Source organism: Erythrobacter sp. (assembly GCF_036351135.1).
In the GTDB taxonomy this organism is placed as follows: domain Bacteria; phylum Pseudomonadota; class Alphaproteobacteria; order Sphingomonadales; family Sphingomonadaceae; genus Erythrobacter.
In genome coordinates, this window is sequence record NZ_JAZBON010000011.1 from 57672 (window position 1) to 114344 (window position 56673).

The 56673-nt window shown below is 64.6% G+C and carries 53 protein-coding genes (1 of these 53 cut by a window edge); 22 read left to right on the forward strand and 31 right to left on the reverse strand.

Annotated elements, in window-relative coordinates:
• Positions 1-135: 135 nt before the first annotated feature.
• A complete protein-coding gene (locus tag V2I30_RS03160; protein ID WP_330660614.1) occupies positions 136-462 on the forward strand; it encodes a hypothetical protein in 327 nt (108 codons plus the stop codon).
• A 33-nt stretch (positions 463-495) separates the two neighbouring features.
• Here the strand turns inward: V2I30_RS03160 and V2I30_RS03165 are convergent, their stop codons facing one another.
• The 9 genes from V2I30_RS03165 to V2I30_RS03205 form a co-directional block, all read right to left on the reverse strand.
• Positions 496-681 carry a hypothetical protein gene (locus V2I30_RS03165; protein WP_330660615.1) on the reverse strand — a complete coding sequence of 62 codons (186 nt, stop codon included), beginning with the start codon at positions 679-681 and terminating at the stop codon, positions 496-498.
• A 76-nt stretch (positions 682-757) separates the two neighbouring features.
• Complete coding sequence (locus tag V2I30_RS03170; RefSeq protein ID WP_330660616.1) at positions 758-1117, reverse strand: PilZ domain-containing protein; 360 nt, start codon at positions 1115-1117, stop codon at positions 758-760.
• A 620-nt stretch (positions 1118-1737) separates the two neighbouring features.
• Positions 1738-3753, reverse strand: coding sequence for a ribonucleoside-diphosphate reductase subunit alpha (locus V2I30_RS03175; RefSeq protein ID WP_330660687.1), 2016 nt, complete (start codon positions 3751-3753; stop codon positions 1738-1740).
• 596 nt (positions 3754-4349) lie between these two features.
• Positions 4350-4625: a hypothetical protein gene (locus tag V2I30_RS03180; RefSeq protein WP_330660617.1), complete on the reverse strand. Its 276-nt coding sequence runs from the start codon at positions 4623-4625 to the stop codon at positions 4350-4352.
• Positions 4626-4901: 276 nt separating this feature from the next.
• Complete coding sequence (locus V2I30_RS03185; protein ID WP_330660618.1) at positions 4902-5813, reverse strand: alpha/beta fold hydrolase; 912 nt, start codon at positions 5811-5813, stop codon at positions 4902-4904.
• A 155-nt stretch (positions 5814-5968) separates the two neighbouring features.
• Entirely contained in the window at positions 5969-6499 is a 531-nt protein-coding gene (locus V2I30_RS03190; RefSeq protein ID WP_330660619.1) for a hypothetical protein, read from the reverse strand.
• A 338-nt stretch (positions 6500-6837) separates the two neighbouring features.
• The gene (locus V2I30_RS03195; RefSeq protein WP_330660620.1) at positions 6838-7779 is read right to left on the reverse strand and encodes a TraB/GumN family protein; all 942 of its coding nucleotides are present in this window, start codon (positions 7777-7779) and stop codon (positions 6838-6840) included.
• Positions 7780-7967: 188 nt separating this feature from the next.
• Positions 7968-9584 carry an L-aspartate oxidase gene (nadB, locus tag V2I30_RS03200; protein WP_330660621.1) on the reverse strand — a complete coding sequence of 539 codons (1617 nt, stop codon included), beginning with the start codon at positions 9582-9584 and terminating at the stop codon, positions 7968-7970.
• A 172-nt stretch (positions 9585-9756) separates the two neighbouring features.
• Complete coding sequence (locus tag V2I30_RS03205; RefSeq protein WP_330660622.1) at positions 9757-10707, reverse strand: ABC transporter ATP-binding protein; 951 nt, start codon at positions 10705-10707, stop codon at positions 9757-9759.
• A gap of 158 nt (positions 10708-10865) precedes the next feature.
• Between V2I30_RS03205 and V2I30_RS03210 the strand changes: the two genes are divergently transcribed.
• The 4 genes from V2I30_RS03210 (at position 10866) to V2I30_RS03225 (ending at position 12769) form a co-directional block, all read left to right on the forward strand.
• Complete coding sequence (locus V2I30_RS03210) at positions 10866-11186, forward strand: DUF4402 domain-containing protein (protein ID WP_330660623.1); 321 nt, start codon at positions 10866-10868, stop codon at positions 11184-11186.
• An 83-nt stretch (positions 11187-11269) separates the two neighbouring features.
• A complete protein-coding gene (locus tag V2I30_RS03215; protein ID WP_330660624.1) occupies positions 11270-11530 on the forward strand; it encodes a zinc-finger domain-containing protein in 261 nt (86 codons plus the stop codon).
• A 111-nt stretch (positions 11531-11641) separates the two neighbouring features.
• Positions 11642-12190, forward strand: a complete 549-nt coding sequence (locus tag V2I30_RS03220; protein ID WP_330660625.1) for a DUF4402 domain-containing protein — start codon at positions 11642-11644, stop codon at positions 12188-12190.
• Between the two features lie 114 nt (positions 12191-12304).
• Positions 12305-12769 carry a hypothetical protein gene (locus V2I30_RS03225; protein ID WP_330660626.1) on the forward strand — a complete coding sequence of 155 codons (465 nt, stop codon included), beginning with the start codon at positions 12305-12307 and terminating at the stop codon, positions 12767-12769.
• Positions 12770-13334: 565 nt separating this feature from the next.
• Here V2I30_RS03225 and V2I30_RS03230 read toward each other — a convergent pair.
• Positions 13335-14321: an NAD(P)H-dependent flavin oxidoreductase gene (locus tag V2I30_RS03230; protein WP_330660627.1), complete on the reverse strand. Its 987-nt coding sequence runs from the start codon at positions 14319-14321 to the stop codon at positions 13335-13337.
• A gap of 107 nt (positions 14322-14428) precedes the next feature.
• Here V2I30_RS03230 and V2I30_RS03235 point away from each other — a divergent pair, with 107 nt between their 5' ends.
• Positions 14429-15394, forward strand: coding sequence for an oxidoreductase (locus V2I30_RS03235; protein ID WP_330660628.1), 966 nt, complete (start codon positions 14429-14431; stop codon positions 15392-15394).
• On the opposite strand, the gene V2I30_RS03240 is transcribed toward V2I30_RS03235, so the two are convergent.
• The 7 genes from V2I30_RS03240 to V2I30_RS03270 form a co-directional block, all read right to left on the reverse strand.
• On the reverse strand, positions 15391-16041 hold the full coding sequence (locus tag V2I30_RS03240) for an endonuclease III domain-containing protein (RefSeq protein WP_330660629.1): 651 nt from the start codon (positions 16039-16041) through the stop codon (positions 15391-15393). The two genes, V2I30_RS03235 and V2I30_RS03240, sit on opposite strands and share 4 nt — an antisense overlap.
• 13 nt (positions 16042-16054) lie before the next feature.
• Positions 16055-16762 (reverse strand): endonuclease III domain-containing protein, encoded by a 708-nt coding sequence (locus V2I30_RS03245; protein ID WP_330660630.1) that lies wholly within the window; start codon positions 16760-16762, stop codon positions 16055-16057.
• A gap of 22 nt (positions 16763-16784) precedes the next feature.
• Positions 16785-17228: a CHRD domain-containing protein gene (locus V2I30_RS03250; protein WP_330660631.1), complete on the reverse strand. Its 444-nt coding sequence runs from the start codon at positions 17226-17228 to the stop codon at positions 16785-16787.
• Positions 17229-17317: 89 nt separating this feature from the next.
• Positions 17318-17914, reverse strand: a complete 597-nt coding sequence (locus tag V2I30_RS03255) for a YceI family protein (RefSeq protein WP_330660632.1) — start codon at positions 17912-17914, stop codon at positions 17318-17320.
• A gap of 120 nt (positions 17915-18034) precedes the next feature.
• Positions 18035-18979 carry a GIY-YIG nuclease family protein gene (locus V2I30_RS03260; RefSeq protein ID WP_330660633.1) on the reverse strand — a complete coding sequence of 315 codons (945 nt, stop codon included), beginning with the start codon at positions 18977-18979 and terminating at the stop codon, positions 18035-18037.
• Between the two features lie 5 nt (positions 18980-18984).
• Positions 18985-20559 carry a glutamine-hydrolyzing GMP synthase gene (gene guaA / locus V2I30_RS03265; RefSeq protein ID WP_330660634.1) on the reverse strand — a complete coding sequence of 525 codons (1575 nt, stop codon included), beginning with the start codon at positions 20557-20559 and terminating at the stop codon, positions 18985-18987.
• A gap of 457 nt (positions 20560-21016) precedes the next feature.
• Positions 21017-22588: a class I adenylate-forming enzyme family protein gene (locus tag V2I30_RS03270; RefSeq protein ID WP_330660635.1), complete on the reverse strand. Its 1572-nt coding sequence runs from the start codon at positions 22586-22588 to the stop codon at positions 21017-21019.
• Between the two features lie 162 nt (positions 22589-22750).
• On the opposite strand from V2I30_RS03270, the gene V2I30_RS03275 reads away from it, so the two are divergent.
• The 4 genes from V2I30_RS03275 (at position 22751) to V2I30_RS03290 (ending at position 28327) form a co-directional block, all read left to right on the forward strand.
• Positions 22751-23506, forward strand: a complete 756-nt coding sequence (locus tag V2I30_RS03275; protein ID WP_330660636.1) for a PIG-L family deacetylase — start codon at positions 22751-22753, stop codon at positions 23504-23506.
• A gap of 162 nt (positions 23507-23668) precedes the next feature.
• A complete protein-coding gene (gene gyrB, locus V2I30_RS03280; protein WP_330660637.1) occupies positions 23669-26215 on the forward strand; it encodes a DNA topoisomerase (ATP-hydrolyzing) subunit B in 2547 nt (848 codons plus the stop codon).
• Positions 26216-26284: 69 nt separating this feature from the next.
• Positions 26285-27526, forward strand: a complete 1242-nt coding sequence (locus V2I30_RS03285) for an AI-2E family transporter (protein ID WP_330660638.1) — start codon at positions 26285-26287, stop codon at positions 27524-27526.
• A 6-nt stretch (positions 27527-27532) separates the two neighbouring features.
• Positions 27533-28327 (forward strand): M50 family metallopeptidase, encoded by a 795-nt coding sequence (locus V2I30_RS03290; RefSeq protein ID WP_330660639.1) that lies wholly within the window; start codon positions 27533-27535, stop codon positions 28325-28327.
• 12 nt (positions 28328-28339) lie between these two features.
• Here the strand turns inward: V2I30_RS03290 and V2I30_RS03295 are convergent, their stop codons facing one another.
• The 6 genes from V2I30_RS03295 to V2I30_RS03320 all read right to left on the reverse strand — a co-directional run bounded on the left by V2I30_RS03295 (position 28340) and on the right by V2I30_RS03320 (position 33586).
• The gene (locus tag V2I30_RS03295; protein ID WP_330660640.1) at positions 28340-28978 is read right to left on the reverse strand and encodes a hypothetical protein; all 639 of its coding nucleotides are present in this window, start codon (positions 28976-28978) and stop codon (positions 28340-28342) included.
• Positions 28979-29069: 91 nt separating this feature from the next.
• Entirely contained in the window at positions 29070-29702 is a 633-nt protein-coding gene (locus tag V2I30_RS03300; protein ID WP_330660641.1) for a 1-acyl-sn-glycerol-3-phosphate acyltransferase, read from the reverse strand.
• A 63-nt stretch (positions 29703-29765) separates the two neighbouring features.
• Positions 29766-30488 (reverse strand): CPBP family intramembrane glutamic endopeptidase, BDIM_20840 family, encoded by a 723-nt coding sequence (locus V2I30_RS03305; RefSeq protein WP_442896894.1) that lies wholly within the window; start codon positions 30486-30488, stop codon positions 29766-29768.
• A 52-nt stretch (positions 30489-30540) separates the two neighbouring features.
• The gene (locus tag V2I30_RS03310) at positions 30541-32148 is read right to left on the reverse strand and encodes a carboxyl transferase domain-containing protein (protein ID WP_330660643.1); all 1608 of its coding nucleotides are present in this window, start codon (positions 32146-32148) and stop codon (positions 30541-30543) included.
• A complete protein-coding gene (locus V2I30_RS03315; RefSeq protein WP_330660644.1) occupies positions 32145-32420 on the reverse strand; it encodes a hypothetical protein in 276 nt (91 codons plus the stop codon). The genes V2I30_RS03310 and V2I30_RS03315 overlap by 4 nt, the downstream gene beginning before the upstream one ends.
• Entirely contained in the window at positions 32417-33586 is a 1170-nt protein-coding gene (locus V2I30_RS03320; RefSeq protein WP_330660645.1) for an isovaleryl-CoA dehydrogenase, read from the reverse strand. Before V2I30_RS03320 ends, V2I30_RS03315 begins: the two co-directional genes overlap by 4 nt.
• A gap of 180 nt (positions 33587-33766) precedes the next feature.
• Here V2I30_RS03320 and V2I30_RS03325 point away from each other — a divergent pair, with 180 nt between their 5' ends.
• Genes V2I30_RS03325 through V2I30_RS03335 form a run of 3 tightly spaced genes read left to right on the forward strand, consistent with a single transcriptional unit; the run spans position 33767 to position 36714 of the window.
• A complete protein-coding gene (locus V2I30_RS03325) occupies positions 33767-34321 on the forward strand; it encodes a hypothetical protein (RefSeq protein ID WP_330660646.1) in 555 nt (184 codons plus the stop codon).
• A gap of 42 nt (positions 34322-34363) precedes the next feature.
• Positions 34364-35179, forward strand: coding sequence for an ATP-binding cassette domain-containing protein (locus tag V2I30_RS03330; RefSeq protein WP_330660647.1), 816 nt, complete (start codon positions 34364-34366; stop codon positions 35177-35179).
• Complete coding sequence (locus V2I30_RS03335) at positions 35176-36714, forward strand: ABC transporter permease/substrate-binding protein (protein WP_330660648.1); 1539 nt, start codon at positions 35176-35178, stop codon at positions 36712-36714. The genes V2I30_RS03330 and V2I30_RS03335 overlap by 4 nt, the downstream gene beginning before the upstream one ends.
• A 114-nt stretch (positions 36715-36828) precedes the next feature.
• On the opposite strand, the gene V2I30_RS03340 is transcribed toward V2I30_RS03335, so the two are convergent.
• The 3 genes from V2I30_RS03340 to lgt are packed head-to-tail and all read right to left on the reverse strand — an operon-like array spanning position 36829 to position 40181.
• Positions 36829-37260 (reverse strand): DUF2147 domain-containing protein, encoded by a 432-nt coding sequence (locus tag V2I30_RS03340; protein WP_330660649.1) that lies wholly within the window; start codon positions 37258-37260, stop codon positions 36829-36831.
• An 18-nt stretch (positions 37261-37278) separates the two neighbouring features.
• On the reverse strand, positions 37279-39360 hold the full coding sequence (locus V2I30_RS03345) for a class I SAM-dependent methyltransferase (RefSeq protein WP_330660650.1): 2082 nt from the start codon (positions 39358-39360) through the stop codon (positions 37279-37281).
• The gene (gene lgt, locus V2I30_RS03350; RefSeq protein WP_442896895.1) at positions 39252-40181 is read right to left on the reverse strand and encodes a prolipoprotein diacylglyceryl transferase; all 930 of its coding nucleotides are present in this window, start codon (positions 40179-40181) and stop codon (positions 39252-39254) included. Before lgt ends, V2I30_RS03345 begins: the two co-directional genes overlap by 109 nt.
• 221 nt (positions 40182-40402) lie before the next feature.
• On the opposite strand from lgt, the gene V2I30_RS03355 reads away from it, so the two are divergent.
• A complete protein-coding gene (locus V2I30_RS03355) occupies positions 40403-42121 on the forward strand; it encodes a class I adenylate-forming enzyme family protein (RefSeq protein ID WP_330660651.1) in 1719 nt (572 codons plus the stop codon).
• Between the two features lie 27 nt (positions 42122-42148).
• The gene (locus V2I30_RS03360; protein ID WP_330660652.1) at positions 42149-44929 is read left to right on the forward strand and encodes a [protein-PII] uridylyltransferase; all 2781 of its coding nucleotides are present in this window, start codon (positions 42149-42151) and stop codon (positions 44927-44929) included.
• A 7-nt stretch (positions 44930-44936) separates the two neighbouring features.
• Here V2I30_RS03360 and V2I30_RS03365 read toward each other — a convergent pair whose 3' ends face one another.
• Together V2I30_RS03365 and V2I30_RS03370 are read right to left on the reverse strand one after the other, a co-directional pair.
• Complete coding sequence (locus V2I30_RS03365) at positions 44937-45386, reverse strand: hypothetical protein (RefSeq protein WP_330660653.1); 450 nt, start codon at positions 45384-45386, stop codon at positions 44937-44939.
• Positions 45383-46045 carry a YggS family pyridoxal phosphate-dependent enzyme gene (locus V2I30_RS03370; RefSeq protein ID WP_330660654.1) on the reverse strand — a complete coding sequence of 221 codons (663 nt, stop codon included), beginning with the start codon at positions 46043-46045 and terminating at the stop codon, positions 45383-45385. Before V2I30_RS03370 ends, V2I30_RS03365 begins: the two co-directional genes overlap by 4 nt.
• A gap of 23 nt (positions 46046-46068) precedes the next feature.
• On the opposite strand from V2I30_RS03370, the gene V2I30_RS03375 reads away from it, so the two are divergent.
• From V2I30_RS03375 to V2I30_RS03390, 4 genes are all read left to right on the forward strand, one after another.
• On the forward strand, positions 46069-46605 hold the full coding sequence (locus tag V2I30_RS03375) for a thiamine phosphate synthase (RefSeq protein WP_330660655.1): 537 nt from the start codon (positions 46069-46071) through the stop codon (positions 46603-46605).
• Positions 46606-46705: 100 nt separating this feature from the next.
• On the forward strand, positions 46706-49102 hold the full coding sequence (locus V2I30_RS03380; RefSeq protein WP_330660656.1) for an FtsK/SpoIIIE family DNA translocase: 2397 nt from the start codon (positions 46706-46708) through the stop codon (positions 49100-49102).
• A 12-nt stretch (positions 49103-49114) separates the two neighbouring features.
• The gene (locus tag V2I30_RS03385; protein ID WP_330660657.1) at positions 49115-50527 is read left to right on the forward strand and encodes an MmgE/PrpD family protein; all 1413 of its coding nucleotides are present in this window, start codon (positions 49115-49117) and stop codon (positions 50525-50527) included.
• Positions 50528-50550: 23 nt separating this feature from the next.
• Positions 50551-51369: an NTP transferase domain-containing protein gene (locus tag V2I30_RS03390; RefSeq protein WP_330660658.1), complete on the forward strand. Its 819-nt coding sequence runs from the start codon at positions 50551-50553 to the stop codon at positions 51367-51369.
• 13 nt (positions 51370-51382) lie between these two features.
• Here V2I30_RS03390 and V2I30_RS03395 read toward each other — a convergent pair whose 3' ends face one another.
• Positions 51383-52468, reverse strand: coding sequence for a substrate-binding domain-containing protein (locus V2I30_RS03395; RefSeq protein WP_330660659.1), 1086 nt, complete (start codon positions 52466-52468; stop codon positions 51383-51385).
• 240 nt (positions 52469-52708) lie between these two features.
• Here V2I30_RS03395 and V2I30_RS03400 point away from each other — a divergent pair, with 240 nt between their 5' ends.
• From V2I30_RS03400 to V2I30_RS03410, 3 genes are all read left to right on the forward strand, one after another.
• Positions 52709-54397 (forward strand): sensor domain-containing diguanylate cyclase, encoded by a 1689-nt coding sequence (locus V2I30_RS03400; RefSeq protein WP_330660660.1) that lies wholly within the window; start codon positions 52709-52711, stop codon positions 54395-54397.
• Positions 54398-54517: 120 nt separating this feature from the next.
• Positions 54518-54880, forward strand: a complete 363-nt coding sequence (locus tag V2I30_RS03405) for a hypothetical protein (protein WP_330660661.1) — start codon at positions 54518-54520, stop codon at positions 54878-54880.
• 159 nt (positions 54881-55039) lie between these two features.
• Positions 55040-55756 carry a GGDEF domain-containing protein gene (locus tag V2I30_RS03410; RefSeq protein ID WP_330660662.1) on the forward strand — a complete coding sequence of 239 codons (717 nt, stop codon included), beginning with the start codon at positions 55040-55042 and terminating at the stop codon, positions 55754-55756.
• Here the strand turns inward: V2I30_RS03410 and V2I30_RS03415 are convergent.
• On the reverse strand, positions 55719-56129 hold the full coding sequence (locus V2I30_RS03415; protein WP_330660663.1) for an acyl-CoA thioesterase: 411 nt from the start codon (positions 56127-56129) through the stop codon (positions 55719-55721). The two genes, V2I30_RS03410 and V2I30_RS03415, sit on opposite strands and share 38 nt — an antisense overlap.
• On the reverse strand, positions 56126-56673 hold the 3' portion of the coding sequence (locus tag V2I30_RS03420) for an HAD family hydrolase (protein WP_330660664.1). Its footprint extends 76 nt past the window's final position; the window shows 548 of its 624 coding nt (coding positions 77-624); its start codon lies beyond the right edge, outside the window; it ends in the stop codon at positions 56126-56128. Before V2I30_RS03420 ends, V2I30_RS03415 begins: the two co-directional genes overlap by 4 nt.

Sequence of the window (56673 nt, forward strand, 5' to 3'; positions counted from 1 at the left end):
ATAGAGCGTGCAAAATGCGAGTCGAATGGATGGGGCGGGCCGGGCTCGGAACCGGCGGCGTGGTCTCTGGGTTGGTCAGGTGACAGGCGCACCCCCCTTCCCCCCGCGCCGACATGCACAATCAGGAGACAGATCATGGGCGACAATCCGCTCAAAGGCCCCTACCCCGATGGCGACAGCCGCAACGTGACGCTGACGCGCAAGAACAACACGATCGAGCCGCCGCGCACCGGTCCGCGCGAAGGAGAGGCGCGGGCCGAGGCCGAACGCCGCGACGACGTGGAGCCGGATGTGGAAGAACATGGCCGCACGAGAGAGGTGCCGGCCGACACGACGCGGGCCGATGCCGCGCATGGCACCACGGGCGGCGCGGACCTTGCCACCGGATCGCCCAGCGGCGCGGTGAGCCAGACGCGGCTGAGCGACACCTCGCGCGATCCAGACCGACGCTCGGATAGCTAATCGCCGGCACTGCCGGCGACGGTTTCGTACGCGCTACATACCCGCCGCTGCGATCACGGCCATCCACATGAAGGGCAGCGCGAGCAGTCCGACGACCATATGCAGTCGCCCGGCATTCGCCGCGTGCCCCTCGGGTCCGCGCGTCAGGCGGATGCCGTTGAGGATGAAGCCCAAGAGGACGATCGTCCCGATAATGCCGACCCAGATTTCGCTTGCCATGATCCCGCATTCCTTCGTCTGAACCGGGAGGATGCCATAAATCTGGGCTGTGCGCGAGTGGGCTTCGCCGGGCGGCTCAGCAGAAGCGCTGCGGTTTCATGTCGCTGATGTCATCGAAAACCATGCGGCGCGCCGCGATGACGGGATCGGGCACGTGGCTTGCTTGGAATGCGTCGAATTGCGCCTCGCTGAGCGGTGCCTGAAAGCCGATACCGACCTCGCCGTCCGACACCCATTTGACGATCGCGCGGTGTGGGCCGGTGCCGGCGACGAAGATCTGGATCGGCGCCCCCAGCGCAAAGCGCCGCCCGCCACAATCGAACCGGCAGCCGCCCACCGAAAGATCGCGCAAGACGACATCGCGCGGCTCGCCCAGATCGGCGAGATAATGTCCGGGCAGGTTGATCGTCTTGCGCATGGTCTGGCGGGTACGCATGCGTGCCGACTTAATGAATGTTGGTTAAAGGGGGGTGGATCTGGGCGCCGCGCCGATACGTAAGAGCCCCCGCATGGCGCTCTGCCATGTGGGGGCCTCAAACAAGACTATGCAGCCTGCAGGTTCGCGGGCGGTCTAACGCCATGTCGAAGGTCAGTCTCAATCGCCAACCTAGTTCGTCGATCCGCTCCTCCAGTGACCAACGCGGCGATGTGAGTGGGACCGTAAATTGCAATGCGTGGCCAAGCGTGATGACTAACGCTGAAGGAATTTAAGCGGTCAGCGAAACTGTCGGTTTCGCCCACATAGATAGCTTCGTATCTGAAGCCATCAGAACGGCAGAACACATACACACCGGCCGTGGGGTTAAACATCGTTCCAAGGGGATGCACTTCGAACGAATGACGGAGGCCGCTCTGTCCTAACCAATACACAACTGACATCTGAAAACCTTTCATACATTGCTGAAGGGATTGACGTCAGACGTGACTTAGATTCAAAGGCACTTGAACGGTCTGCCATCCCTTCGATGGACGATCGAGGCCCGGAACCAGCCGCAAACTGGTCCGGGCCACTATTTTTCCGGATTACTGGACCGGAAACTCGATTGATTTCTTCTCCTACTGACAGCTCAGACATTCCTCGTAATCGGTCTGCTCGCCAGCGGCTGCGCTGAGCTCGATCTTAGCCGCTTCGCCGGTATTGTCCGCTTCGACGCCGCCGGCAAAGCCTGCGCGCTGGACCGATTTCGAGCGCAGGTAATAGAGCGACTTGATGCCCTTCTCCCACGCCTGGAAGTGCAGCATCATCAGATCCCACTTGTCGACATCGGCAGGGATGAACAGGTTCAGCGACTGCGCCTGATCGATATACGGCGCGCGGTCGGCGGCGAATTCGAGCAGCCAGCGCTGGTCGATCTCGAAGCTGGTCTTGAAGCTTGCCTTTTCCTCGGTGGTGAGGAAATCGAGGTGCTGGACGCTGCCGCCCTTTTCCAGGATCGAGTTCCAGACATTGGTCGAGTTCTTGCTCTTCTTGTCGAGCAGCTTTTCCAGATACGGGTTCTTCACGATGAAGCTGCCCGACAAAGTCTTGTGGGTGTAGATGTTGGCCGGGATCGGCTCGATGCAGGCGCTGGTCCCGCCGCAGATAATGCTGATCGACGCGGTCGGCGCGATCGCCATCTTGCAGGAGAAACGCTCCATGGCGCCCATTTCGGCCGCGTCGGGACACGGCCCGCGCTCCTGGGCAAGCAGCATCGAGGCTTCGGATGCCTTGGCCTGGATATGCTTGAACATCTTGAGGTTCAGCGCTTTCGCCATCGCGCTTTCGAAGCCCAGCCCCTTCGACTGCAGGAAGGAGTGGAAGCCCATGACGCCAAGGCCGACCGAACGCTCGCGCTCTGCGGAGTACTTGGCGCGCGCCATCTCGTCGGGCGCGCGGTCGATATAGTCCTGCAGGACGTTGTCGAGGAAGCGCATGACGTCTTCGATGAACTGCTTGTCGGTCGACCACTCTTCCCACTTTTCGAGGTTGAGCGAGGAGAGGCAGCACACCGCCGTGCGATCGTTGCCGAGATGGTCGATGCCGGTCGGCAGCGTGATTTCGCTGCACAGGTTCGAGGTCGAGACCTTGAGACCCAGCTCGCGGTGATGCTTGGGCATCATGCGGTTCACCGTGTCGTTGAAGACGATATAGGGCTCGCCGGTTGCGAGCCGGGTTTCGACCAGCTTCTGGAACAGCGAACGCGCATCGACGGTGCTGCGAACCTCGCCCGTCTTCGGCGATTTGAGTTCGAATTCGGCCCCGTCGCGCACGGCTTCCATGAATTCGTCGGTCAGCAGCACGCCGTGATGGAGGTTCAGCGCCTTGCGGTTGAAGTCGCCCGAGGGTTTGCGGATTTCAAGAAATTCCTCGATCTCCGGGTGGCTGACGTCAAGGTAGCATGCCGCCGAGCCGCGCCGCAGCGAGCCTTGCGAGATCGCGAGCGTGAGCGAATCCATCACCCGCACGAAGGGGATGATGCCGCTGGTCTTGCCGTTGAGGCCGACCGGTTCGCCGATGCCGCGGACATTGCCCCAATAGGTGCCGATGCCGCCGCCCTTGGAAGCGAGCCAGACATTCTCGTTCCAGGTGCCCACGATCCCGTCGAGGCTGTCGGAAACCGAGTTGAGGTAGCAGGAGATCGGCAGGCCCCGCGACGTGCCGCCATTAGACAGCACCGGGGTGGCGGGCATGAACCACAGGTTCGAGATGTAGTCGTAGAGACGCTGTGCATGCTCGGCATCGTCGGCATAGGCATCCGCAACGCGCGCAAAGAGATCCTGATATGTCTCGCCGGGCAGCAGGTAGCGATCGGTCAGCGTTTCCTTGCCGAATTCGGTGAGGTTTGCATCGCGCGCTTCGTCGACGACGATGTCGAAGCGGCGCGGGTTCACCTTCTTGCTGCCTTCCGCCTTCTCGCTTCCGGCAGCCGCCATGGCCTTGCCCAGCGCCTCGGCGCCTTTGGCCGCCACCAACGCGTCGCTTCCCACATCTGCCTTGTCCATCGTCACGGCCTTTTCCTGCTTCGTCGGGGCGTCTCGAACCTCGCCCGTGTCGCCATCGCTTGCCACGTCGTCGCTCGCCTTGAATTCCATCATTCGCCCCACTTCACCCTTTTCTTCGAATCGGAACGCCGCCGATCCACATCTGACCACCTATAACGCAAAAGCCGCTTTGTTCCGATTCTGTTCCAGCCCACTTCATCGACAGCCTGTGCACCGTCCTGTCCCCGGTATCGGCCCATCTGATGGCCTTTTCCGAAAGCGCCGCCGCACCAAACCTGCGCCCGTTTCGCACCCCCTCCAGCGACTCCCCGCCCGTTCGCCCCTGTCCAGTTTCATGGGGCGGCCTTCACGAAAAACTACCAGTGTTTGGGGGTCCTGTGCGAACCGAACCACCAGATGATGAATCAGCGCGGAGGTAGGGTCAACGCCTGATTAACCCTTATCAGGCGTGCGGGCATGGTGTGTTAGGCGATTGCAACGCCGCGACGCGTGGACCGAGCTTGAGTCGTCCAGCGCGCAAGCCCCAAAGTGAATCTGTGAAGAAAAATATGGTGATTGAATCAATCGAATCCAGCGATGGATCGATCGAACCGGGAAACGCAATAACTTTGCGTTACGGCCGAGCCCCGAACGAAAAAGGCCCCGCACGCAGCGGGGCCTTCATGGAACGCATTGGCGCTACCGGCTTATTCCATTTCGTCGGCGACCTCGTTCACTGCGTCGGCGCGTTCCTCGCCCATCTCCTCGACGGCGTCGGCACGCTCATCGAGCCGTTCCTCGCCCGCTTCGGTCATGGCGTTGTCGGCCTGGTCCTCGAGCATATCGGCGCGATCATCGCTCGACTCCTCGATCATGTCGGCGCGTTCTTCGAGGGCGTCGCCGGTTTCCTCGGTCGCGGAATCGGGACCGCAGGCAGCGAGCAGGGCAATGGCGGGCAGAGCGGCAAGTGCAGTCAGTTTCATCGTGTATCTCCGGCATATAGGAGGATTATGCTTCGCTCTGCTCGGCCAACCCATATCGCGGCCGCGCAAAGCAATCGGCTTTCTACAGCATTAACAATCCAATCCAAGCGGCGTTCCTATTTTCGCCACAATCGAAGTGGCGCGCGCACGTTTGGGGCTTGGCGCTAGCCGCTATCGGCATCTGTTTCGGGCTGCTGCGCCCTTTCCAACCTCTGAGCTTTTTTACTCCCGACGCGCTCCTCACTTTCGCTTTCTGCGCTCCGCCGATAACCTGCGTCAGTCCGCCTCGCTGCTCGCCGTCGCCTTTGCCGATTTCGCGTGCTGCGCGATCTCGCTCGCCAGCGGCTCGATCAGTTCGGGCGGCAGATCGTGGCCCCAGCCGGGATAGGTGACCAGCTTCGCGCCCGGAATGTGCTTCGCGGTGTCCTCGCCCGCCTCGAGCTTCACCAGTGGATCGTCCTCGCCGTGCAGCACCAGCGTCGGCACCGATACCTTGGCCAGCCGTTCGCGCCGGTCGCCATCGTCGATGATCGCGGCGAGCTGGCGCGGCAGGCCGGGTGGATAGACGCTGCGGCGCACATTCGTCAGCGTGCGCTCGCGCTGGCGCTCATGGTCGAAAGGATAGCCCGGACTGCCGATATTGCGCGCGATGTTGAGCCCGTGTTCGACCACCGCCTCCTCCTCGAGCGAAGGCAGCGGCTTGGTCAGCGCGTCGATCGCGCTCTTTTCCGCCTGCGGCAGCTTGGCATGGCCGGTGGTCGACATGATCGACGTGAGCGAGAGCAGCCGATCGCCGTGATGGATCGCCATCAGCTGCGCGATCATGCCGCCCATCGACGCGCCCACCACATGCGCCCTGTCGATACCGAGCGCGTCGAGCAGGCCGGCGGCATCGTCGGCCATGTCCTTCAGCGTATAGGGGACCGAGGCGGGGAAGCCGACGCGCTTTCGCAGCACCTGCAAGACCGGGCGCGGCGCCTTGGCGCCCTCCATCTTCTGCGACAGGCCGATATCGCGATTGTCGAACCGGATGACGCGAAAGCCGTGGCCGACCAGCGCCTCGACGAATTCGTCCGGCCACAGCGTCATCTGCGCGCCGAGCCCCATGACGAGCAGCATCGGCTCGCCATCGCGATCGCCCTGTTCCTCGTAGAATAGCTCCAGATCGTTGGCTTCGATATGCGGCATGCGGGCGCTCCGGCAAAATGGCGAGCGCGGCGGTGGCCCGCTTCGATGGTTCGGTCGGAACCAAAGCGGGTTTGCCTGGCGAGATCAAGCCGCAGTTGGGGGCCGGGCGGCAGGTGGACGGGGAGCTGCCCCCGCCCCGCCCCCCGCGCGGGCCGTCACCCACCCAGGACGATCACGTCGCCTTCGTCCCGTCCCGCGGCGAGCCGCGCGGCTTCCGATTTGCGAAGCTGGGCGACGAGCACCTCATATTGCGCAGGATTGTCGGCGAAGATGAGGTTCGCGATGAACCGCGCCTTGTGCGCATTGCGGACCGGCACGTCGCTGAGATCGCCCAGTTTGCGCACCGCGAAGCGCGCCGCTCTGAGCGCCGTCCAGTCGGCGGAGTTCGACAGCACCTCGATGTTGCCCGGCCGCCCGCGCGCATTCATTTCGAAGGTCAGCTGGACGAGGCCCGGTCCCGGATTGGTATGGCGCATGCGCGGTTCGACTTCGAGCGCGCGATTGAGCTTGCGGGTGGCCCTTTCCTGCCAGGCGGTCATCTTCTCGGTCGAGGTGACGACGATATCGTCCGCGCGCTCGCTGGCATTTGCCGGGGTCAGCGGCAGCGCAAGAGCGAGCGTCAGAGCGGGCGCCAGTGGCAGGGCGGCGCGCAGGGGCGTGCGTAGAAGGGGCTGGGAATAAAGCATGGTGATCATCCTCTCGGTTCCGATTGGCAAAGATGATCGGCCGGAAGAATGCGAGCGGTCGTGGTATCAGTCCATACGCGCGGCAACATCGGCATCGTTCAGTCGATCCGCCGCCGGGGGAAGGATTTGAGGGTCGCGTTGGCTCCCACCCCCGGCGACGGTTCCCTTCTCGCGCGAATGACAGAATATTTCAAAGCAAGCTCGATAAACGACCTATCCTATCGTCAAGAAGGCGATCGGGATAGATAAACAACCAACCGAAGCCGATGAGCGTCGTTGCGCGATCTGCCTTCATTCAGCGGAGAGAGGCGAGTATGCGGTGTCAGCTTCGCCCGCCGTCAGGAGGCGGGCGAACCCCGCCAGTCGGGGCCGCCGATCGGAAGCCCCTCGCCTTCGAGCATATCGAGCACGCCGCCCTCTTCGGCCAGCACCCGCAGCGGCACCACCGCGACCGTCACGCCGTTCTGCCGCGCGGCATCGACGATCATCCCGGTCCAGACCTGCCTGATCTCCTCGCCCAATTCCGGGTCCGCCCAGGGCCAGCAACGGCCGAGCGCAATCTCGAGCGGGTTGTTCATCACCGCGGGAATGTCGAAGCTGCGCCAAGCGTCGCCGCGCGCGCGGATAATCGACGCTCCCGCCTCGGTCGCGCTCATTGCCGCCTCGAGGCAGGGGATATGGCTAACCGCGGGCGCATCGGCGAGATTGTCGAGCAGGTCCTCGCCGCGAAACCTTTCGGGCCGGACGATCCGCACATCGGCATCTTCGGCGGCCTTCTCGACCACTTCGGTCGCATCGTCGAGCGTGTCGTCGTCGAAATCGAGCCGCCGGGCGAGCAGATCGAAGCCGGTCATCAGGAAGGATCGGCGATCGTAATCGATGTCGTATTGCGCCTCGAGCGCGGCCAGCCGCGCGCGCTGATCGGCGTCGAGATAATCGCCCGCGACGCTCTTGCCCGGCAGTTTGGTGAAACGTCCGCCGCGGAAGATCAGCCGCAGAACGTCGCCCGGCGAGACCTTTGGTCGCGCGCGCAGGATGACGCGGTCGGCCTCGGCAGTGGCTTCCTCCAGCCGGTCCGGAAACCACGGCGTCGCCTCGGGCACCGCACGCAGCTCGCCCACGAGAATGACGGTGCCCGAGGCTGTGTCGATCGTCCACATCGGCGCGCCCGACCGCTGGGCGGTGACGACGATGGCGTTCTCGCTCGGCGGCGTGTCCTGCGCGAATGCGGGCGAAGACAGGGCGAGCCCGCAGATTGCGGGAATGAGGGCGATGCGCATCTTTCGGTCCTATCGCGGGTTGACTGCACGGTCTGTGAACGATCGGCGCGGGGTGAGCCTTCGTTTGCGCATGTAGAAGGTTTCGCTCACACATCGATAATTGTCATTCCCGCGAACGCGGGAGCCTAGGGCGGCTAAGCGCTACCTCTCCCCTGGGTCCCCGCGTTCGCGGGGATGACTTGGCGCGCTTACGGCACCAGCACAGTATCCTTCGCCACCTCCAGCGTGTCGGGATAGTCGAGCGTGTAATGCAGGCCCCGGCTCTCCTTGCGGGCGAGCGCGCTCTTTACGATCAGCTCCGCCGATTGCAGCAGATTGCGCAATTCGATGAGGTCCGTGGTGACGACGAAGCTGCCGTAATAATCCTCGATCTCGCGTTTCAGCAGGTCGATCCGGTGGAGCGCGCGTTCGAGGCGCTTGGTGGTGCGCACGATGCCGACATAGTTCCACATGAAGCGGCGGATCTCGGTCCAGTTCTGCTTGATGACGACCTGTTCGTCGCTGTCGGAAACGCGGCTTTCATCCCAGGGGAGGATGGCGGGGGGCGCAGCGAGTTCGTCCCAGCGCGCGAGGATGTCGCGCGCCGCCGCTTCGCCGAAGACGAAACATTCGAGGAGGGAATTGGAGGCGAGGCGATTGGCGCCGTGAAGGCCGCTCTCGGTGCATTCGCCCGCCGCCCACAAGCCCGGCAAGTCGGTGCGCGCGGCAAGGTCCACTACCACGCCGCCGCAGGTATAATGCTGCGCGGGCACGACCGGGATCGGCTCGCGCGTCATGTCGATACCGAGACCGAGCAGTTTTTCGTGGATCGTCGGAAAATGGCCCGTCACGAAATCGGCGGGCCGGTGACTGATATCCAGATGGACATAGTCGAGCCCGAACCGCTTGATCTGATCGTCGATTGCGCGCGCCACCACGTCGCGCGGGGCGAGCTCCATGCGCTCGGCATCGTAATCCGCCATGAAGCGGTGCCCGGTTTCCGGGTGTTTCAGATGGCCGCCCTCGCCGCGCACGGCCTCTGTAATGAGGAAGTTTTTGACCTCTAGATTGTAGAGGCAGGTCGGATGGAACTGCATCATCTCCATGTTGGAGACGCGCGCGCCGGCACGCCAGGCCATGGCGATGCCATCGCCGGTCGCGCCGCGCGGCGCGGTCGAAAACTGGTAGACGCGGCCCGCACCGCCCGCGGCCAGGATGGTGGCACGGGCGATATGACGCTCGACCCGGCCGCTTTCCTCGTCGAGCGCGTAGACGCCCCAGATATGGCCGGCAGCGGAAAACTGCTCGCGGTGGCGATCGGTGATGAAGTCGATGCAGGTCCGGCCCGGCAATAGCGTGATGTTCTCGTTCGCCTGCGCAGCCTCGAGCAGCGCGGATTGCACCGCCCAACCGGTCGCATCATCGACATGGACGATCCGGCGATGCGAATGCCCGCCCTCGCGGGTGAGATGAAGGGAGTCGGCATCTTCGTTGAAAGGCACGCCGAGTTCGACCAGCCGATCGATCGATTCCGGCGCGCGCTCGATCACGAATTCCACCGCCTCGCGGTCGTTCAGCCCGGCGCCGGCCACCATCGTGTCGCGCACGTGATGCTCGAACGTGTCGCCGGCATCCAGCACCGCCGCGATCCCGCCCTGCGCCCACGCGGTCGACCCGCCCGTAAGCGTGCCCTTGGCGAGCACCAGCACCTTCTTCGAGACCGCGAGTTCGAGCGCGGCGGTAAGCCCGGCGGCGCCCGATCCGATGACGATGATGTCATGCGCAGTGGCGATGGCGGCTGGCGGGACGGCGCAGGATTTGGGCATAAGCGCAGCGCCATGGCGTGCCTGCCTGCAACTGGCAAGCCCGGCGCAAACGCAGCGCTTCAACCATCAGTGGTCGCGCTCGCTTTAGTGGCGAAGTGACGAACCTCGCATCGCCCGCAATGACGACGGTGATGGGCAGGAACATCGCACCGATATTGCTAGCCTTATTCTCTTATGCCCCCGTCCCCGTCAGTTGGACGAAAACGTCCTCCAGATCCGCCTCGCGCGTGGTGACGTCCTCGATCGTCATGCCCTGGCTCTGCAGGATCGCGAGCACCTGGCCGGCGCTCACCTCGTCCTTGTCGTAGGTGATCTCGATCGAGCTTTCGCCGGTCAGTTCGACTTTACGGAAGGCGTCGTGTCGGGGCGGGGCGGATAGCTGCGAGGCCACCGAGACCGCGACGATCTTCTCGCGCGCCATGTCGACGAGGTCGCGCGTCGGCTTGTGCGCGATCAATTCGCCGTGATTGATGATAGCGATCTCGTCGCACAATTCCTCGGCCTCCTCGAGATAATGCGTCGTCAGCACCACGGTGACGCCTTCGCGGTTCATCCGGGCGACAAGCTCCCAGAGCTGGCGGCGCAGCTCCACATCCACCCCCGCGGTCGGCTCGTCCAGCACCAGGATCGGGGGCGAATGCACCATCGCCTTGGCGACCAGCAGGCGCCGCTTCATGCCGCCGGACAAGGTGCGCGCATAGGCGTCGCGCTTGTCGGAAAGCCGCACCGCTTCAAGCAGCGCCTCGCTGCGCCTGTCGCTCGCCGGAATCCCGTAGAAGCCGCCCTGGTTCTCGAGCACTTCGTAGGGCGTGAAGAAGGGGTCGAAGACGATTTCCTGCGGCACGATGCCGATCGCGCGGCTGGCATTGCGGCGCTGTTCGTCGATGTCGAAACCCCAGATTTCGCAAGCGCCCGAGGTCTTGTTGACGAGGCCGGCCAGGATGTTGATCAGCGTCGATTTACCCGCCCCGTTGGGGCCGAGCAGCCCGAAGATCGAGCCTTCGGGCACGTCGAAGCTCACGCCCTTGAGCGCGAGCTTGCCCTCGGCCTCCTCCCCCTTCGCGCGGGGCGGGGGCGCGTAGCGTTTGACCAGATTGTCGATGCGGATGGCGGGCGGGCTCATGTTACACCCGGCTTTAGAGGCCGCGCGTCATGACACAAGAGGGGCAATGTTTACGGCCATCCCCCCCGCGGACCTCCTGAAAGGTTAACCACCCGATCAGACCTTTCGCTTAGCTCATGGCCGGCACGTTGAACGAGGCTTCACCACGGCAGGTAACCATGGCACTCGCGAGATGGCTCATTATCGCAGGCGCGGCGATAAGCCTCCCCGTGGCGACGCAGGCACAGAGCGCAGACAACGCCGATGCCAGCGGGACGCTGCTCGATCAGCTGTCGGTCACCAAGACCAGCGCCCTCGATTTCGGCACTATCGCGGTGACCGGCGCGGGAACACTGATGCTGGCCCCCTCGCCATCGCCGCGCTGCGAGGCGACCGGCAGCGCGTTCGAGTTCCGGGTCGGCGGCACCCTCAATGTCGGCGAGGATCAGGCCCCCGGCACCTATTCAGGTGCCTTCGAGATCGGGCTCGACTGTCAGTAGGGATTGCGGCTCACGTTCCCGACTTCACGGTCTCGAGAGCGCGCTTGCCTTGGCCGGGATCGGCGCGTAATCGCTCGCGCGTGATGAACGTGCCTCCGCCCGAAGTGATCAAGGTCACCACGCGCCGCGTCAGCTGCGATGGCGCGAGCGACATTCGCGGTGGCAAGAACTATCGGCCCGCCGCGCTCGGCCATCCGCGCATCTATCTCGAGATCGACGAACACGGCTATGTCGATTGCGGCTATTGCGATCGGCGCTTCGTGCTCGAAGGTGGTCCGGCAGACGGCGTCGATCAGGCGAGCCTGCCCGACATTTCCGAAGGCGGCGATCCGGGTCATCGCTAGCGGCGGACCGGCCGACCATCCTGCACGCTCGCGTCGCGCCGCGGTTTAAAACGATCGTTAACGACTGCATGCGTAAAGCCCCGGTTCGCGGCAAGACCAGGGGGTTGGCGCATGGTGCAAATTTCGATCCGATTGGCTTTCGTGCTGCTTGCGGTATGGGCCCTGGCGCTCGCGCCGGGCGCCGTTCGGGCGCAACCGACGGAGCAGGCACCCTCGCGCGCTTTCCTCGTCACGCCCTTGAGCTTCGTCAAGGAAAGCGATCTCGACTTCGGACAGATTATTCCGGGCAACACCGACGGGACGGTGGTGATGGATTCGACCGGGGCGGTGACCACGACGGGCGGCGTGATCCAGGTCGCCGGAACGCAGAACCCGGCCCGTTTCTGGGGCTATGGCACCTTCAACCAGCGCGTGCTCATCAATGTCGATGCCAACTCCTATACGCTGCGGCGCGAAGGCGGGACCGAGACGATGCTGATGGACCAGATCCTGATCGGCAGCCAGCCGCCGATCGTCATCAGCACGCGTCCCCGCCGGTTTCGCATCATTAACCCGGACGGCTATTTCTCCTTCACCATGGCCGGACGGCTGCAGGTCGCCTCCGACCAGGCGCCGGGCGTCTATTCGGGCGAGTTCACCGTCACGCTCGAATACCAGTAGGGGCACGCGCCGGGCTGCTCACCGCAGGTTCAGGCGGGGCCACTATGCTTTGCCTGTTGTAAGCTGCCGTTTGAGCCTCGCTCCGTGTCCGCCACGCCGTGAAGGAGACCGTCCATGTTCGCCCCCCGTCCAACCAGAGCATTCGCCGCCCCCGTCCTGGCCGGTATCGCTACGCTCGGGCTCGGCGCGCCGACGGCAGCGCTTGCCGATGAGGGGCAGGCGGAAGAGGCGGACCAGGTGGAAATGAGCGAGGGCGAGGAAAAGCTTGCCGAACTCCTTGAAGGACGAGTCGCGGGCGAGCCGCAAAACTGCATCAATACGCGCCCCTCCGGACTGCAACTGACCGTTATCGCCGACACGGCCTATGTCTATGGCCGCGGCAATACGATCTACGTCCAGCGTACCATCGATCCCTCATCGATCGGTCGCAACGACGTCATCGTTACCCAGCGTTTCAGCGGGACGCGGCTCTGCCGTCTCGATTTCGCCAATTCGATCGATCGGATCACCGGATTCTTCACCGGCCCGGTCCAGTTCGACTATTTCGTGCCTTACACGAGGGTCGAAAGCGACGGCTGATCTGCGCGTTGCTTCGCCCGGCGCGTCCAAACTCCTGCCCCACAGATCTATCGAAGAGCGATAAGCGCGCGTTTCGCGCCGGAGCTCCTCGAGCGATATGCCGCCAAGGAGACGATTCGGGTTCAAGGGCGACGCCGCACTTCGGGAAACTTCGGGCGAGCGGCCTAGCGAGAGACCTATACCGCCTGCCGGGTGACCGCCTATCACCCCGTCCATGTTGCTGACGGCATCGTGAGCAGCATCGCGACCGGCCCGCCATCCGAGCAGGCTCGCTGCGATAACAAGGAGGGGCCACAGCCAATCCGCAAACGTCAATTCCACGCCATTCCCCTTGCGCCCCCGGCATCGGATGGGCGGGGGCGCCGTCAAAGATCCAGTCGTCCAGCGAGGCTGCACGCAGCCTCCCTGCCGCGCGCCTTGCCGGAGCGAAGCGATATCTAGCCGATCCGCCCGGCGTTCCTATTCGGGTGGTTACGTAATTGTGCTCTAGGTGCCTTACCCGTCACCATGTCAACGCGGCCTTACAGCAGTCGTTCTACCGGGACCGGACGCGGCAGCGCGCGCCTCAAGCGGGCACTTCCTCGCGGTTCATCGCATTCATCCGCGCAAGGATATCGTCCGCCTCGCGCATGATCCGGTCGATCAGTTCCTTGCAGGTGGGCACGTCGTTGATGAGGCCGGCGACCATGCCGCAGCTCCATGCACCCTTGTCCATCTCGCCTTCCATCATGATCGAAGGGTATACGCCTGCGACCTCGGGCAGGATGTCCTGGATGGTGAGCTCGTCGCCCAGATCTTTTTCCTTCTGCAGCAGCCGCTCGACCGCGTCGTTGTTGAGCACGCGCTCGGTGTTGCGCAGCGGGCGCATGACGAGCCGCGTGTCGAGTTCGCTCGCCTCGATGATCGCCTGTTTGACGTTGTCGTGCACCGGCGCCTCTTTCGTCGCGATAAAGCGCGTGCCCATGTTCATGCCTTCCGCGCCCATGGCGAGCGAGGCGACCAGGCTGCGTCCATCGGCCATGCCGCCGCTCGAGACGAAGGGGATCTCCAGCTCGTCCGCCGCGCGCGGGAGCAGAATGAAGTTGGGCACATCGTCCTCGCCCGGATGGCCGCCGCATTCGAAGCCGTCGACACTCACCGCGTCGCAGCCGATAGACTGGGCCTTGAGGCTGTGCCGCACGCTGGTGCATTTGTGGATTACCTTGATCCCCGCGTCCTTCAGCGCGGGCAGCACTTCCTGCGGGTTGCGTCCCGCGGTTTCGACCACTTTCACACCGCCTTCGATGATGACCTTTACCAGGCCCGGATAATCGGGCGGCGTGAGACTGGGCAGGAAGGTGAGGTTCACGCCGAAGGGCTTGTCGGTCATGTCGTGACACCGCGCGATCTCGTTCGCCAGCTTCTCGGGCGTCCCCTGCGTCAACCCGGTGATGATGCCAAGGCCCCCGGCATTGGAGACCGCCGCCGCCATTTCCGCAAAACCGACATAGTGCATGCCGCCCTGGATGATAGGATGCTCGATGCCGAACATTTCGGTGATGGCGGTTTTCATGTGGGCTCTCCTCTGCTGGTTCTGGCGCGAAGACCCCGGTTGGCGGCCCACGCAATTGCGCGTAGCCTTAGACAACCGACCCGCATTGACAAGGATATCGCAAGCGCATGGTGTCACCCCAACAGCCCATCGACAGCCCCTTCGGCTACCGTTCCACGGCACGCGAAGTGGTCGCCGATATCGACTTGTCGGGGAAGCGGGTGGTGGTGACGGGCGGTTATTCCGGCATCGGCACCGAGACCGTGCGCGCACTCGCCGGGGCCGGAGCCGAGATCGTCGTCGGCGCGCGGCGGGTGGACCAGGCGGAGGACGTGCTGAGCGGCGTGGACGGCACGATTGCGGTCCTGCCGCTCGATCTCGCCGACCCTGCCACGATCGACACATTCGCCGCCGAGGTGGCGCGAAAGTGGGATCGGCTGGACATCCTCGTGAACAACGCCGCGATCATGGCAAGCCCGCTGATGCGCGAAGAGCGCGGCTACGAAATGCAGTTCGCGGTCAATCATCTGGGGCATTTCCAGCTGACGGCGAGGCTCTGGCCGTTGCTCGCGGCGGCGAACGGGGCGCGGGTGGTGTGCCTGTCCTCGATCGGCCATCGGCTGCATTCGCTCGATCTGGACGACCCCAACTGGGAGCGGCGCGATTATGCCAAATGGCCCGCCTATGGCGCCGCGAAGAGCGCCAATGCCCTGTTTGCACTGGAGCTCGACAAACGCGGCGAGGCGGGCGGCGTGCGCGCCTTCGCGGTCCATCCTGGCGGCATCGCCACACCGCTGCAACGCCACCTGACGATGGAGGAGCAAAAGGCGATGGGCTGGTACGACGATGAGGGCAACACGCATGAGAGCTTCAAGTCTCCGCAAGAAGGCGCGGCGACCAGCGTGTGGTGCGCCGTCTCCCCGCTGCTGGCCCGCATGGGCGGCGTATACTGCGAGGACTGCAACATCGCTGAGCCGGTTTCGGCCGACAGCAAGGGTCGCTCGGGCGTCTTGTCGCATGTACGCGACGAAGACCTGGCGAAAGGACTTTGGGAGACCTCCGAGAAACTGACCGGGGCGACCTTCCGCCCCTAGTCACGTTCGATCGGGCCAGTCTCGCACAGGTCACTGACGGTGCAGATATCGCATTTCGGAATGCGCGCGCGGCATACGCGCTTGCCGAATTGAATCAGCCAGAAATGTCCGTCGCGCATCGCCCATTCGGGGCTGCGCTCTTCGAGCTGCTCAGCGGTCTTCTCGGCTGTCTTCGCCTTGGTCAGCCCGATCCGGTTGCACACGCGGTGGACATGCGTGTCGACCGCGATGACCTCCTCCCCGAAGGTGAAGCTCATCACGATGTCCGCGCATTTGCGCCCGATGCCCGGCAGACTCATGAGCCCTTCGCGGGTCGAGGGGACGACGCCGTCATGCTCTTCGAGCAGCGCGGTGCAGAACTTGCGGATGCTCTTGGTCTTGTTGTTGTAGAGGCCACAGGGCTTGATCGCTTCGCGGATCGCGTCGTCCTCAAGCGCCAGCATCCCTTCGGGCGTTGTCGCCAGCTTGAACAGCGCCTTGGTCGCGGCGGCGGTGTTGCGGTCGAGCGACTGCGCGGAGAGCATGCAGGAGATGCAGGAGCGAAAGGCATCGGGCTGGCCCTTCGGCCCCTTGGCGTTTTTCGTGCGCCCCGGCATCGCCTCGGCAAGACGGCGGTAGACCTCTTCAACCTCTTTTTCATCCAGCATGAGTGAAAAGCGCTCAGCCGGCTGCGGCGGTTCCCGAGTCGCACCATTCTCGCACCGGGCATTCCTCGCAATGCGGTTTGCGCGGTCGGCAAGTGGTCTGTCCCAGCGCTTTCAGCAGCAGGTGATGTTCATCCATATCGGCCGCCGACCATTCTTCCGGAACCGCGGGCATGAGCGCGTCATAGGCGCGCGCGGTGTCGGCCTTGGGCGGCACGATCCCGGCGCGCTGCATGATCCGGCGGTGATGCCCGTCAATCACCATCGCGCGGCGATCGAAGGTGCTCGCATTCATCACTCCGGCGGAGATCTTGCGCGCGACGCCGGGCAGCTGTTCGAGCCAGGCCATCGCTTCGTCGGTCGGAAGGTTTGAGAGATGGCGCAGGTCGACGCTCGCGCGCGCCTCGATCACGGCGTTCAGGCAATCCTTCAGCCGCTTTGCCGCAACGCTCAGGAAGGTCTGGCGCCGCAATCGGTCTTTCAGATCGCCCACCGGCGCTGCCGCGACCGACTCCCACGACCCGTATTCCGCGAGCAGTGCATCGGTCGAGGCATTGGACGCCGCGGTCTTGGTCTGAGCGCCGATCACGCCGTGCACCAGCACCCATTCGGGGACGCGGCGCTTGTCGGGCGGACGCACGATGCGCCCGAACCGTTCGATCAATGCGGCTTGGATCCGCCGCAGCCTTTCGGTGCGATCGTCGGGGCCGAGGGGCAGTTGCACGTCCCTCCCCGGACCCTCGCGATTACTGCCGCAGCTGTCCGCGAATGGCTCCGGCGGGATATTCGGCGGTGTGGACGTTGACGTAATAGTTCTCCAGACCCTCGTCGAAGGCCTGTTGGACCCATTCGGTCTTCGAGCTGCAGCCGCGCCAGCCGCCTTCGGTCGCCTGGCTGAAGGCGAGCACGACGGGGCCGTCGGTGCCTGCCGCGCCGCGGTGGATGTGCGCGCCGGTGATCGGGCCAAGCCCTTCGAGGTCGTTCAAATCCCAGCACACGCGCGTCAATTCGTCGGCAAAGCTGACCTCGGCGGTTCCCGAAGCGTCGGGGTCGCCCCGATGCACTTCGTTCGCGCCGCTGAGCTCGGCGGTGTAGGTGGTCGAAATCTGCTCGGTATAGGCTTCCTGGATGGTTTCGCAGCCGGCGAGCGGCATCGCGGCGGCGATCAGGACGAGGGCGGGAATACGCATCGGGCTACCCTTTCATTGCGGCAGGATACCCAACCAACGAGCGCGCGCCCGCGACGTTCCGTCTCTCGCCCCTGCTGCCCCTCGCGCCCCTAGCGTTCGAAAGCCAGGCTGAAGGTCACGGGCACGACCGGAGTGATCGAATCGAGCCCGGCAAGCTCCTGCAATTGCGCCAGCCCGTCGAGCAGTTCGAGCTGTCCGGCATCGACGATGATCGGTTTGTCCGAGACCGCCAGAACCCGGTCCGCCGAGGTCCGCGTGACCGTGACGTCGGCCTGGAACGGCGCCTCGATCCCGCGCAGCGTCAGCGTGCCGTCGAGCGAGGTCTGCGTCGCCTCGCCCACGCCCAGCGCTTCGAAAGCGGCGGGGTCGATCTGGGCGGTGACGGTGGCCGAAGGATTGTCGGCGACGCCGAAGAAGATGTCGCGCATTCGCTCGTCGCGAATATCCACCCCGGTCGAGACGCTGGACAAGTCGATCTCGATCGTCGCCGCGCCCTCCTCGCTGACGCCGCCGGTGACGTTCTCGAAACTGTTGGTCTCGCCTATCGCGCCGCCCTTGATCGAGACATAGGAAAGCTCGGACGCCTCGCTGTCGATGGTCCAGGCGGCATCGGTGAGCGCAGCCGGCGCGGCCTGTTCTTCCGAAGCGCAGGCGGCGAGTGCGATGAGGACCGCGGGGGCGAACAAAGGTCCTATACGGAGGCGGGAAGTCCTAATCATACAGCTCTCCATGCTCGCTAAGTTGCTGTTCGACGCGTATCGAGACGTACGGTGCTTGCCAATGGGTTCTGCCTAGGAAGCTGTGCTCTAGTTGGCGCTTAATCGAAAAGCCTTTGCTTCTTTAGCGAAGGTCGAGTCAATTAATCGTTCGTCGCATAAGAAGAACTCACCGCCTTGAGACGTTCCGATCGATGCAAATCGCTTGTGCAAGTTGCCCTCAGCTTCATCTGCATCATGACCTGAGCGATATGGCTGCGACTTGACACGAAGCTGCCATCTCATTTTCGATGATGGCGGAAAACCGATGTTCAATGCTGAAAGTCGCGATTGAAGGTTGTTCGTCCTTCCGACCTTTATGAGCCGCTTTTTTATTAAGTCGTACCTGCTAAGCCCGAGCATTGTCTCCAAGGAACCTGAAAGTTCAAAGATATAAACGAATGTTTCGCCATCTCTATATTCGGACTTTCTGAATCCATAAGATGGCTTTGGACCGTAACTAACTTTCCATTCTTCGAGAATATCGGTCTTTCGCGCGACATCAGTTCGATCGATTGGCTCCTCACCAAACACATTTATTCGCGTAACTCTCAGCCTTGAAATTCTCGCAGCCTCGCGTTCTGAAACAAGCTGGCCATAGCTCGCAAGGGATTGACCATTGCTGCCCGTGTAGGTTTCTGGAAGGAGGTCAGCAACACCAATGCGCTGATCAATCCGCCATGCTTTTCGGACCGGAACTGCGAAACACCAAGAGTCTTCTTTACCGAGCCGCACCTTCTCTTTCAGACTTTCGGGAGAGATTTTGTCGATATCCCGAATCTCCGTAGGCTCAACTTCGAGAATGCCGAGCAACTGTTTCCTATCTGAAGCTGCCGTGTTTTTGACATCGGCTCCATACACCAGAACCAAATCGCCAACTCGATACTCGTTGAGGAAACGAGAACGCCCGCCTTCAAAGGTGAAGCCGTAATAGCCTTCATGTTCCGGATCAAATCCCCAGAATGCAGTTAACCAAAATCGGGGGAAATCGTTCATAGCGCTCACTCCCACTCGATCGTGCCCGGCGGTTTGCTCGTGTAGTCGTAGACCACGCGGTTGATCCCTTGCACTTCGTTGACGATGCGGGTGGCGACCTGGGTCAGGAAACCGGCGTCGAAGGGGTAGACATCCGCCGTCATACCGTCGGTGCTGGTGACGGCGCGAAGGCCGCACACACTGTCATAGGTGCGCCCGTCGCCCATCACGCCGACCGTCTTGACCGGGAGCAGCACCGCAAAGGCCTGCCAGATCGCATCGTAGAGCCCGGCGCGGCGGATTTCCTCGAGATAGATCGCATCGGCCTTGCGCAAAATGTCGCAGCGCTCGCGCGTCACCTCGCCGGGAATGCGTATTGCAAGGCCGGGGCCGGGGAAGGGATGGCGGGCGACGAAGGCCTCGGGCAGGCCGAGCTCGCGGCCCAGTTCGCGCACTTCGTCCTTGAAGAGTTCGCGCAGCGGCTCGACGAGCTCCATGTTCATGCGTTCGGGCAGGCCGCCGACATTGTGGTGGCTCTTGATCGTCACTGACGGTCCGCCGGTGAACGATACGGATTCGATGACGTCGGGATAGAGTGTCCCCTGCGCGAGGAAATCGGCGCCGCCCACCGCTTTCGCTTCCTTTTCGAACAGGTCGATGAAAGCGCCGCCGATGAATTTGCGCTTCTTCTCCGGGTCGGTCACGCCGGCCAGGCCGGAGAGGAATTGCTCCTCGGCGTTTACATGGACGAGCGGGATGTTGTAGCTGTCGCGGAAGAGGGCGACGACCTGCTCGGCTTCGTTCATGCGCATGAGGCCGTGATCCACGAAGACGCAGGTCAGCTGGTCGCCGATCGCCTCGTGGATGAGGACCGCGGCGACCGCACTGTCGACCCCGCCGGAAAGCCCGCAGACGACGCGGCCATCCCCTACCTGCGCGCGAATTTCCTCGATTTTGGTCTTGCGGAACTCGGCCATCGTCCAGTCGCCCGCCAGGCCGCAAACATGGCGTACGAAATTGGCGAGCAGCTTCGCGCCGTCGGGCGTGTGAACGACTTCGGGGTGGAATTGCGTGCCGTAAAACCTGCGCTTCTCGTCGGCGATCACCGCGAAGGGCGCGCCGTCGGATGTGGCGACGATCTCGAAGCCGGGGGCGAATTTCGTGACCTTGTCACCATGGCTCATCCACACCTGATGCCGTTCGCCCTCGTGCCATAGCCCGTCGAACAGCGCGCATTCCTTGGTAACGGTGAGATAGGCCCGCCCGAACTCGCCGCCTTCCCCGGTCTCGTGTCCCGGACGAACTTCGCCGCCAAGCTGCTCGCTCATCACCTGCTGGCCGTAGCAGATGCCGAGGATCGGCACGCCGGCTTCGAAGAGGCCGTGCGGCGCTCTGGGAGAGCCTTCGTCCGGCACGCTGGCGGGCGAGCCCGAAAGGATGATACCTTTGGGATCGAGGCGCTCGAACGCCTCCTGCACCATACTGAACGGCGCGATTTCCGAATAGACCCCCGCCTCGCGGACACGCCGCGCGATCAATTGCGTCACCTGGCTGCCGAAATCGACGATCAGGATCGTGTCGGGGCGGTTCGATTCGGACATGTCGCTCGCTGTCATGCGGCCCGGATTAGGGCAGCGGGGAACGCGCTGTCCAGCACGCGCAGACGGCATCGACGAGGGTTTTGCGTGGACTGCGCGTGGTCAGGCCGTTGGGCGCGCAAACGGGGGCGGGATGGAGTTGGTCGGAGCAAGCCTGCCAGCCACGCCGTTAGTTGCATATTTTTCAACGTAGCTGCGGATTTCGGCATTTGTGTTTGATGCAATCGAACATCATTTGGAGTTCACGGCGGCGCGGCACGTATTCCCCCTCTCTCCCCCGTGTCGCGCGCTATCCGGGCGATGCCCCCGCATTCCGCCCGCGAACTGCCAGCAATGTTTGGCAAGTACCGGGGGCGCGGTCACTCCGATCTTCCCCCCCCCTTGAGGGGTGGCCGCGCCTCCCAACTCTTTCGGGCATAACATCCTGCCCACGCTCCTTGCCGTGTGGTTAGGCCTGCCTTTATCCCATCAATCGCTGTGCCCGATCGCGCAATTCGGTCTTGAGCAGTTTGCCGATATGGCTGCGCGGCATCTCCTTGATTGCGTGGAGCGTGCTCAACCGCTGCGTCTTGCCAAGCCGGGCGTTGACCGCGGCGAGAATGTCCTCGGTCGGTCGCGCGTCAGCACCGAGCACCGCGAACCCCACCGGGGTCTCGCCCCAGCGCTTCGATGCGATGCCGACGACGGCGGCCTCCACAACGTCCGCTTCCTGTTCGAGCGCCGCCTCGAGGTCGCTTGGATAGATATTGAACCCGCCCGAAATAATCAGGTCCTTCGCCCGGCCCACCAGCTCGACGAAGCCGTCCGCATCGACCCGTCCGATATCGCCCATGCGCATCCAGACTTCGCCCGTTTCGGGATCGGTCCACTGCGCCTCGTCGGTTGTGTCGGGACGATTGCGATAGCCGCTCATCATGGTCTGCGAACGTCCCACCAGATTGCCGGGCGTGCCGGGCGCGACCTCGCGGTCCTCATCGTCGAGCACTTTCAGTTCGCTGCCCGGCGCGGGGCGCCCGACCGTGTGCAGCTTGCCTGGAAATTCGTGGGCTGCGAGCAGGCACACCACGCCGCCCTCGGTCATCGAATAGATCTCGATCAGCGCGCCGGGCATCCGCTCCAGAACCTCGCGTTTGAGCGCAGGCGAAAACGGCGCCGAGGTGCAATATTTGATCGTCAGCGCCGAAAGGTCGTGATCGTCGAACCCCGCATGGTCCATCAGCCGCTGATATTGCACCGGCACCAGCATCGTCACCGTCGTCCGGTCCGCGCTCGCGTGATCGAGCCAGCGCGCGCAGTCGAACTTGCCCATGATACGCACCGTTCCGCCCGCAAGCAGCGGGGCGAGGAAGGCGACCATCGTCGTGTTCGAATAGAGCGGCGTCGAGGCGAGCGAGCGCACGTCCAGATCGGCGGCGAGGTAGGACAAGGCGGTCGCGGCGAATTGGCGCCAGCGCATCTGATGCGAATGGACGATGCCCTTGGGGATGCCGGTGGTGCCGGAGGAATAGATGATGTTGAACGGATCGCCGGGCGCGGGATCGTAGTCGGGCGCGCGGGCGCCGGGCGGGGCCATCCAGCTTTCGATATCCTCCAGCGGGACGCGGATCAGGTCGGCGCCGATATCCGCGCCGAGCTCCGCCGCCTTGCCCGCATCGATGAAGAGATGCCGCGCGCCCGAATCCGCCGCCATGCCCGCAAGCTGGTCGGCGCTCGCGCTAGTCGTGAGCGGTGCCGCGACCCCGCCTGCACGTATCGCAGCGAGGAAAACGAGCGCGTAGTTGATCGAACTCGTGCCCAGGATCGCCACCGACTGCCCGCGTTCCAGCCCGGTTTCCACCAGCCGCGCCGCCAACCGCTCGATTAGCCCGATCAGCTCCGCCCAGGCGCAATCGCCGCGATCGTCGATCAGCGCGATCGCATCAGGCTGTATCCGCGACCAGTCGCGCAGGATCTCGGGAAAGGAGCCGAAGGATTCGGCGAGCTTGGCGCTCATCAACTCGGCGGCGGCGGCGCTGGGTGTTTCGATCGTCATCGCGGTGGTTTTACCTCGCCGCGGGCGCGCTGCAATGGCGGTTTCTTTACCCGTGCCCTCCGGAATGCGATGACCGGGTTCGAACAGGCAAGGGACCGGGAAAGAACGATGGTGCGAAAGTGGAACCGGGCAGCGTGCGCGCTGATATTGATGGCTGGTGCGGTGGCAGCGCACGCCGAGGAAGAGGCACAACCGGCCGAAGGCGAAGCCGGCAACCCCCGTGTGCTTGCCATCCTCGCGCATCCCGATGACGAAATCGTCATGGCGCCGGTGCTCGCCCGCTTGGCCCGCGAAGGCGGCGAGGTCGCGCTGGTCTTCGCCACGAGCGGCGATGCCGGTCCCGGCGTCAGCGGCATGGAACCGGGCGCGGCGCTCGCGGCCCTGCGCGAGGATGAGGGGCAATGCGCGGCCACGGCGCTCGGCGCCGGCGAGCCGATTTACTGGCGCTTCAGCGATGGCGAATTGGGCGAGGGCGCGCGCAATTCCCAGGACACCATCCGCAGCCTCAGCGCGCGCATCTCGGCGCTTATCGCCGCGCAGAAGCCCACAACAATCCTGACGTGGGGCCCGGACGGCGGCTATGGCCATATCGACCACCGGATGATCAGCAATGCGGTGACGCAGGTGGTCCAGGAGGAGGGGGAGGACCGCCCCGAACTGCTCTACGCCGCGCTGCCGACACCGGACGAGACCGCGGTCGGCCTGCCCGGTTTCGAGGATTGGGCGACGTTGCACCCCTCGCTCGTCACCCATCGTCTAAGCTACGCCGACGCCGATCTGGCCTCCGCGGCGGCGGCACTCGACTGTTATGGCAGCCAATTCGATCCGGCGATCCGCGCCGCTTTGCCCGGCCTCCTCCACCAGCAGGTCTGGCGCGGCACCGTCGCTTTCCGGTCGGCCTTCGGCGAGGCGGAATAGCGCCGCGACGCCGACTATCGGCGGCTCGTTCACATTGGCTCCACCGCTTCCGCATGGCCGCACCGCGCCATTCGTCCCCCCATACGCGGTCCCGGTGGAAAAGCGGGGGTGAGAGCCGGCTCGCGATTTGGGTTTCGGCGCCAGCACGCCTATATAATTGGCATGGAAGATACCCCCGCACAGCCGACCGGAAATACTCGCCGAAACGGCGAATATGGCGCCGATTCGATCAAGGTCCTCAAGGGCCTCGACGCGGTGCGCAAGCGCCCCGGAATGTATATCGGCGACACCGACGACGGGTCGGGCCTACACCACATGGTGTTCGAGGTGTCCGACAATGCCATCGACGAAGCGCTGGCGGGGCATTGCGACCTCGTCCTGATCGAATTGAACCCCGATGGCAGCGTAAGCGTCGAGGACAATGGCCGCGGCATTCCCGTCGACATGCACAAGGACGAAGGCGTCTCCGCGGCCGAGGTCATCATGACCCAGCTGCATGCCGGCGGGAAGTTCGAGAACACCAGCGACGACAATGCCTACAAGGTATCGGGCGGGCTTCACGGCGTCGGCGTCTCGGTGGTCAACGCGCTCAGCGAATGGCTCGAACTCACCATCTGGCGCGACGGCAAGGAGCACTGGATGCGTTTCGAGCACGGCGATGCGGTGAACAGCCTCGAAGTGAAGGGCCCCGCGCCCAAGGTCGATCAGAACCCGGACGATAACGGTTTCAAGAAGGGCACGCGCGTCACCTTCCATCACTCGAACGACACGTTCAAGAACGTCACAGAATACGATTTCGACAAGCTCGAACATCGCTACCGCGAGCTCGCCTTCCTCAATTCGGGCGTGCGCATCCTGCTGCGCGACAAGCGGCACGAGGAAGTGCTCGAACACGACCTGTTCTACGAGGGCGGGATCGCTGCCTTCGTCAAGTATCTGGATCGCAACAAGGAAGCTCTGATTGCGGAGCCGATCTCGGTTTCGGCGGAGAAGGACGGCATCGGGATCGACGTCGCGCTCGAATGGAACGACAGCTATTACGAAAACGTCCTAACCTTCACCAACAACATCCCGCAGCGCGACGGCGGCACCCATCTCGCCGCCTTCCGCGCCGCGCTGACGAGCACGCTCAACAATTATGCCGAGCGTTCCGGGCTGCTGTCCAAGGCCAAGGTCTCGCTTTCGGGCGAAGACATGCGCGAGGGGCTGACCGCGATCGTCAGTGTCAAGCTGCCTGACCCGAAATTTTCCTCGCAGACCAAGGACAAGCTGGTCTCCTCCGAAGTGCGCCAGCCGCTGCAATCGCTGATGGGCGAGAAAATGAACGAGTGGCTGGAGGAGAACCCGGCCGACGCCAAGGCGATCGTTCAGAAGATCGTCGACGCCGCCGCCGCGCGCGAGGCGGCCCGGCGCGCGCGCGAGATGAGCCGCAAGGGCGCGATGAGCGTTGCCAGCTTGCCCGGCAAGCTCGCCGATTGCCGTGAGCGTGATGCGACCAAGGCCGAGATTTTCCTGGTCGAGGGGGATTCCGCCGGCGGCTCGGCCAAGGGTGGGCGCGACAGTCAGTACCAGGCGATCCTGCCGCTGAAGGGCAAGATCCTCAATGTCGAGCGTGCGCGGTTCGACCGGATCATCTCGTCCAAGGAAGTCGGCACCCTGATCCAGGCGATGGGCACCGGCATTCGCGACGAATTCGACCTTGAAAAGCTGCGCTATCACAAGATCGTGATCATGACCGACGCCGATGTCGACGGCGCGCATATCCGCACGCTGCTGCTGACCTTCTTCCACCGCCAGATGCCCGAAATCGTCAAGGCAGGGCATCTGTTCATCGCCCAGCCGCCCCTGTTCAAGGTCGCCAAGGGAAAGAGCGAGGTCTACTTGAAGGACCAGGCGGCGCTCGATCGCTACCTCGTCGATGCCGGACTGCAGGGCCGCGTGCTCGAAACGGGCGGCGGCGCCCGCTCGGACGCGGATCTGCGCGAGTTGGTCGATCAAGCGCTGCGTCTGAAGAACATGATCGCCTTCGTGCCGCGGCGCTATGACAGCGCAATTATCGAGCAGATGGCCCTGTCGGGCGCGCTCGAACCGTCGCTCTCCGATGCGGACCGCATGGCTGCGCTCGAACGCACGGCGGCGAAGCTCGAGGCGGGCGACGGGGAGGCGCGCTGGTTGGTGCGGAGGCTCGAAAGCGGCATGGTGCAGTTTTCGCGCGCCTGGCGCGGGGTCACCGACGTGCACGAGATCGAGGGCCGCTTCCTCGCCAGCACGGAAGGCCATAAGCTGCACCAGATCGCGGCGCCGCTGGCGGAAACTTTCGACGGTCCGGTGCGCCTGGCCAAGGCCGGTGATACGCCTGATGAGGACGTGCAGGACGATGCCGATGCCACGGAGGCGGAGGCCGATAACGGTGATGCGACCGCATCCGATGATGATGCGATCGCGCGTCCGAGCCAGCTGCTCTCCGCGGTGCTCGCGGCGGGGCGCAAGGGCCTCTCGATCAGCCGCTACAAGGGTCTGGGCGAGATGAACCCCGAACAGCTTTGGGAAACGACGCTCGATCCCGAAAACCGCATCCTGCTTCAGGTCAAGGTCGAGGACGCGGACGTCACCGACGAGATCTTCACCCGCCTGATGGGCGACGTCGTCGAACCGCGCCGCGAATTCATCCAGGATAACGCTCTCAGCGTCGCGAACCTCGACGTCTGACGCGCGCAGACCCCGGCCTATCGTCGCCTCTTGATGTTTGACGGGCGAAGCGCGACATCCGAATTCGCAATGTCGACGATCGAACCGCATGAAAAATCCGCGCTGGAGCATTGGAGCTTCCTGCTGCTCGTCGCCATCGTGTCGATCCTGTTCGTCTGGGTCACCTGGCCCTTCGTCGGGCCGGTCATGTGGGCGGCGCTCGCGGCGATCATGTTCCACCCGCTCTATCGCTGGTTACTCGTGCGCACGCGCGGACGACGCAATCTTTCCGCGACCCTGTCACTGCTGACGATCTTCGTCGTCGTCCTGCTGCCCGCAGCATGGATCGGTTCGATCGTGGTCGAGGAGCTTGCGCGCCTGATCGAAACCCTGCGCGAAAACCCGATCGACATCGCCGTGTGGTTCGATGCGATCATGCAGCGGCTTCCCGCTGCGCTGCGCGATATGGCGGTCGAGAACGGCTGGAACAATCTCGCGCAGGTGCAAGATCGGCTCGAGGTGATGCTCGGCGAAAGCGCCGGACTGATCGCGCAGGAAGCGGTCGCGATCGGCAGCGGCGCGCTCGAATTCGTGCTGAGCTTCGGGATCGGGCTTTACGTTCTGTTCTTCCTGCTGCGCGACGGGCGGCGGATCGGCGACGCGCTTACCCATTTCGCCCCGATCGAGCACGATATCGCGCAGCGCCTGTCGGACCGCTTTCTCGGTATCGTACGCGCCGTCATCAAGGGGTCGGGCGTGGTCGGGCTGGTGCAGGGTTCGCTCGGCGGGCTCATGCTGGCGATCGCGGGCGTGCCCTCGCCGCTTCTGCTGGGCGTATTGATGGCGATCCTCGCGCTGATTCCCGCCGTCGGAACGGCGCTGGTCTGGGGGCCGGCGGGCATCTGGCTGCTGATCGTGGGCGATATCTGGCAGGGCCTGTTCGTGCTCGGCGCCGGGCTCGTCATCATTTCCAGCGTCGACAACGTCCTGCGTCCGATCCTGGTAGGGCGCGACACCGGCATTCCCGACTGGCTGATACTCGTCGCCACATTGGGCGGCATTTCGCTGCTCGGCTTTTCGGGTATCGTGGTCGGGCCTCTGGTCGCCGGACTGTTCCTGGCGACCTGGTCGATCCTGGGCGAACAGCGCGCGCATAACGAGGCAGACGCCGCGCGCTACCGCACGCGCGTGGACAAGGACGGCAAGGCGCGGGGAGAGGAAGAGGCGCTGGGTGACGAGCGGAATGGAGAGGGAACCGATCGCGCCGCTTCGGATGCCGCACGCTCCGATGCCACCGAAGCACCGCCGCGCGCCGCGGCCCAGGACGCCTGAGCCACCATGGGACCGCTCGTAGAACCCGGCAGCCAGGCCGAACAGGTCGGACGCCTCATTCTCGCCGGCTTCGCCGTCATCGCCCTGCCCGCGCTGCCTTTCGGCGCCTATCTCGTATATCCCTTTGCGATCCTCACCACCTGGTTTCACGAGATGGGCCACGGCATGACCGCGCTCGTCCTCGGCCAGCAATTCGAGCGGCTCCTGATCTTCGCCAACGGGTCGGGCGTCGCGGAAAGCTATCTGTCAGTCGATGCATCGCGCTTCACCCGCGCGACGATCGCGGCGGGCGGGCCGATCGCGCCCAGCCTGGCGGGCGCGGCCCTGATCGTCGCCAGCGCCCACCGCCGCGCCTGGCGACCGGCGCTATGGCTCACCAGCGCGGCGATCTTCGCCTCGGTGATCGTCTATGTCCGTTCGCCGGTGGGCTATGCCGTGCTGCCGCTGGTCGCCGCGGGGATCGCGGTCGCCGCCTGGAAGGCGCCGCCGGGCCTGGCGCGCTTTCTGCTCCAGTTTCTCGGTATCCTCGGCGCGATGAGCATGCTGCGCGACTTCAATTACCTGTTTACCGAGGAGGCCGTGATCGGCGGGCGGCGCATCCTTTCCGACACCGGCCAGATCGAGGCCGCCTTGTTCCTGCCGCACTGGGTGTGGGCGGCGCTGATCCTGCTGGTATCCGCGCTGCTGATCGGGGCGAGCCTGCGCTATGCCCTGTCGGATCGCCGCCGCACCGCGCTTTCATCGCCCCGCCGGCCAGCCAATGTCCTGCAGTTCAAGCGAGACTCCGACCGTACGCGTTGAAACCGCGTGCGCCTATGAGGCGACCCGAATGGTGTTGATCCCCTTGGCATCGCCCCTGGTCTCGCCCGACAGACCGATGAAGACCGTGTCAATGATCCGCGCCAGCTTGTCCTCGGTCAGCTTGTCGCCGAGATAGATCAGCGCATCGGGGAGCGTGTAATTCGACACCATCTGGTTGATCAGCGACAGGGTCTCGTCGATGCTCAGCCCGGCGAAATAACCGTCGGCCTGCGCCTGCACGATGATTTCGCACAGATAGTGATCGGCAAGATCGACATAGGATCGCACCCGTTCGAAATTGGCCGCGCCCATCTCGCAGATCATGGTGAAATAGGCCGGGTCCTCGCGATAGCGATCGCGCGAGATGACGAAGCGGCTGCGGAAGAATTCGTACATCTTGCGGTTCGGCGGCAGGTCGGCGGCGAGCACCTCTTCCATGACGGCCATATGCGGAGCGAGCCATTGCTCGGCGACCGCATCGAACAGATCGTCATAATCGTCGAACAGCTGATCGAACCGGCCTCGCGACAGCCCGCTTTCGCTCTGCGCGACCTGCAGCGGGATCTCGGTGCCGCGCTCGGCGACGAGGCCGAGCACCAGCGCCGCAATCCGCTTGCGCTCTTCGTCGCGAGCCTGCTTGGTGAGGGGCATCGTATTTGGCGTTCCCTTGCGCTCGGCCCTACATAGGCGATTGGCCTGCGCGCTTAAAGGCGTGCGCGGGGAATTAGTCGCAAAGCCGCCCTCAAGCATCCTCTTCGGCGGCGATGAGGTTCGCCGCCTGCGCTTCGAGCACCTTGTAGCGATCGTAATCGGGGCGGTGTTCGCGCAGGAAAGCGGCGATATGCGTCAGATCGCGGCCGAAGCTGTCCGTGGGCATGTAGGGTTCGGAAAAGCCAATCCGATGCCGCTCAGGATCGACCCAGGTGATGACGATCGGCACCTTTGCCGCGCGCGCGATGTGCCAGAAGCCAGAGCGCCATTCGCCTTCGCTGCGGCGCGTGCCTTCGGGCGCCATGACCAGAGCCAGCCGGTCCGCCCGCCGGTAGGCGTCGGCCACCTGTTCGACGTAATTGGCGCGTTTCGTCCGGTCCACCGGCACGCCGCCCATGTCATACATGAACTGCCCCATCCAGCCTTCGAACAAGGTGTGCTTGCCCATGAAGCTGGGCTCGATGTCGAACTCCGCCGTCGCGCCCAGGAAGAACACGAAGTCCCAGTTGGACGAATGCGGCGCCCCGACGATCAGGAACTTGTCGATCTCGCGCGGCAGGCGCCCGCTGACCACGCGCCACCCCTTCGCCTTCCACGCGGCGAGCACTGCCGCGCGCATGATGCGCGACAGGAATGTGGGTTTGCGGGCGGTGTTTTGCGGCAAGGTGGTTCCCTCTCCCCGGGGCCTGCACGGCCTAGCACTTGCGTAAGGGAAAGCGAGGGGATTTCAGACGAGCAGCGGAATCGCATTGCCCCCATTGTGCGCAAGAATGGGGAGTAGCAGGCTCCCCGTCCGCTCCCTGAGCCCCACTGCGAGCAGCGAAGGCACCGCCGTCAAAGCGAGATAAATCGGTTCGAGCGCGAACCCGTCCGCCGCCGAATAGGAAAAGGCGTGCGCGAGGCCGAACACCAGCGACGACAGCAGCGCGCCCCAGCCCCATCCGATCCCGGCAAAACGAGTCCGCGAACGGAAGGCCTCGTTAAGCGCCAAAAGCAGGATGCCCCGGTAGAAAATCTCTTCCTCGATCCCGGGCATGGTCAGTTGGAAGGCAACGGTTTCCGCCGACGCTTTGCCGCCGCCGAAAACAAGCGCGATCACGACGAAGAATGCGAGATAAAGGCCTAGTACGAACACGGACGGACCCAACGAGCCTTTGGCTTGCCTCAGGGTCAATCCGCTTTGTTTCCACCCGAAGGCGGCGAGCGATGCGACCAGCAGGGACGCTGCGAGCGCCATCAGTTTGCCCTGCCAGTTCCAGTCGCTTTCCGGAAGAACCCAAGGAATCGTGCCCCATACGCGCGTGAGCATGGCATCGTTGAGCACGATCAGGCCCACCGACACCAGCAGCCAGCCAAGCGAGAAATTCCGGCGGTCGGCGAGGCCCAAGGCTAGCCCCAGAGCGAGCACTATCCCGCAAATCGCGAGAACCGAAATAACCGCATCAGGCATCAGCCGGTCCCGCTTTCGAATTTGACTGATGCAACTGAGGCTGTTTCGGTGATCACATCCTGAACACACCGAATGCCGGCCGCTCGGGGATAGGCGCTTCGAGCGTCGCGGCGAAAGCCAGGCCTAGCACGTCGCGCGTCTGTACCGGGTCGATTACCCCATCGTCCCAAAGCCTAGCGGTCGCGTAATAGGGGTTGCCTTCGTCTTCGTATTTCTGGCGGATCGGGGCTTTGAAGGCCTCGGCTTCTTCCTCGCTCCAACTGTCGGCGTCGCGGTGGACGGTGGCGAGGACGCTTGCGGCCTGTTCGCCGCCCATCACGGAAATGCGTGCATTGGGCCAGGTGAACAGGAAGCGCGGGCTGTAGGCGCGGCCCGCCATGCCGTAATTGCCTGCGCCAAAGCTGCCGCCGATCACCACGGTGATCTTGGGGACGGTCGCGGTGGCGACCGCGGTAACGAGCTTCGCGCCGTGCTTGGCAATGCCTTCCGCCTCGTATTTCCCGCCGACCATGAAGCCGGAAATGTTTTGCAGGAAGAGGAGCGGAATGCGGCGCTGAGCGGCGAGTTCGATGAAGTGTGCGCCCTTTTGCGCGCTTTCGGAGAACAGCACGCCGTTATTCGCAAGGATCGCGACCGGCATGCCCCAGATATGCGCGAAGCCACAGACGAGCGTCGAGCCGTAATGCTGCTTGAACTCGTGAAACTCGCTGCCATCGACAAGCCGCGCGATGACTTCATGGACGTCATAGGGCGCGCGCACATCTTCGGGAACGATGGCGTAGAGGTCGTCAGCGTCGAATTTAGGCGGGCGCGGGTCCTTCAGCGCGATGTCCGCCGCCGCGCCGGTGTTCTCGCCCAGATGGCTTACGATATCGCGCACGATGGTGAGCGCGTGTTCGTCATTCTCCGCCAGGTGATCGACCACGCCCGACCTTTTCGCATGCAGGTCGCCGCCGCCAAGGTCTTCGGCGCTGATCTCCTCGCCCGTCGCGGCTTTCACCAATGGCGGTCCGGCGAGGAAGATTGTGCCCTGATTGCGCACGATTACCGTCTCGTCGGACATGGCGGGCACATAGGCGCCGCCTGCCGTGCAGCTACCCATCACGCAAGCGATCTGCGGGATGCCGATTGCGCTCATATTCGCCTGGTTGAAGAAGATGCGCCCGAAATGGTCGCGATCGGGGAAGACCTCTGCCTGATGCGGCAGGTTCGCGCCCCCGCTATCGACGAGGTAGATGCAAGGCAGCCGGTTCTCCTGCGCGATTTCCTGCGCGCGCAGGTGCTTTTTGACCGTCATCGGGTAGTAGGTCCCGCCCTTCACGGTCGCATCGTTGCACACGATCATGACCTGCCGCCCCGAAACGCGCCCGATCCCGCAGATCAGGCCGGCGCCGTTGATGGCATCCTCATACATTCCGTTCGCGGCAAGCTGCCCGATCTCGAGGAAGGGTGAGCCCGGATCGAGCAACCGTTCGACGCGCTCACGTGGCAGCAGTTTGCCGCGCGACACATGCCGCTCGCGCGAACGCTCCGGGCCGCCCAGCGCGGCTTCGGCCACGGTATCGCGCAGGTCGCTCGCAAGCGCCTTGTTGTGCTCGAACCGCGCCTTCGCGTCCGGCGCCTCGCGGTCGAGCTGCGATGTGAGAACGGGTGCACTCATTGTTGCTCCTCCGCCTCTTCGGGCGCCTTGACGAAGAGATAGCGGTACACGCCGATGCAATTGATGCACAAAAGGCCCACATTCTGCCAACCGACCGCGATGCCTATTTCGCCGAGAAAGGCCCAGGCCACCAGAGCGGCCGAGCTCGTGACGAAAATCACGAAACCCCAACCGGTCCATTGTGCGCCGAGATTGAGCGAGACGATCAGGGCGGCGACCAGCCCCGATGCAGCGCCATATACCTGGAGCGCCAAAAGCAATTGCTCGCTCAAGCTGCTGCCCCGATCAACTCGCGCCCGATCAGCATGCGGCGGATCTCGTTCGTGCCCGCGCCGATGTCGAGCAGCTTCGCATCGCGCATGTAGCGCTCCACCGGCCAGTCGAGCGTATAGCCCGCGCCGCCCAGCGCCTGTACGCTTTCCGCCGCCACCTTGAACGCGCTTTCGCTCGCATAGAGAATCACGCCCGCTGCATCGAAGCGCGTCGTCTGGTCGGCGTCGCAGGCCTTGGCGACGGCGTAGGTGTAGGCCCGCGCGGTCTGCAGCGCGACATACATGTCGGCGACCTTGGCCTGCATCAGCTGGAAGCTGCCGATGGGTTTGCCGAACTGCTTGCGCTCGCGAAGATAGGGGATGACCGTGTCGAGACAGGCCTGCATGATGCCGAGCTGCAATCCAGCGAGCACCACGCGCTCGTAATCGAGCCCGCTCATCAGCACGCCGACGCCGCCATTCAATGGCCCCATGATCCGGTCTTCCGGCACGTGGCAATCGTCGAACACCAGCTCTGCCGTGGGGCTTCCGCGCATGCCGACCTTTTCGATCTTCTGCCCGATGGAAAAGCCCTCGTCGTCCTTCTCGATCAAGAAGGCGGTGATCCCGCGCGAGCCGGCACTGGTATCGGTCTTGGCATAGACGACCAGCGTATCGGCATAGGGCGCGTTGGTGATCCAGAACTTAGTGCCGTTGAGGACGTAGCCTCCCTGCACCGCTTCGGCCTTCAGCTTCATGGAGACGACGTCCGACCCCGCCGCCGCCTCGGACATGGCGAGGCTGCCGACATGTTCGCCCGAAATCAGCGGTTCGAGATATTTCGCTTTCTGCGCCTCGTTCCCCCAGCGGCGGATCTGGTTAATGCACAGGTTCGAATGGGCGCCGTAGGATAGGCCTAGCGAGGCCGACGCGCGGCTGACTTCCTCGACCGCGATGACATGTTCGAGATAGCCCAGGCCAAGCCCGCCATCCGCCTCGTCCACGGTGATGCCGTGAAGGCCAAGTTCACCCATCTCCCGCCACAATTCCTCGCGCGGAAAATGATCCTCGCGGTCGATCTTCTCGGCGAGCGGCATGATCCGTTCATCGGCGAAGCGCGCGACGCTGTCGCGGATCATCGCCGCGCTCTCACCGAGCTGGAAATCGAAATCGGGGGTGGCTCGCATAGGGGATCTCTTCGGGATTGCTGGAATAGTGGGAACACAGATGGGGTCGGATGGGCGCGATCGCCCGGTCTGGCGCGCGCCTTAGCAAGCCGGTGCGTGGAGGCCAACGCCGCTGTGCGCGCCAGCTTTACAGGAAGGAGCGCTTGGCGCGCTGTGCAATCCTCTCTAGGCTCGCTGCCCATGCGCGCATGCCCTCTCCCGCCCCTTTTATCGATCGTTCTCGCGCTACCCCTGCTGACGGCCTGCGCCGAAGAAGGCGGCAGCGCGGATAGCGATCCGTCCGCAACCGGTTTGCCGACCGGAACGGCGGAAGAGGGCGATGCGGAGCCGCAGGCTGCGACCCTGCCGATGGCTGAGACCGGCTGGCTGACCATCGGGCGCGACGGATCGGTGCAGACGACCTATTTCGATCCGGACGGCCGTTACCGCGATGTGCGCGGCGGCGCGCCCTTCGGCGAGGGACGCTGGGAACAGCGCGCCGATGGCCGCATCTGCTTTCGCCCGGAGCCGCTGGAGCCCCCGCCGCAGGAGGGCGAGCGGCAGACGGGCGACGAGGCGGGTGGCGATGGGGCCGGCGAGGCACCCGCCGCCCCCGCGCCCGCGATCCCCGAAGAATGCTGGAAGACGAGCGCGCCCGAGGCCGATGGCTCGGTCATCGCCACCAATGACGACGATCGACGCGTCGAATTGCAGCGCGTGACCTATATCGCGCCCGTCGCTGACGACGATGGCTGACTTGCAACGAAACCCGCACATTTGACGCAAGATCGCCCTATCGTGTCCGCATCCGGCGGCGCCGGCGAACTCGCCGACCCCGTGATCCGCTTCGACGCAGTGACCAAGCGTTATGGCGGGGTCGTGGCGGTCGACGCGGTGACTTGCGATATTGCCGGCGGCAGTTTCACCGCGCTGGTCGGCGCTTCGGGATCCGGTAAGTCGACCCTTCTCAAGACGATCAATACGCTCGAGACACCCGGCGAGGGCCGCGTCCTGCTGCATGGGCAGGACGTCGCCGCGATGGCACCGGCGCGGCTGCGGCGCCGGGTCGGCTACGTCTTTCAGGGGATAGGCCTGTTCCCGCATTTCACCGTCGCGGAGAATATCGCCATCGGACCGCGGCTCGCGGGCGAAGCCCTGCCGCGCGAGCGCATCGAGGAATTGCTGCGCCTGGTCGAGCTCGAACCCGAAATGGCGAGCCGCATGCCCGATGCGCTGTCGGGTGGGCAGCGCCAGCGGGTCGGCGTGGCGCGCGCGCTTGCCGGCGATCCCGAACTGCTCATCATGGACGAGCCGTTCGGCGCGCTCGATCCGATCACCCGCGATGCGCTCGGCGAAAAGGTGCGCGAGCTTCACGATACGCTCGGCCTCACCACCATCATGGTGACCCACGATATGGCCGAAGCGCTGCTCTTGGCCGACCGTGTACTGGTGATGGAGGCGGGACGGCTGGTCGCCGACGAGCATCCGCGCGCCCTGCTCGGCGGAGCGGGCGGTGAAACGGCCCAGGGCCTGGTCGCCGTACCGCGCGAACAGGCGGAGCGGCTCGCCCATATGGAGCGCGATAGCGGCAGCGATTGGGCGGGCGCGGTTTGAACGAGATCGCGACCATATTGCTAGGGCTCGGCGACAAATTCGCCGCGCATGTGCTGTTGGCTGCGGCGGCGATCGGGCTGGGCATCTGCGTCGCGCTGCCGCTGGCGATCTGGGCCAGCCGCTCGCCCCCGGTCGCGCGCACGGCGCTGGGTTTCGCCAGCTTGGTCCAGACCATCCCCGCGCTCGCCCTTCTGGCGCTGTTCTTCCCGATCCTCCTCTCTTTGCGGGAGGTATTCGGCGAAAACCTGCCGACGCTGGGCTTCCTCCCCGCGCTGCTCGCGCTCGCGCTCTACGCGTTGTTGCCCATCTTGAGGAACGCCGTCACCGCGCTGGCCAATCTCGACCGCCAAGTGCTCGAGGCGGCGGACGGGGTGGGCATGACCGGCTGGCAGAAACTGCGCCTGGTCGAAGCGCCGCTTTCCGCGCCCTTCATCATGGCGGGCATCCGCACCGCCAGCGTGTGGACCATCGGCGCGGCCACGCTTTCGACCACGATTGGCCAGCCGAGCCTGGGCGATCCGATCTTCGCCGGCCTGCAGACGCAGAACTGGGCGCTGGTCCTCGCCGGCTGTCTTGCCAGCGCCGGGCTGGCGCTGGTGGCCGACGCGCTGCTTGGCCTTATCGAACGCGGCTTTGCCCAGCGGCGGCGCTGGCAATGGGGCGCGGGCGCGCTGGCGGTGGCGCTGGGCGTCATGGCGGCGCTTTTCGCGCAGTGGGACGAGGGCGACGAGGACCGCATCGTCATCGCCTCCAAGCAATTCTCCGAAAGCTATATCCTCGCCCAGCTGATCGGCAGCCGCCTCGAAGAGGCGGGGTTCGAGGTCGAATATCGCGACGGGCTCGGTTCGGCGGTGGTCCACAGCGCGGTCGCCTCCTCAAGCATCGACATCTCGGTCGATTATACCGGCACGGTCTGGACCAACGAGATGAAGCGCACCGACAATCCCGGGCGCGAGGCGATGTATGACGAGATCGTCGAATGGGAGCGCGCGAATACCGGCATCCGCATCCTCGGGCGGCTGGGTTTCGAGAACGCCTATGCCTTCGCCATGCGCGAGGATCGCGCGCGCGAACTCGGCGTGGAGACGTTGGAGAACCTGGCCCGGGTCGCGGGGCGGCTGACCGTCGGCGGCGATCCGGAATTCTTCGAACGGCCCGAATGGGTGGCGGTGCGCGATGCCTACGGGCTCGATTTCGACGCGCAGCGCAATTTCTCGCCCACCTTCATGTACAACGCGTTGCAATCGGGCGAGGCCGACGTCATCAGCGCCTACACCTCCGACGGGCGGATCGCGGCGGACCGGCTGGCGGTGCTCGAAGACCCGCGCGAAGCACTGCCGAGCTACGATGCGATGATCATGCTGAGCCCGCGCATCGCCGACAACGAAGAGGTAATCGCCGCGCTCGAGCCGCTGGTCGGCGCGATCCCGGTGGACACCATGCGCGAGGCGAACTTCGCCGTCGACCGCGAAGGCGGGGGGAAGCTGTCGCCCAAGGAGGCGGCCGAGGAGTTGGCGCAGCAAATCGGCCTGTAGTCGAAACGGTCGCGCAGCGACCGCAAGGGCGACCGGCCGCCCGCAGGTGCCCCATAGTGGAGCGTAGGGAATAGCGCCGAGGACGCAGCCGCGGATGCGACTGCGAAACGCAAACTACCTCACCCGCCGCCACACCTGCGCCTGGCAGAACGGGCCGATGCAGCCCTTGACCTCGATCGTGTTCGCGCCCGTGCGGCGGATGACGGAGCGGTAGCTCTTGCCGCTTTTGGGATCGTAGATCCGCCCGCACCACAGATCCTCTTCCTCGCGAAAGCTGCTGAGCACGGGGAGGCCTAGCAGGCGACGTTTGCGCAAGGCAGGTTCGGGGTTGTTGACGTCGCGCTGATCGGCGCCATCGGGCGGAGGCACCAGGAAGCGCGCGATCCGCCCGCACCAGCTGCTGCCACAGCGGCCGATCTCGACCACCGCGTCGCGCTCTTCGGTGACCCAGCGCCCCGCGATCGGTTCGGCGGCGTTTGCCGAAGTTCCACCGGCGACGAGCGTCGCCAGGAGCAGCAGGATCGTCATGATGCGATGTCTCAGCATTGCTCGAACCTCTCCCTCTTACTGCTCGAAGCCGACGCCGAACGGCCAGCGCCGCCCGCAAATGCCGAGCACCTTGAACAATAGCCCCATCTGCCCGTCATCGACCAGCCGGTCATATTGCCGTTTGAGCTTGGCGGTTTCGCCCGGATTCTTGCGTTGCAGCGCTTCCAGCCGCACGTCGATCCCCATCGCGCGCAGCCAGTCGCCCTGCATGGTCAGGCCCATGACGTCCGCCCCGTTCGCCTCGGCAACCGATTTCAGCAGTTCGAAATCGACATGGGCGGTGAGGTCGGCCTGTCCCGGATGGGCGAAGGGATCGACCTTTTCATGCGCGCGCAGCGCCTGCAGCGTCGAGCCGGCACGCAGCTCCAATGCACCGTAATCGAAGATAAGCGCTGCGCCGCCCTGTTCCTTCAATCGCTCGGCGATCGCGCCCATCAGCGCGGTGGCCGCGGGGCTGGTCTCGATCATCGTGCCCTGCGAGGCGCTGCGCCAGCTTTTCGGAACGATCGCATCCATCGGCTCGCTGCCTGCAACGAAGGCGAAGTCCGCATCCTCGCGCACGGAGCCATCGGGCGCCTCGGCCAGACCCACCATCCGCTCGTGCCAGCCATCCGCGGCGCGCACCAGCTGGTGGATCGGCAGCGCATCGAAAAACTCGTTGGCGACGATCAGCAGGGGCGCATCCTCGGGCAGCGTCGAGATGTCGTCGTGATGATGGACGTCGGGAAATGCCTCGCGCTGGAGCTTGCGCAGCGCGGGCGAGACTTCGACGAAATGCACCTGCGGATCGAAATCGTAGCGGGCCGCGGTGCGCAGCGCGTCCTTCGACAGCGTGCCGCGGCCCGGTCCGAGCTCGACGAAGTGGATATGCTTGCGCGCGCCCATCCGGACCCAGAGATCGGCGAACCACAGACCGACCAGCTCGCCGAACATCTGGCTGACCTCGGGCGCAGTGATGAAATCGCCCTCCTCGCCCAGCGGATCGCGGCTGGTGTAATAGCGCGCATTGCTCTCGGCCATATAGTGCGCGAGGCTGATCGGACCGGTTTCCTTGATCAGGCGGCGGAAGGTTTGCCCGAGATTTTTCGCCTTCTCGGCGGCCTCGGCTTGGCGCTCGGCTTCCGCCTTCTCGCGCGCCTTGGCCTCGGCCTTGGCTTTCTTGCGCGCATCGGCCTCGGCTTTTTTTCTCGCTGCCGCTTCTTCCCGGGTCTTGCGCTCGGCCTCCTCTTTCGCCTTTCTCTCCGCCTCTTCCTTCGCCTTGCGCTCAGCCTCTTTCTTGGCTTCGCGTTCTGCCTCTTCTTTCGCCTTCCGCGCGGCTTCCTCTTTCGCTTTGCGCTCCGCTTCTTCTTTTGCCTTGCGCTCGGCTTCTTCTCTGGCCTGTCGTTCGGCTTCCTGCTTCGCTTTTAGCGCCGCTTCTTCCTTGGCCTTTTGCTCAGCTTCCTCCCTGGCTTTCCGCTCCGCTTCCTCCTTGGCTTTGCGTTCTGCCTCTTCTTTTGCCTTCCGCTCCGCCTCTTCTCTGGCTTTACGCTCAGCCTCTTCTTTCGCTCTTCGCTTAGCCTCTTCCTTGGCTTTGCGCTCCGCTTCCTCTTTGGCTTTCCGCTCCGCCTCTTCCTTTACCTTGCGCTCGGCTTCTTCCGCGGCCTTGCGCTTCGCCTCTTCCTTCGCCTTACGTTCGGCTTCCTCCTTGGCTCTCCGCGCCGCCTCCTCCTTAGCTTTCCGTTCCGCCTCCTCTTTCGCCTTGCGCTTCGCCTCTTCCTTTGCCTTGCGCGCGGCCTCTTCCTCCGCCTTGCGCGCAGCTTCCGCCTCGCGCTCTGCTTCTTCAGCTGCGAGGCGCGCGGCGTCCTCTTTCGCCTGCCGCTCCGCGCGCTCCTGCGCAGCGCGGCCGGCGGAGGTTCGCGACGTGGTGGCGGGAAGGACTTCGGTTTGCGAGCCGTCTGGTTCGATCAGGCGCAGCGGTACCGCGCGCGCGGTGACGAGGGTAAGCGCGCCTAGGCCGGCCGGGCCGTGCGCATCCCCGCGCCCGTGCCCACCGGCTTCCTCGTCACGGCGTAGAGCGTGACAATCAACCCGGCGAGGATCAGCGGAATGGTCAGCCATTGGCCCATCGATAGCCCGGTCTGTGCTGCAAAGTCAGCCAATTGTGCATCGGGCTCGCGAAAAAATTCGTTGACGAAGCGGGCCAGCCCGATCCCGATCGTGAAGATACCGACCAGCAAGCCGGGGCGATAACGCGCGCTCGTCTTCCAGAACAGCAGCAGCAGGACGACGAGCAACACCAGCCCCTCAAGCCCCGCCTGGTAGAGCTGGCTGGGATGGCGCGCGACGTCGCCCGCGCGCGGATCGGGAAAGATCATCGCCCAGGGGACGCTCGCCGGGTCCGCCACCCGGCCCCACAATTCGCCGTTGTTGAAATTCGCTAGCCGGCCGAGCAGCATGCCCATCGGGACGCTCGGCGCGACGTAGTCGCATATCCTGAGGAAGGAGAGGTCACCGCGCTTCGCGACCCAGCCGATCGCCGCGAGCACGCCCAGCAGCCCGCCGTGAAAGCTCATCCCGCCTTCCCACAGCTTGAGCACGTCCAATGGATTATCCCAGAGTTCGGGCTGATAGAAGATCGCGTAGCCCAGCCGCCCGCCGATGATGACGCCCAGCGTGCAGTAGAAGAACAGATCGTCGACATGGCGCTGCGCCATCGGGGCGCCTGGCGTCTTCACTGCCCTGGACGTGTGCCAATAGGCGAAGATCACCCCAATCAGATAGGCCAGCGAGTAGAAACGCAGCTGGAACCCGCCGATCTCGAACAGATAGGGCCGCATGCCGAGATCGGACCAGTAGATCGGTTCAGCGGCAGCCGCGATGATGGCAGCGAACGGGGCGGCAATCGATGTGCTGGCGCCTGCAGCAAGTAGTGACAGCACGTGGCGGACCTCTTAATGGTGTCGAGAGCGACCGCGAGGAAAAGCGGGCGCGTCGCGGGCGGCTTGTGGCACAGCGCGCGGGCCGGGGAAAGGGTGTCGCCGCAGCTGCGCGATAGGCGCTGCGGATTGCCGCCGATGCCGCGCCGGCGCCGCCATGCTGCCCGCGGATGAAACAGAACAGCGTCCCCACGAAGGGCCGCACGATGGAGAGAAATTGCACGATGCCGACACAGTTGGACAACGCCCTCGAAGCGATCATGGGCGAACTCACGAAAGAGGGTCAGCCCTTCCACACGACCGGCATCGATCGCGACGAGGTCACCATGCCCGCCTTCACCGCCGCGCCGCCGACGCTGGCGCACTATTTCGCGCATTTCTGCAATGAACACAAAGACGTCGAATTCATCGTCGATGGTGAGATCCGCCTGACCTTCGGACAGACCTACCAGGCGGCGGTCTGCGTGGCGGAAAGTCTCGTCGAGGATCACGGCGTTCAGAAGGGGGACCGCATCGGGCTCGCCGCGCGCAATTCGGCGAACTGGATGATCGCCTATATGGGGGTCGCCATGGCAGGGGGCTGCGTCACTCTGCTGAACGGCTTCTGGACCGGGGAGGAACTCGCCTACGGGATCCGCCTTGCCGAATGTTCGATCGTGCTCGCCGATGGCGACCGTGCCGCGCGGCTCGAAGGTACCGACCATTCGGCGAAGATCGTGACCATCGAACACACCGCGCCGCCACAAGGCCTCGCGGCGGTGTGGAAGGCGCCTGCCGGTTTCGAACAATCCGCCGCGATGCGCATGCTGGGCACGCTGGGACCGGACGATCTGGCGACCATTCTCTACACGTCGGGGTCCACCGGCCAATCCAAGGGCGCCTATTCGGACCATCGCGGCGTCGTGTCGGGCGTCATGAGCTATGTCGCGCAGAGCGCCATGGCCAAGCTGCTGATGGAGAGCCGGGGCGAGGACATGGACGGACAGCCGAGCGCGCTCGTCGCCGTGCCGCTGTTCCACGTGACCGGCGAGGTGCCGCTTTTCCTCCAGTCCTTCGCGATCGCGCGCAAGCTGGTGCTGATGCCCAAATGGGATGCGCTGAAGGCGATCCAGCTGATGGCCGAGGAAAAGGTGACCTATTTCGTCGGCGTGCCGCTGATGAGCTACGAAATGGCGACCCATCCCGACCGCGACCAATACGACCTATCCGCCTGCAAGAGCTTTGCCGCGGGCGGCGCGCCGCGACCGGTCGAACATGTCACCAAGATCAAGGAAGCCTTCCCCGGCGGCTTCCCGCTATTGGGCTACGGCCTGACCGAGACCAATGCGGTCGGCTGCGGCAATTTCAACGAGAACTATCTGGCCAAACCCGGATCGACCGGGCGCGCCTCGCAGCCCATCGTCGACCTCGCGATCCTCGACGATGACGGCAACAAGCTCGAACAGGGCAAGGTCGGCGAGGTCTGCATCCGCACTGTCGCCAATTTCCTTGGCTATTGGAACAACGAGGAGGCGACCCAGGCCGCCTTCACCAAGGACCGATATTTCCGCACGGGCGATCTCGGCTATCTCGACGAGGACGGCTACCTCTACATCGTCGATCGCAAGAAGGACATCATCATTCGCGGCGGCGAGAATATCAGCTGCATCGAGGTCGAGGACGCGATCTATGCGCATGACGACATCGCGGAATGCTCGGTGTTCGGCCTGCCCGACGATCGCATGGGCGAAGTGCCCGCAGCAGTGATCCTGCCGAAGGACGGGCGCGACGACGTGACGCGGCAGGCGGTGCGCGCCTTCCTGCTCGAACATATCGCCCCCTTCAAGGTGCCGCTCGAAGAGCATATCTTCATCGTCGATGAAACGCTTCCCCGCCTCGGCACGCAAAAGGTCGACAAGAAGACTTTGCGCGAACAGTACGCAAAGGCGCTCGCCGCTGCCTGACGTTCGTTCGATTGGCTTGCAAAGGGCGTGAGCGAGCCGGCCCTCACCCCGGCCCGCCGCCGCATTCCGCGCCAGCGCGCGATTATCGATCGCCGCGCGCTGATGGGTAAGATCGATGCGCTCGCGCGCGAGGAGGGCGAGGCCGCGCGCCCCGCCATTCTGGAAGCATTGCGCGATGCGCTGGACGACGGGCGGCGCGAGCTCGAAGCCCGGCTTGCGGACAAACCTTCGGCAGGACACGAGATCGCCGGCGGTTATGCCTTCCTGACCGACCAGCTGGTGCGCGCGATCCACGATTACGTCACCACGCATGTCTTCCCCCTCGCCAACCGCACCATCGCCGAGCGGCTCGCGATCCTTGCGGTCGGAGGCTATGGGCGCGCGGAAATGGCGCCGCATTCCGATGTCGACATCGCTTTCATCACGCCGATGCGCCGCTCGCCCTGGTGCGAACAGGTGATCGAGGCGATGCTGTATCTGTTCTGGGACTTGGGGCTGAAGGTCGGCCATTCCAGCCGCACCATCGCCGAGACCATCCGCATGGCGACGAACGATCTCACGATCCGCACCGCCCTGCTCGAAGCGCGGCTGGTCTGGGGCAGCGAGGGGGTCTACGAAGAATGCCGGCGCCGCTTCTGGGGCGAAGTCGCCAATGGCAATGCCGACAGTTTCCTGCGCGAAAAGCTCGAAGAACGCAGCCAGCGGCACAAGCGCATGGGCGACAGCCGCTATGTCGTCGAGCCAAACGTCAAGGACGGCAAGGGCGGTCTGCGCGATCTCCAGACGCTCTATTGGATCGGCAAATATATGCACCGCGTCGACAGCGCCTCGCAGCTGGTCGATGTCGGGCTGTTCACTCGCAGCGAATATCGCAGCTTTCGCCGTGCCGAGGGGTTCTTGCTCGCCGTACGTTGCCACATGCACGCGCTCACCGGGCGCGCGGAAGATCGGCTGACCTTCGATCTCCAGCGACAGGTCGCCGAGCGCATGAATTTCGCCGAAAGGCCGGGCAAGAGCGCGGTCGAGCGCTTCATGCAATATTACTTCATGCAGGCGAAACGCGTCGGTAGCCTGACCGGCATTTTCCTTTCCCACCTTGATGCGGAGATGGCGAAAAAACGGGCGCGGCGCGGCTTGCCGGGCGTTCGGAGCGCCAGGTCACGCAAGGTCGAGGGCTTCGTGGTCGAAGGCGGCTGGATCAGCGCACCCGGCGACGACTGGTTCCGGGAGGATCCGGTGCGGCTCATCCAGCTGTTCCAGCTTGCCGAGGCTGAAGGGCTCGAGGTCCATCCCGAGACCATGCGCCAGGCCAATCGCGACGCCAAATCGATCGATCGCAGTGTGCGCAAGGACGCGCACGCCAATGCGATCTTCCTCGATCTGCTCGCTGGCGAACGCGATCCGGAAAGCGCGCTGCGATGGATGAACGAGGCGGGCGTGTTCGGCCGCTTCGTCCCCGATTTCGGCCGCGTCAATGCGCAGATGCAGTTCGACATGTATCACCACTATACGGTCGACGAGCACACGATCCGCGCGATCGGTCTGCTCAGCCGAATCGAGCGCGGCCTGCTCGAAGGGGATCATCCGCGCGCCACGGAGCAGATCGGCAAGGTCTCCTCGCGCCGCGCGCTCTATGTCGCGGTTTTGCTGCACGATATCGCCAAGGGGCGGGGCGGCGACCACTCGGTGCTCGGCGCGCAGGTGGCGCAGCGGCTGTGTCCGCGCTTCGGCCTGTCGGACAAGGAAACCGAACTCGTCGCCTGGCTGGTCCTCCAGCATCTGCTGATGAGCTCGACCGCGCAAAAACGCGACCTCACCGATCCCAAGACGATCGAGGATTTCGTTGCCGAGGTGAAGACGCTCGACCGGCTGCGCAATCTCGCGATCCTGACCGTGGTCGATATTCGCGCGGTCGGCCCGGGCACCTGGAACAGCTGGAAGGGCCAGCTCATCGGCGAGCTGTACGACGCGGCGCAGGAACGGCTGCGGCTCGGCCACAAGCGGCTCGGCCGCGAGCACAAAATCGCTGCGCGCAAGGAGGCGGTGCGCGAGGAATTGGGCGAGCATGCGCAGCTGATGGACGAGGTCGGCAATCTTCTGGCCGACGCCTACTGGATCGCCGAGCCCGAAGACATCATCGCCAAGAACCTCGCGCAATATGCCGAGGCGCGCCGGATCGACGATCACCTCTCGATCCATTGCGAGGTCGATGCCGAGCGCGGCGCGACGCTGGTCAGCGTGATCGCCGCCGACCATCCGGGCCTCTTCTACAGGATCGCGGGCGGCATTCACCTGGCCGGGGCGAACATCATCGATGCCCGCATCCATACGACGCTGAACGGTTATGCGATCGACAACTTCCTGATCCAGGACGGCAATGGCGGACCGTTCTGCGAAGCGGCGCAGATCGAGCGGCTTAGGCAGAGCATTCGCGACGCGCTGCTCGCCCGTATCGAGCTGGTTCCGCGGCTGGCCGCCCGCCCGCTCCCGCATTCGCGCGCCAAGGCCTTCACCGTCGCGCCGCGGGTCAATTTCGACAACGACGCCTCGAACCATTTCACCGTCATCGAAGTCACCGCGCGCGATCGCTCCGCGCTGCTCAATCGCCTCGCCCATGCGCTCTACCGCGCCAATCTGATCGTCCAGTCCGCGCATATCACCCATTACGGCGAGAGCGCGGCGGACACGTTCTACGTCACCGATCTGACCGGCAGCAAGGTGACTGCGCCCGAACGGCTGGCCGACATCGAGGCCGCCCTGCTCGACGCGGCCAGCGACCGCCGCCAGCTCGAATTGGAACGCTCGTGACTTCGCGCTATCGCTCGCTCAGAAGGAGCAGCGCGATCGTCTTCGCATCGTAGCCGACGAAGCCCCATTCGGTCGCGCTGCCACCGATCGGGTTCCACAGCCCGTCATAGCGATTGGCGAGGAGGGTGCGCGCGGGCGGTTCGAAAAGGCTCAGGAAATCGTGCGCGCAGGCGGTAGCGGCGTCATGCGCGAGCCAGGGCTTTGCGGGGTTTGCAAGCGTGCCGGTCAGCGCCTTGACGATTTCGCCCTCGCCCGAACGCGGCTCTCCTGGCGAGGCTTCGGCGTCGAGCAGCTCCCAGTTGAACCCGATCGCGACAAAGCCCCGGGAAGTGACGAAATCATCGGCAATCCGGTGCGGCACGCCCAACTCCATCCGCCGCGGGCCATGTTCGAAACGCACCGCCGCCCCCGTTTCCAGACACGCGGTCCAATTCGCGGCGAAGTCCGGCGGGTTCATCCGCGTGCCCCGAACAGGGCCGTCCCCACCCTGACATGCGTCGCTCCGAGTTGGACCGCCGTTTCATAATCACCGCTCATCCCCATCGAGAGCCCCTCGACCCCATTGTCGCGTGCAAGTTTGGCGAGCAGGGCGAAGAACGGCGCGGGTTCGATCTCCGCGGGCGGCAGGCACATCAGCCCGGCAACCGGAATATCGGCATCGCGCACCTTGGCGAGAAACTGCGGCACCTCGGAGATCGGACAGCCGCCCTTCTGCGCCTCGTCGCCGATATCAACCTGCACGAAGCAAGGCACGCGCCGGTCCGCCTTGTCCATCGCCTTGGCCAGCGCCTTCAAAAGGCTCAGCCGGTCGAGCGAATGAATGACGTCGAACAGCGCGATCGCATCCGCCGCCTTGTTCGATTGCAATTGGCCGATGCCGTGCAATTGCGCGTCGGGATAGCGTTCTTTCAGGGCAGGCCATTTGTCTTGCGCCTCCTGCACCCGGTTTTCGCCGAAGGCCCAGTGCCCCGCTTCGAGCAGCGGTTCGATCCGATCCGCAGGATGGGTCTTGCTGACCGCGATCAGCGTGACGTCCTCGGGATTGCGGCGGGCGGGCTTGCAGATACGCGCGATATTGGCGCGGACATCCTCGAGCTTGGTGGCTGCATTTTCCATGCCCGCACGGCTATAGCGCGCCGGTGTGCAATTCAACGCCGCTCCCGCGCCTCTGGCTGCTCTCCGACGAGCGCAACAATGCGCGGCTCGAGCAAGCGCTGGCCGCCCTCCCGCGCGGCAGCGGGTTTGTCTACCGGCATTATCACCTCGCCGAGGCCGCGCGGTACGGACGTTTTCAAGAGCTGCGCCGTGTGGCGAGGGCGATGGGGCACGCGATTGTCCTTTCAGATAGTGCCCTGACCGCGCGGGAATGGGGGGCGGACGGCATTTACGGTCCGCCGCGCGCGCTTTGGCCGCGGCGCCGCGGGCTGCTTCGCCTGGCAACCGCGCACGACATGCGCGAAATCGGGCTGGCGAACCGGCTGGGGGCGGACGGTGTGCTGCTGTCGCCGGTGTTTGCCACGCGCTCGCATCCGGGCGGCGGGGTGCTCGGACCGGCGCGCTTTCGCCGGTTGGCGCGATATACGCAGGCGCCGGTGATTGCGCTCGGCGGGATGGACCGGGACCGCGCGCGCGCGCTCGGCTGGCTGCGATGGGCGGCCATCGATGGGTTGAGTTAACCCCCGTCAAGGGGTGGCGGGGAGTTCGACAGCCCGCCGCACTGCGCTTGACCCCGAAGCTCCGAGGATTCATGATGTGTTCCGCATTTGAGGAGCCCCGATGGCCACCCGCGCAATGAGTTCCCGCAAAGCCCCGCAAGCCGACTGGCGCATCGCCTTTCGGCGCAGTGTGCGTCGTGTGGCGCAGATGGCGGGCGCGGGCGTGCTTGCATTTGCCATGGTGTTCCTGGCGCTCGCGCTGGCGAGTTACACGCAGACCGATCCCAGCCCCTCGACCGCCGCCGCCCCCGATCGCATCGCCAACTGGATGGGCAGCTGGGGCGCGTGGGCATCGGACCGGGTGCTGTTCGCCTTCGGCCTGCCCGGCCTGTTGCTGCTGCCGCTGCTCTATGTCGCGGCCCGCCGGCTCGGGCACGCCGCTTCGGGCGAGGACGAGATGGAAGGCGAGGAACCGACGCGCTGGTGGCTGCCAACCGGCATGCTGCTCGCCGCGATGGTGCTGCTCGGTACTTTCCTGACCCTCGCATTCGGCACCAGCACGGGCACCCTGCCGGCGCAATGGGGCGGGGTCTCGGGTCTGCTGGGCGGCAGCGCAGTGGAAGCGGTCGCGGCGCGGTTCGGCGAGGATCTGCGCGGCTGGGTGATACTTGGCGGCGCGTTGGCAAGCCTTGCCGGAGCGACGGCGCTCCTCACCCGCATCTTCGCAATCGATTGGCGCGCGGCGATGAGCCTGCCCCGCGCGCTCGGCAGCGGCGGCGGGGTGCTTGCGCGCCTGCCCTTACTGCGTCGCAGCGCCAAAGGCGAAACCTTCGCCGACGAAGAGCTAGCCGCCGCGCCCGCCCGCGCCCGTCGCAGCAAGGCTCCTGCGCTCGCCGACGAGCCCGCGGCCCCACCGCGCCGCGCGCCCGAGATCAGCGACCCGTCCGCCCCGCCCAAACGCGCCAATCCGGCCAGCAAGACCAGTCAGCGCGACATGTTCGCGACCTACGAACTGCCGAGCCTCGATCTGCTCGCCGATCCCCCCACCGACGCCGCGCCCAAGCTCGACAAGCTCGCGCTCGAACGCAATGCACGGCTGCTCGAAAACGTCCTGGACGATTTCAACGTCAAGGGCGAGATCACCGCCGTGCGCACCGGGCCGGTGGTGACGATGTATGAGCTCGAACCCGCCCCCGGCATCAAGGCAAGCCGCGTCGTTGGGCTAGCAGAGGACATCGCGCGTAATATGAGCGCGATCAGTGCGCGCGTATCGCCAATTCCGGGAAAGACCGTGATGGGCATAGAACTCCCCAATGCGGACCGGCAGATGGTGATGCTGCGCGAACTGGCCGGTTCGGCGAGTTTCGCTGAGCACAAGGGCAATCTGCCCATCATCCTCGGCAAGGACATTGCAGGCGAGCCGATCATCGCCGACCTTGCCGCCATGCCTCACCTGCTCGTCGCGGGCACCACCGGCTCGGGCAAGTCGGTGGGGCTGAACTGCATTCTTCTAAGCCTGCTCTACCACTTCACGCCTGCCGAATGCCGATTGATCCTGATCGATCCCAAGGTGCTCGAGCTGAAGAGCTACGACGACATTCCGCACCTGCTCAGTCCCGTGGTGACCGAGCCGCACAAGTCGGTGCGCGCGCTCAAATGGGCGGTCGAGGAGATGGAAAAGCGCTATCGGATGATGTCGAGCATCAATTCGCGCAACATCAACTCGTTCAACGAAAAGGTCCGCGCCGCGATTGCCAAGGGCAAACCGCTCGGCCGCCGGGTCCAGACTGGGTTCGACCCCGATACGGGCGAGCAGCTCTACGAGGAAGAACAGCTCGATTACGAACCGCTGCCGCAAATCGTACTGATCGTCGACGAGCTCGCCGATTTGATGGTGACCGTGGGCAAGGAGATCGAGGTCCTGATCCAACGCCTGTCGCAGAAATCGCGCGCCGCCGGCATCCACCTCATCATGGCGACGCAGCGCCCCTCGGTCGACGTTATCACCGGTGTCATCAAGGCGAACCTGCCGACCCGAATCAGCTTCAAGGTGACGAGCCGCATCGACAGCCGCACGATCCTTGGCGAGCAGGGCGCTGAACAGCTGCTGGGCAAAGGCGACATGCTGTACAAGCCCAACACCGGCGCGACCGTCCGTGTCCACGGGCCTTTCGTCAGCGACGACGAGGTCGAGGCGGTGGCGGACTTCTGGCGAGCGCAGGGCGCGCCCGAATATGTCGACGCCGTCACCGAAGAACCCGAAGACGGCGGCGGACTTTCCTTCGAGGACGAACTCACCGCTTCGGACAGCCCCGAAGAGCGCAAATATCGCCAGGCCTGCCAGATCGTGGTCGAGAACCAGAAGGCTTCGGGCTCATGGCTTCAGCGCCAGATGGGTGTGGGCTACAACACCGCGGCCAAGTGGATCGAGCGGATGGAGAGCGAGGGGCTGGTGGGCCCTGCCAATCATGTCGGGCGCCGCGAGATTTTCCGCGACCAGGACGGCAATCCGATCTAGAGCGGCGCGGCGATGTCCGACGACGCTTATTCCGCCCCCTTGCAAGCTTATGCCGCTTGGGTGGCGGATGCGGGGCGCGATTGGCCGGAGGCGGCGCTCCATATTGCCCGGCGCGCGCTGATCGACACGATCGCGGTGATGGTCCCGGGTGCTGACGACAGCGCGCCGGCCAAGCTGTGGCCGGTCGTCTCGGCTTGGGGCAGCGGACCTTCGCGCGCGGTCGCTCGCAGCGAAACGCTCTCACCGCCGGGGGCTGCGCTCTTCAACGGCACCGCTGCCCATGCGCTCGATTTCGACGACAATTTCGATCCGGCCAAAGCGCACGCCTCCGCCGTGCTCGTGCCCGCATTGCTGGCGCTCGGCGATACACGCGATGCCTCGCTCGGCGATTTGTTCGATGCCTATATCGTGGGGCTGCAGATCATGGGTGTGATCGGACAGGGGGTGAACCCGTTTCATCGCAGCCGCGGCTGGCATGCGACCGCGACCCTCGGCGCGGTGGGCGCGGCGGCGGCATCTGCGCGGCTGCTTGGCCTCGATACGACCCGCTCCGCCCATGCGATCTCGCTGTCCACCAGCCTTGCGGGCGGGTTCATGAGCCAGTTCGGATCGGACGCGAAGCCGCTCCATGCCGGGCTCGCCGCACGCGGCGGGGTCGAAGCTGCCCTGCTGGCCGAAGCCGGCATCACCGCAGGGACGGCCACGCTCGACGGGCCGACCGGGCTGCGCACCCTGATGGTCGGTCAGGATGTAGAAGATCTCGCCACGGCGATGGAAGGCAGCGCCGAACACGGCCAGACCATGCGCCTGCGCACGGAAGATATCGGCACGCCGCTCCACATCACCGAACATGGTCTCAAGGTGAAGCGTTTTCCCAATTGCGGCAGCCTCCACCGCGCGCTGGATGGGCTTCTGGCGCTGATGGAGGAACACCAGCTCGAAACGCGCGACATCGAGCGCGTGCTGGTCCGCGCCCCAGCAGCGCATCTGCGCAATCTGATGCATGAGGACCCGCAGACACCCGCCGAGGCCAAGTTCAGCCTCGAATATAGCCTTGCCGCCGCCCTGCATGATGGAAATGTCGGCCTCGCGGATTACGAACCCAAAGCGCTGCAACGACCCGAAGTGCGCGCTCTGATGGATCGGATCACGAAAGAATATGTCGACGCGCTCGAAAGCGAGTTCGCGACCGAGATCCATCTGACGCTGACCGATGGCCCCGTGTTGCAAACCGCCATCGCCATGCCGGTCGGCAGCAAGGCGCATCCGATGGACGACGCTCAGCTCTGGCGCAAACTCGAGACGTGTCTTGCCGCCGCCCCCACTTTTGCGAATGCCGACGCGCTCATGGAAGAGCTCGCCGCGCTTGATTTGGGCAAGCCCATCCGCCAACTGACTGCGAGAATGACCGCGCCGAAGGACTGAGGCAGGGACGAAGGGGGGAAGCCATGGCGACGCAGAGCGACGGCGACAAGGTCACCGTGCTGGTGCTCGCCGCGAGCCGGGCGGGGCCGCACGATGCGGTGGCGCAGCTGCAGGGCGTCAGCCACAAATGCCTGGTCGAACTGGACGGCGAGATCATGCTGGCGCGGGTCGTGCGCGAAATCGCGCAAAGCCGCCATGCCGGTGATATCTGGGTCTCGATCGAAGACGAGGCGCTGCTGCGCCAAGTGCCCTATCTCGCGCGGCTGATGGAGGAGGGGCGGCTCTATTTCGTGCCCGCAGGCGACAATCTCTTCGCCAGCATCATGGACGCTGCCGATACGATACCGGCGCCCTATCCGCTAGTAGTCTCGACCGGGGACAATGCGCTGCACACCGCGGAGATGTTCGACCATTTCTGTGCCGAGATGCTCGCAAGTGGCGCCGATGCGGCGGTGGCGATGACCCCGGCTTCGACCATTCTCGAAGCCTATCCCGACGGCAAGCGCGCCTTCCACGAATTGAAGGATGGCGGCTGGTCGAGCTGCAATCTGTATGGTGTCGCCAACGCGCAAGCGATCCGCGCCGCGCGCGTGTTCGAGACCGGCGGCCAGTTCGGCAAACAGCCGCGGCGCATCCTTAAGGCATTCGGCCTGCGCTTCATGCTGATGTATCGCTTTTCGCTGGCGACGATCGACCAGCTGGCGCGCTACCTGTCGAAACGGTGGGGCGTGCGTCTAGCGGTGGTGCGTATGCCATTTGCGGATGCGCCGATCGACGTCGACAATCCCGGCGACTTCGTCCGCACCGAGGCGATACTCAAGGCGCGGCGCGGCGAAGACTGATCCGAGGGGCCGATCAGCCGCCCGCTTCGGCCGGCTCGCCGCTCATCGCGGTGCGCTCGGCAGTAAGGTCAGATCGGGTCATCGCAATCCGCTCGTTCACCCGCCGCTCGTTCAGCGCCATGGTTTCCGGAGGCGAGGCGACCATGCCGATCCCGGTCAGCGGTCCGCCCTCGTCCCAGTTCTTCACCCATTCCTGGAGATAACCCTCAAGACCGGGGATGGCGCGCATATGGGCGCGCTTGACATAGACATAGAGCGGCCGCGCGCCCGGATAGGCGAAGCTCGCGATATTTTCATAGGTCGGTTCGACCCCGTTCATCGGGATGCCGTCGACCTTGTCGGCATTCTCGTCGAGATAGGAGAAGCCGAAAATGCCGATCGAGCGCGGATTGCTCTCGATCTTCTGGACGATGAGATTGTCCTGCTCGCCCTGATCGACATAGGCGCCGTCCGAGCGGACTTCGGTGCAGATGCGCTGGTGCTCGTCCTCGTCGCGCTCTTTCAGCGCTTCCATCTCGGGATTGGTGTCGCAGCCCGCTTCGAGCACCAATTCCTTCAGCGCATCGCGCGTACCGCTGGTGCTGGGCGGGCCGTAGACGAGGATCGGTTCGTCGGGCAGCGAAGGATCGACATCGGCCCATGTCCGCGCGGTCTGTTCACGCCCATAGGGGTTGGCGGCAAGCGCTTCGTAAACGATGCGAGGGCTGAGATCGAGCTCGATCCCGCCTTTGGCCGCAGCGAGGGCGATCCCGTCGAGACCCACCTGCAATTCGATGATGTCCTCGACCCCGTTGGCGGCGCATTTCTCGAATTCGGAGAGCTTCATCCGGCGCGAGGCATTCGCCATGTCGGGCGTGTCCGGCCCGATGCCCTGGCAGAACAGCTGGATCCCGCCGCCCGTCCCTGTCGATTCGATCAGGGGCGACTTGTATTCGGGATTGGAGCGGGCAAAGCTTTCTGCGACCTGTTTGGCGAAGGGATAGACGGTCGAGGAACCGACCGCGCGGACCCAGTCGCGAGACTGGCCACCCGAGGCGTCGCACCCGCTCAATGCCATTGCGGCGAGACCGGCAAATCCGGTCAGACGAACCCATTTCATGTGTTTTGAAACCTTCAGCTGAAATTCGTTCGTTATGGTAGACTTCGCGTGTGACACGGGCATGACGACGACCTCCGAGCCGCCGCGATCGACCGGCCGGCAGTATGTGCGCCTTGCCCGTGCTTAAACCGCCCTTAAGGGGTTGGCTTTAGACGCACAAAGATGGTGCCGATGCGCGTAATTCTCCTGCGATTTTACGTGCTTGTTCTCGCCGTGCTCGGAGGGAGTGCCTCGGCCGTAATGGCTCAGGATAATGGTCCTGGCGACTCTGCCGCAGTTTATGCCCCCGCCTGTCAGAAAGTGACCGATAGCGATGCCGAAATCGCCAAAATCGTGCGCGCCTTCGAGGAAAAGCGCGGCTGGAACTGCGGCGATGCGGGCTGGCGCGCCGATCGCATGCTTGCCTGGCTGTGGTTCGATGCCGGTCAGTGGGAGGGCGAGGCATTGCCGCGCTATTTCTACAGCCGGATCGCACGTCACCAATCCATCACCTTCACCGCGCTGGATGAGGACGGCACCGCGCGCACACAGCGCTACGACGAGAGCGATGGCCGAGCGCTCGCCGCCGGGCCGGTCTTTCAGGTGGCACTTCCCGAGGTCACCGCGGAGACGCAGGCAATCCTGGTCCGGGTCGAACGTCCCCATTCGGTCCCGCTGTTGACCGAGGCGCGCCTCACGCCCGTTTCAGGGCAGGCCGAATGGACGCAGCTCGATATCGCGCTGCTCGCGCTGGTGGTCGGCATGCTCATATTGCCGCTGCTCTTCGACATCAGCTTCTTTGTCGTGCTGCGCGAGAAGTTCATCGCGCTCCACGCGCTCATGGTCGCCTCAATGATGGGCTATGTCCTGTTCGCAGGCGGTCTGATTACCGTTGCGATCACCTTGCCCGTGGCGCTGATCGCGGCGGCGGGGGCGCTGTTCTGGGCGATCGGCTGCGGGGTCGGGGCGCTGTTCCTCGCCGCCTTTCTCGAGCCGGGGACGCAAAGCCCCCTCATGCGCCGGGTGACGCTCGTCACCGGCTGGTGGACAATCCTCGTTTGCGGCTTTTTCGCGCTGCAGCTGCATTTCGTCCATCCGTTCGACGATCGCGGCTATTTCATCGCCTTCCTGCCACTGATCGTCGTCGTAACCGTGGCGATCGCCGAGGCGCTCGCACGCGGGAGCCGTTCGGCGCGGTTCCTCGCGGTCGGCTGGACGCCGGTGATACTCGCCTCGATCGAGCGTCTGCTGCGCGGGGTCGGCGTCTATATCGGCCCGTCGAGCCTCGATCAGATGCTGTTCCTCGCGACCGGCATCGAAGTCGTCGTCATCAGCCTCGCCATCGCCCAGCGCTTCCTAGCCGTGCGGCGCGAGCGCGATGATGCAGTGACCGAGGTGCGCATGCTCGAACAGCTTTCGACGCGCGATTCCCTCACCGGCTTGCTCAATCGGCGCGCCATCACCAAGCGTTTTTCCGAGTTGCATGCGCAGGGCTTCGACACTCTCGCGCTGATCGATCTCGACGATTTCAAGGCCGTCAATGATCGCTTCGGCCACCAGGTCGGCGACGAGGCGCTGATCGCCTGTGCCGATGCCATTCGCGGAGGCGAGGAGCGCGATACGATCGGCGTACGGCTGGGAGGCGAGGAATTCGTCGTCTTGCTGCGCGGCCCATCCGCCCATGCCCGGGCCGAAGCCATTCGTCGCGCCGTGCCCGTGCACATTACCGGCGCGGTGCCGGGTCTCGAACAGCCCGTCACGGCGAGCATGGGGCTTGTCGAACTCCCGCGAACGACCAGCATGCCGATGTCCTTCGAAGAGCTGTACGGACGCGCCGACGAACTGCTCTACCAGGCGAAGGCCGCCGGCCGAAACCGCACCTGCTTCGAACGCCTGACCATCTTTACCAGCGCCCCGGCATCGAGGCGCGACGCCGAATTGGCCGCCTGAAAGCACATTTTCCTGGCGACGTTTACGGGGCGTATAGTCCTTGTCTCGTAAGAGTTTTGACGGGCCGGGTCGGGCATGTTTCTCTGGCGTATTGCTTGACCGCGCTTGCGCTTTTCTTGGTTGACCGCGCTTGCGCTTTTCGCAGGCGGTCGGCTGGCGGCCTCAGCGCCGGCACACGCCGCGCAGGCCGACCTGTGCGCGGTCGGACCGACCCAGCAAAGCCTCGCGCAAATGTCCGAGTCGGCGCTACGGCAGCTCACCTGCGAAAAAGCAGCAATCGACCTTGGCGAAGAGCGCAACGTGATGCGCCTCGATGTCCCAGCCGGCGAGGCTCCCTCCTTCCTCATCAGTCGCACGGCACGTTTCGATTCGCTCGAAATCACGGTTCCGACCGACGAGGGGGTCTTCCGCTCGGACGCCGGATTCGGCGAAATCCGAGCCACCTTTTTCGACCGTCAGTTCGCCGTGCCACTGCCGCGATGAGGGCCGGCCCGAAGCGGTGGTGGTGGAAGTCGTCGCGGCGACGCAGGCAACCATTTTCGATCGCCTTCACCTGGCGGACGAACTGCCGGGATCGAGGCGCTGGGGCGCTGGCCGGCGAACCTCTATTTCGCGTCGGGCGCGCCGTTAGGCATCGTCTTCATGGCGTTCCTGTTCGCCGCCTATCGCAATGGCAGCAAGACCGTACGATATTTGATCGTGGGCCTCCGCCCGCTTCTCGTAGTTGCGCTCGCCCGGGTCTTGAGCTTCCTCCTGCCCGGCATTCCGACCATCGACGCCAATGAATTGCTGCTGGTGGCGACCCTGATCGAGGTTACCGCGACTGCGCTCGGCGTCGCCAGCCGCTTCCTCGTTCTGAAGCTCGAACGCGATCGATTTCACGCAGAGAAGGATACGCTGGAGAGCGTCGCCGAACGCGATCCACTGACCGGCCTGTTCAACCGCCGCGCCTTGGATGCGAAATTCGACGGGCTGCGCGCTCAGGGCTTCGACACGATGGCGCTGATCGACCTCGACCGGTTCAAGGATATGAACGATCGCTACGGCCACCAGGTTGGAGATGCCGTGCTGCGATCGGGCGCCGACGCGCTGAAGATGGCGGGGAATCGCGATTGCATCGCGCTCCGCCTGGGTGGCGAGGAATTCATGCTGCTCTTGCGCGGTCCGCATGCGGTGATGCGCGGCGAAGAGCTGCGTCGGGCGATGACGCGGCGGATCGCGCATGAGGTCGACGGGCCGCAACCGGATGCTCTACGAGCGGCTCAAACTGTTCGAACGACCGCGTGCAAGCGAGCAGGTGGCCTAGGCCCGCCGCCGCGCCTCAGCTTTCGCGAAACGGCGCCAGCACCTCATCCCTGATGCGCGCCGGCCGCCCGCTGCCGCGTTCGAGCATGGCCCAGGTGGTCCGGGCCGAAACCATGCGCTTGCCCGCTGCGTCGGTGAAGATTGCCACGCGGACAGAGGTCGCTCCCCTGGCCTTCCCATCGATATGAGTTTCTCCGAGCGCCGTCTCGCCCGCGCCGATATTGCCGCGATAATCGATCTCGTGTCGCACCACGACCCAGATATAGCGCGCCCGGTGGCCCGGATCGGCGACCGCGTCCCAGTGCGCGGTGGCGATGTCCTGAATCCACTGCACCCAGACCGAATTGTTGACATGGCCAAGCTCGTCGATGTGGCGCGGCTCGGCGGTGAAAGTCTTCGAGAAACGAGGCGGCGCCGGCGCGTTCATGATGCTGGAGTGAGGTCCACGCCTATCGCGGCCAGATCGCGGCGGGCCTGCGCGGCGTTGGTGAATAGGAATGCCTCCATACCCACCGCTCTTGCGCCTTCGACGTTTCGCGCGACATCGTCGAGAAAGACGCATTCCCGCGCAGTCAGTTCGGCGGTATCGAGCAGCCAGCGATAGATCGCCGGATCAGGCTTCAGCACACCCAGTTCGGCAGAGACCGCGGCCACTTCGAATAGCGGCCAGAAATCGTGGACGCCCTTCAGGTGGGCGACGATCTCGTGGACATTGTCGGTGATGGCGAAGGTGCGATAGCCCGCCGCCCGGCATTCGCGCAGGAGCTGCGCGCTGTCCGCGATCAGCGGGAAGCTTGCGAAAAGCTCGGCATAGAGGCGGTCGATGTCCCCGCGCGCGAACCCGTCCTCGGCGATATAGCGCTGCGCCGCCTCCTCCAGCGTCAGTTCGCCGCGATTGACCGCGATCCAGGTGTCATGCCCTCGCAGGGGTGCGACATAATCGGCGGCTGCGACGCGTTCTTCGCCAAAGG

Coding starts and splice junctions, on each gene's coding strand:
- V2I30_RS03165 (WP_330660615.1), bottom strand. CDS start 681: ATGGCAAGCGAAATCTGGGTCGGCATTATCGGGACGATCGTCCTCTTG.
- V2I30_RS03285 (WP_330660638.1), top strand. CDS start 26,285: ATGTCGACGATCGAACCGCATGAAAAATCCGCGCTGGAGCATTGGAGC.
- V2I30_RS03250 (WP_330660631.1), bottom strand. CDS start 17,228: ATGCGTATTCCCGCCCTCGTCCTGATCGCCGCCGCGATGCCGCTCGCC.
- V2I30_RS03185 (WP_330660618.1), bottom strand. CDS start 5,813: ATGCCGCATATCGAAGCCAACGATCTGGAGCTATTCTACGAGGAACAG.
- V2I30_RS03345 (WP_330660650.1), bottom strand. CDS start 39,360: ATGGCTGACCATTCCGCTGATCCTCGCCGGGTTGATTGTCACGCTCTA.
- V2I30_RS03180 (WP_330660617.1), bottom strand. CDS start 4,625: ATGAAACTGACTGCACTTGCCGCTCTGCCCGCCATTGCCCTGCTCGCT.
- V2I30_RS03190 (WP_330660619.1), bottom strand. CDS start 6,499: ATGCTTTATTCCCAGCCCCTTCTACGCACGCCCCTGCGCGCCGCCCTG.
- V2I30_RS03160 (WP_330660614.1), top strand. CDS start 136: ATGGGCGACAATCCGCTCAAAGGCCCCTACCCCGATGGCGACAGCCGC.
- V2I30_RS03295 (WP_330660640.1), bottom strand. CDS start 28,978: ATGCCCCTCACCAAGCAGGCTCGCGACGAAGAGCGCAAGCGGATTGCG.
- V2I30_RS03230 (WP_330660627.1), bottom strand. CDS start 14,321: ATGAAAACCGCCATCACCGAAATGTTCGGCATCGAGCATCCTATCATC.
- V2I30_RS03415 (WP_330660663.1), bottom strand. CDS start 56,129: ATGAACGCGCCGGCGCCGCCTCGTTTCTCGAAGACTTTCACCGCCGAG.
- V2I30_RS03410 (WP_330660662.1), top strand. CDS start 55,040: ATGGCGTTCCTGTTCGCCGCCTATCGCAATGGCAGCAAGACCGTACGA.
- V2I30_RS03175 (WP_330660687.1), bottom strand. CDS start 3,753: ATGGAATTCAAGGCGAGCGACGACGTGGCAAGCGATGGCGACACGGGC.
- V2I30_RS03225 (WP_330660626.1), top strand. CDS start 12,305: ATGTTCGCCCCCCGTCCAACCAGAGCATTCGCCGCCCCCGTCCTGGCC.
- V2I30_RS03370 (WP_330660654.1), bottom strand. CDS start 46,045: ATGGAAAATGCAGCCACCAAGCTCGAGGATGTCCGCGCCAATATCGCG.
- V2I30_RS03215 (WP_330660624.1), top strand. CDS start 11,270: ATGAACGTGCCTCCGCCCGAAGTGATCAAGGTCACCACGCGCCGCGTC.
- V2I30_RS03320 (WP_330660645.1), bottom strand. CDS start 33,586: ATGCGAGCCACCCCCGATTTCGATTTCCAGCTCGGTGAGAGCGCGGCG.
- V2I30_RS03380 (WP_330660656.1), top strand. CDS start 46,706: ATGGCCACCCGCGCAATGAGTTCCCGCAAAGCCCCGCAAGCCGACTGG.
- V2I30_RS03195 (WP_330660620.1), bottom strand. CDS start 7,779: ATGCGCATCGCCCTCATTCCCGCAATCTGCGGGCTCGCCCTGTCTTCG.
- V2I30_RS03355 (WP_330660651.1), top strand. CDS start 40,403: ATGCCGACACAGTTGGACAACGCCCTCGAAGCGATCATGGGCGAACTC.
- V2I30_RS03390 (WP_330660658.1), top strand. CDS start 50,551: ATGGCGACGCAGAGCGACGGCGACAAGGTCACCGTGCTGGTGCTCGCC.
- V2I30_RS03210 (WP_330660623.1), top strand. CDS start 10,866: ATGGCACTCGCGAGATGGCTCATTATCGCAGGCGCGGCGATAAGCCTC.
- V2I30_RS03205 (WP_330660622.1), bottom strand. CDS start 10,707: ATGAGCCCGCCCGCCATCCGCATCGACAATCTGGTCAAACGCTACGCG.
- nadB (WP_330660621.1), bottom strand. CDS start 9,584: ATGCCCAAATCCTGCGCCGTCCCGCCAGCCGCCATCGCCACTGCGCAT.
- guaA (WP_330660634.1), bottom strand. CDS start 20,559: ATGTCCGAATCGAACCGCCCCGACACGATCCTGATCGTCGATTTCGGC.
- V2I30_RS03305 (WP_442896894.1), bottom strand. CDS start 30,488: ATGCCTGATGCGGTTATTTCGGTTCTCGCGATTTGCGGGATAGTGCTC.
- V2I30_RS03290 (WP_330660639.1), top strand. CDS start 27,533: ATGGGACCGCTCGTAGAACCCGGCAGCCAGGCCGAACAGGTCGGACGC.
- gyrB (WP_330660637.1), top strand. CDS start 23,669: ATGGAAGATACCCCCGCACAGCCGACCGGAAATACTCGCCGAAACGGC.
- V2I30_RS03170 (WP_330660616.1), bottom strand. CDS start 1,117: ATGCGTACCCGCCAGACCATGCGCAAGACGATCAACCTGCCCGGACAT.
- V2I30_RS03260 (WP_330660633.1), bottom strand. CDS start 18,979: ATGAACGATTTCCCCCGATTTTGGTTAACTGCATTCTGGGGATTTGAT.
- V2I30_RS03220 (WP_330660625.1), top strand. CDS start 11,642: ATGGTGCAAATTTCGATCCGATTGGCTTTCGTGCTGCTTGCGGTATGG.
- V2I30_RS03365 (WP_330660653.1), bottom strand. CDS start 45,386: ATGAACCCGCCGGACTTCGCCGCGAATTGGACCGCGTGTCTGGAAACG.
- V2I30_RS03325 (WP_330660646.1), top strand. CDS start 33,767: ATGCGCGCATGCCCTCTCCCGCCCCTTTTATCGATCGTTCTCGCGCTA.
- V2I30_RS03310 (WP_330660643.1), bottom strand. CDS start 32,148: ATGAGTGCACCCGTTCTCACATCGCAGCTCGACCGCGAGGCGCCGGAC.
- V2I30_RS03395 (WP_330660659.1), bottom strand. CDS start 52,468: ATGAAATGGGTTCGTCTGACCGGATTTGCCGGTCTCGCCGCAATGGCA.
- V2I30_RS03270 (WP_330660635.1), bottom strand. CDS start 22,588: ATGACGATCGAAACACCCAGCGCCGCCGCCGCCGAGTTGATGAGCGCC.
- V2I30_RS03385 (WP_330660657.1), top strand. CDS start 49,115: ATGTCCGACGACGCTTATTCCGCCCCCTTGCAAGCTTATGCCGCTTGG.
- V2I30_RS03340 (WP_330660649.1), bottom strand. CDS start 37,260: ATGCTGAGACATCGCATCATGACGATCCTGCTGCTCCTGGCGACGCTC.
- V2I30_RS03235 (WP_330660628.1), top strand. CDS start 14,429: ATGGTGTCACCCCAACAGCCCATCGACAGCCCCTTCGGCTACCGTTCC.
- V2I30_RS03240 (WP_330660629.1), bottom strand. CDS start 16,041: ATGCTGGATGAAAAAGAGGTTGAAGAGGTCTACCGCCGTCTTGCCGAG.
- V2I30_RS03400 (WP_330660660.1), top strand. CDS start 52,709: ATGGCTCAGGATAATGGTCCTGGCGACTCTGCCGCAGTTTATGCCCCC.